The organism is Acinetobacter calcoaceticus DSM 30006 = CIP 81.8 (assembly GCF_000368965.1).
In the GTDB taxonomy this organism is placed as follows: Bacteria; Pseudomonadota; Gammaproteobacteria; order Pseudomonadales; family Moraxellaceae; genus Acinetobacter; species Acinetobacter calcoaceticus.
Genome location: NZ_KB849778.1, coordinates 115344 through 173014, shown reverse-complemented (window position 1 = coordinate 173014; position 57671 = coordinate 115344). Strand labels below are relative to the sequence as shown.

56 protein-coding genes and 1 pseudogene (2 of these 57 cut by a window edge) are annotated in these 57671 nt (G+C 38.5%); 36 read left to right on the top strand and 21 right to left on the bottom strand.

What is annotated here, in order from left to right; translation table 11 throughout:
- The 13 genes from pilQ to F936_RS00830 all read left to right on the top strand — a co-directional run.
- Positions 1–1798: the 3' portion of a type IV pilus secretin PilQ gene (gene pilQ, locus F936_RS00890; protein WP_005044037.1), read on the top strand. The gene continues 356 nt to the left of window position 1, outside the view; the window shows 1798 of its 2154 coding nt (coding positions 357–2154); its start codon lies off the left edge, out of view; its stop codon occupies positions 1796–1798.
- An 11-nt stretch (positions 1799–1809) separates the two neighbouring features.
- Positions 1810–2379, top strand: a complete 570-nt coding sequence (aroK, locus tag F936_RS00885; RefSeq protein ID WP_003653807.1) for a shikimate kinase AroK — start codon at positions 1810–1812, stop codon at positions 2377–2379.
- 28 nt (positions 2380–2407) lie between these two features.
- Positions 2408–3490 (top strand): 3-dehydroquinate synthase, encoded by a 1083-nt coding sequence (gene aroB / locus F936_RS00880; RefSeq protein WP_005044033.1) that lies wholly within the window; start codon positions 2408–2410, stop codon positions 3488–3490.
- 16 nt (positions 3491–3506) lie between these two features.
- The gene (locus F936_RS00875; protein WP_005044032.1) at positions 3507–4388 is read left to right on the top strand and encodes a hypothetical protein; all 882 of its coding nucleotides are present in this window, start codon (positions 3507–3509) and stop codon (positions 4386–4388) included.
- Between the two features lie 461 nt (positions 4389–4849).
- Positions 4850–9325 carry a glutamate synthase large subunit gene (gltB, locus tag F936_RS00870; protein WP_171066144.1) on the top strand — a complete coding sequence of 1492 codons (4476 nt, stop codon included), beginning with the start codon at positions 4850–4852 and terminating at the stop codon, positions 9323–9325.
- Positions 9326–9394: 69 nt separating this feature from the next.
- The gene (locus tag F936_RS00865; RefSeq protein WP_005044027.1) at positions 9395–10816 is read left to right on the top strand and encodes a glutamate synthase subunit beta; all 1422 of its coding nucleotides are present in this window, start codon (positions 9395–9397) and stop codon (positions 10814–10816) included.
- Positions 10817–10988: 172 nt separating this feature from the next.
- Complete coding sequence (locus F936_RS00860; protein ID WP_005044026.1) at positions 10989–11876, top strand: metal-dependent hydrolase; 888 nt, start codon at positions 10989–10991, stop codon at positions 11874–11876.
- 128 nt (positions 11877–12004) lie between these two features.
- A complete protein-coding gene (locus F936_RS00855) occupies positions 12005–12595 on the top strand; it encodes a LemA family protein (RefSeq protein WP_005044023.1) in 591 nt (196 codons plus the stop codon).
- Positions 12596–12619: 24 nt separating this feature from the next.
- Positions 12620–13699 (top strand): TPM domain-containing protein, encoded by a 1080-nt coding sequence (locus F936_RS00850; RefSeq protein ID WP_005044020.1) that lies wholly within the window; start codon positions 12620–12622, stop codon positions 13697–13699.
- Positions 13693–14253, top strand: coding sequence for a TPM domain-containing protein (locus F936_RS00845; RefSeq protein WP_005044019.1), 561 nt, complete (start codon positions 13693–13695; stop codon positions 14251–14253). The genes F936_RS00850 and F936_RS00845 overlap by 7 nt, the downstream gene beginning before the upstream one ends.
- A gap of 342 nt (positions 14254–14595) precedes the next feature.
- Complete coding sequence (locus F936_RS00840) at positions 14596–15024, top strand: pilin (protein WP_005044016.1); 429 nt, start codon at positions 14596–14598, stop codon at positions 15022–15024.
- Between the two features lie 56 nt (positions 15025–15080).
- Positions 15081–16391 (top strand): O-antigen ligase family protein, encoded by a 1311-nt coding sequence (locus tag F936_RS00835; RefSeq protein WP_005044014.1) that lies wholly within the window; start codon positions 15081–15083, stop codon positions 16389–16391.
- A 105-nt stretch (positions 16392–16496) separates the two neighbouring features.
- On the top strand, positions 16497–18125 hold the full coding sequence (locus F936_RS00830) for a PglL family O-oligosaccharyltransferase (protein WP_005044011.1): 1629 nt from the start codon (positions 16497–16499) through the stop codon (positions 18123–18125).
- A gap of 43 nt (positions 18126–18168) precedes the next feature.
- Here F936_RS00830 and bfr read toward each other — a convergent pair whose 3' ends face one another.
- From bfr to gmk, 6 genes are all read right to left on the bottom strand, one after another.
- Positions 18169–18633: a heteropolymeric bacterioferritin subunit Bfr gene (bfr, locus tag F936_RS00825; protein WP_003653790.1), complete on the bottom strand. Its 465-nt coding sequence runs from the start codon at positions 18631–18633 to the stop codon at positions 18169–18171.
- A 245-nt stretch (positions 18634–18878) separates the two neighbouring features.
- On the bottom strand, positions 18879–19073 hold the full coding sequence (locus F936_RS00820) for a bacterioferritin-associated ferredoxin (protein WP_004639703.1): 195 nt from the start codon (positions 19071–19073) through the stop codon (positions 18879–18881).
- A gap of 219 nt (positions 19074–19292) precedes the next feature.
- On the bottom strand, positions 19293–19676 hold the full coding sequence (locus F936_RS00815) for a RidA family protein (RefSeq protein ID WP_002116996.1): 384 nt from the start codon (positions 19674–19676) through the stop codon (positions 19293–19295).
- A 143-nt stretch (positions 19677–19819) separates the two neighbouring features.
- The gene (locus F936_RS00810; protein WP_005044009.1) at positions 19820–21925 is read right to left on the bottom strand and encodes a RelA/SpoT family protein; all 2106 of its coding nucleotides are present in this window, start codon (positions 21923–21925) and stop codon (positions 19820–19822) included.
- A 208-nt stretch (positions 21926–22133) separates the two neighbouring features.
- A complete protein-coding gene (gene rpoZ / locus F936_RS00805) occupies positions 22134–22412 on the bottom strand; it encodes a DNA-directed RNA polymerase subunit omega (RefSeq protein ID WP_002116990.1) in 279 nt (92 codons plus the stop codon).
- 72 nt (positions 22413–22484) lie between these two features.
- Positions 22485–23114: a guanylate kinase gene (gene gmk / locus F936_RS00800; protein WP_005044005.1), complete on the bottom strand. Its 630-nt coding sequence runs from the start codon at positions 23112–23114 to the stop codon at positions 22485–22487.
- Between the two features lie 122 nt (positions 23115–23236).
- On the opposite strand from gmk, the gene ispH reads away from it, so the two are divergent.
- A complete protein-coding gene (gene ispH, locus F936_RS00795) occupies positions 23237–24187 on the top strand; it encodes a 4-hydroxy-3-methylbut-2-enyl diphosphate reductase (protein ID WP_003653781.1) in 951 nt (316 codons plus the stop codon).
- Positions 24188–24199: 12 nt separating this feature from the next.
- Here the strand turns inward: ispH and F936_RS18535 are convergent.
- Positions 24200–24452: pseudogene (locus F936_RS18535) on the bottom strand (hypothetical protein); the annotation flags it as partial.
- On the opposite strand from F936_RS18535, the gene F936_RS00790 reads away from it, so the two are divergent.
- The 11 genes from F936_RS00790 (at position 24358) to rplS (ending at position 33961) form a co-directional block, all read left to right on the top strand.
- Entirely contained in the window at positions 24358–24798 is a 441-nt protein-coding gene (locus tag F936_RS00790; RefSeq protein WP_005044004.1) for a pilus assembly FimT family protein, read from the top strand. The pseudogene F936_RS18535 and the gene F936_RS00790 sit on opposite strands and share 95 nt — an antisense overlap.
- 15 nt (positions 24799–24813) lie before the next feature.
- On the top strand, positions 24814–25305 hold the full coding sequence (gene pilV, locus F936_RS00785) for a type IV pilus modification protein PilV (protein ID WP_004639691.1): 492 nt from the start codon (positions 24814–24816) through the stop codon (positions 25303–25305).
- Positions 25298–26215 (top strand): PilW family protein, encoded by a 918-nt coding sequence (locus tag F936_RS00780; protein ID WP_005044003.1) that lies wholly within the window; start codon positions 25298–25300, stop codon positions 26213–26215. The genes pilV and F936_RS00780 overlap by 8 nt, the downstream gene beginning before the upstream one ends.
- The gene (locus tag F936_RS00775) at positions 26212–26901 is read left to right on the top strand and encodes a pilus assembly PilX family protein (protein WP_005044002.1); all 690 of its coding nucleotides are present in this window, start codon (positions 26212–26214) and stop codon (positions 26899–26901) included. The genes F936_RS00780 and F936_RS00775 overlap by 4 nt, the downstream gene beginning before the upstream one ends.
- Positions 26902–26926: 25 nt before the next feature.
- Positions 26927–30613, top strand: a complete 3687-nt coding sequence (locus tag F936_RS00770; RefSeq protein ID WP_017390108.1) for a PilC/PilY family type IV pilus protein — start codon at positions 26927–26929, stop codon at positions 30611–30613.
- An 8-nt stretch (positions 30614–30621) separates the two neighbouring features.
- Positions 30622–31185: a type IV pilin protein gene (locus F936_RS00765; protein WP_005044000.1), complete on the top strand. Its 564-nt coding sequence runs from the start codon at positions 30622–30624 to the stop codon at positions 31183–31185.
- On the top strand, positions 31185–31607 hold the full coding sequence (locus F936_RS00760) for a type IV pilin protein (RefSeq protein WP_005043999.1): 423 nt from the start codon (positions 31185–31187) through the stop codon (positions 31605–31607). Before F936_RS00765 ends, F936_RS00760 begins: the two co-directional genes overlap by 1 nt.
- A gap of 146 nt (positions 31608–31753) precedes the next feature.
- A complete protein-coding gene (gene rpsP / locus F936_RS00755) occupies positions 31754–32005 on the top strand; it encodes a 30S ribosomal protein S16 (RefSeq protein WP_000260334.1) in 252 nt (83 codons plus the stop codon).
- A gap of 21 nt (positions 32006–32026) precedes the next feature.
- Positions 32027–32575, top strand: a complete 549-nt coding sequence (gene rimM, locus F936_RS00750; protein WP_005043998.1) for a ribosome maturation factor RimM — start codon at positions 32027–32029, stop codon at positions 32573–32575.
- A 42-nt stretch (positions 32576–32617) separates the two neighbouring features.
- Positions 32618–33373, top strand: coding sequence for a tRNA (guanosine(37)-N1)-methyltransferase TrmD (trmD, locus tag F936_RS00745; RefSeq protein WP_005043997.1), 756 nt, complete (start codon positions 32618–32620; stop codon positions 33371–33373).
- A gap of 219 nt (positions 33374–33592) precedes the next feature.
- Positions 33593–33961 carry a 50S ribosomal protein L19 gene (gene rplS / locus F936_RS00740; protein WP_003653770.1) on the top strand — a complete coding sequence of 123 codons (369 nt, stop codon included), beginning with the start codon at positions 33593–33595 and terminating at the stop codon, positions 33959–33961.
- A 52-nt stretch (positions 33962–34013) separates the two neighbouring features.
- On the opposite strand, the gene F936_RS00735 is transcribed toward rplS, so the two are convergent.
- On the bottom strand, positions 34014–34955 hold the full coding sequence (locus F936_RS00735) for a lipase family alpha/beta hydrolase (protein WP_080595467.1): 942 nt from the start codon (positions 34953–34955) through the stop codon (positions 34014–34016).
- A gap of 115 nt (positions 34956–35070) precedes the next feature.
- A complete protein-coding gene (locus F936_RS00730; protein WP_005043995.1) occupies positions 35071–36102 on the bottom strand; it encodes a lipase secretion chaperone in 1032 nt (343 codons plus the stop codon).
- A 153-nt stretch (positions 36103–36255) separates the two neighbouring features.
- Between F936_RS00730 and truB the strand changes: the two genes are divergently transcribed.
- From truB to F936_RS00715, 3 genes are all read left to right on the top strand, one after another.
- Positions 36256–37161 (top strand): tRNA pseudouridine(55) synthase TruB, encoded by a 906-nt coding sequence (truB, locus tag F936_RS00725; RefSeq protein ID WP_004639671.1) that lies wholly within the window; start codon positions 36256–36258, stop codon positions 37159–37161.
- A gap of 19 nt (positions 37162–37180) precedes the next feature.
- Complete coding sequence (locus F936_RS00720; protein WP_004639670.1) at positions 37181–37957, top strand: sulfite exporter TauE/SafE family protein; 777 nt, start codon at positions 37181–37183, stop codon at positions 37955–37957.
- A 213-nt stretch (positions 37958–38170) separates the two neighbouring features.
- Positions 38171–38614: a hemerythrin domain-containing protein gene (locus tag F936_RS00715; protein ID WP_003653765.1), complete on the top strand. Its 444-nt coding sequence runs from the start codon at positions 38171–38173 to the stop codon at positions 38612–38614.
- A gap of 7 nt (positions 38615–38621) precedes the next feature.
- Here F936_RS00715 and F936_RS00710 read toward each other — a convergent pair whose 3' ends face one another.
- From F936_RS00710 to serA, 3 genes are all read right to left on the bottom strand, one after another.
- On the bottom strand, positions 38622–39485 hold the full coding sequence (locus tag F936_RS00710) for an EamA family transporter (protein WP_004639668.1): 864 nt from the start codon (positions 39483–39485) through the stop codon (positions 38622–38624).
- A 92-nt stretch (positions 39486–39577) separates the two neighbouring features.
- Positions 39578–40462, bottom strand: a complete 885-nt coding sequence (locus F936_RS00705) for an EamA family transporter (protein WP_004639666.1) — start codon at positions 40460–40462, stop codon at positions 39578–39580.
- Positions 40463–40560: 98 nt separating this feature from the next.
- Positions 40561–41793, bottom strand: a complete 1233-nt coding sequence (serA, locus tag F936_RS00700; RefSeq protein WP_003653762.1) for a phosphoglycerate dehydrogenase — start codon at positions 41791–41793, stop codon at positions 40561–40563.
- Positions 41794–42161: 368 nt separating this feature from the next.
- Between serA and F936_RS00695 the strand changes: the two genes are divergently transcribed.
- Both F936_RS00695 and F936_RS00690 read left to right on the top strand, forming a co-directional pair.
- Positions 42162–43571, top strand: a complete 1410-nt coding sequence (locus F936_RS00695) for an FAD-binding oxidoreductase (protein ID WP_005043994.1) — start codon at positions 42162–42164, stop codon at positions 43569–43571.
- Between the two features lie 95 nt (positions 43572–43666).
- On the top strand, positions 43667–44035 hold the full coding sequence (locus tag F936_RS00690; protein ID WP_004639658.1) for a hypothetical protein: 369 nt from the start codon (positions 43667–43669) through the stop codon (positions 44033–44035).
- A 44-nt stretch (positions 44036–44079) separates the two neighbouring features.
- Here the strand turns inward: F936_RS00690 and F936_RS00685 are convergent, their stop codons facing one another.
- Together F936_RS00685 and F936_RS00680 are read right to left on the bottom strand one after the other, a co-directional pair.
- Positions 44080–44394 (bottom strand): putative quinol monooxygenase, encoded by a 315-nt coding sequence (locus F936_RS00685; protein WP_005043993.1) that lies wholly within the window; start codon positions 44392–44394, stop codon positions 44080–44082.
- A 13-nt stretch (positions 44395–44407) separates the two neighbouring features.
- Entirely contained in the window at positions 44408–44995 is a 588-nt protein-coding gene (locus F936_RS00680; protein ID WP_005043992.1) for an NAD(P)H-dependent oxidoreductase, read from the bottom strand.
- Between the two features lie 241 nt (positions 44996–45236).
- Here F936_RS00680 and F936_RS00675 point away from each other — a divergent pair, with 241 nt between their 5' ends.
- Positions 45237–45602, top strand: a complete 366-nt coding sequence (locus tag F936_RS00675; protein WP_005043991.1) for a hypothetical protein — start codon at positions 45237–45239, stop codon at positions 45600–45602.
- A 364-nt stretch (positions 45603–45966) separates the two neighbouring features.
- Entirely contained in the window at positions 45967–47196 is a 1230-nt protein-coding gene (gene craA / locus F936_RS00670) for a chloramphenicol efflux MFS transporter CraA (protein WP_005043990.1), read from the top strand.
- A 39-nt stretch (positions 47197–47235) separates the two neighbouring features.
- On the opposite strand, the gene F936_RS00665 is transcribed toward craA, so the two are convergent.
- The 5 genes from F936_RS00665 to F936_RS00645 form a co-directional block, all read right to left on the bottom strand.
- Entirely contained in the window at positions 47236–47772 is a 537-nt protein-coding gene (locus F936_RS00665) for a hypothetical protein (protein ID WP_005043988.1), read from the bottom strand.
- Positions 47773–47797: 25 nt separating this feature from the next.
- Positions 47798–49948: a YccS family putative transporter gene (gene yccS / locus F936_RS00660; RefSeq protein WP_005043986.1), complete on the bottom strand. Its 2151-nt coding sequence runs from the start codon at positions 49946–49948 to the stop codon at positions 47798–47800.
- A gap of 203 nt (positions 49949–50151) precedes the next feature.
- Positions 50152–50727, bottom strand: coding sequence for a superoxide dismutase family protein (gene sodC / locus F936_RS00655; RefSeq protein ID WP_005043983.1), 576 nt, complete (start codon positions 50725–50727; stop codon positions 50152–50154).
- Positions 50728–50850: 123 nt separating this feature from the next.
- On the bottom strand, positions 50851–51969 hold the full coding sequence (locus tag F936_RS00650; protein WP_005043981.1) for an AI-2E family transporter: 1119 nt from the start codon (positions 51967–51969) through the stop codon (positions 50851–50853).
- 123 nt (positions 51970–52092) lie between these two features.
- Positions 52093–52737, bottom strand: coding sequence for a ParA family protein (locus F936_RS00645; RefSeq protein WP_016801804.1), 645 nt, complete (start codon positions 52735–52737; stop codon positions 52093–52095).
- A 158-nt stretch (positions 52738–52895) separates the two neighbouring features.
- On the opposite strand from F936_RS00645, the gene F936_RS00640 reads away from it, so the two are divergent.
- Together F936_RS00640 and F936_RS00635 are read left to right on the top strand one after the other, a co-directional pair.
- Positions 52896–53363, top strand: a complete 468-nt coding sequence (locus F936_RS00640; RefSeq protein ID WP_003653742.1) for a Holliday junction resolvase-like protein — start codon at positions 52896–52898, stop codon at positions 53361–53363.
- A gap of 138 nt (positions 53364–53501) precedes the next feature.
- Positions 53502–54065, top strand: coding sequence for a hypothetical protein (locus tag F936_RS00635; protein ID WP_005043978.1), 564 nt, complete (start codon positions 53502–53504; stop codon positions 54063–54065).
- A gap of 50 nt (positions 54066–54115) precedes the next feature.
- Here the strand turns inward: F936_RS00635 and F936_RS00630 are convergent, their stop codons facing one another.
- Both F936_RS00630 and F936_RS00625 read right to left on the bottom strand, forming a co-directional pair.
- Positions 54116–54649, bottom strand: a complete 534-nt coding sequence (locus F936_RS00630; protein WP_026055568.1) for a hypothetical protein — start codon at positions 54647–54649, stop codon at positions 54116–54118.
- Positions 54650–54675: 26 nt separating this feature from the next.
- Positions 54676–55464, bottom strand: a complete 789-nt coding sequence (locus F936_RS00625; protein WP_005043973.1) for a class I SAM-dependent methyltransferase — start codon at positions 55462–55464, stop codon at positions 54676–54678.
- 127 nt (positions 55465–55591) lie between these two features.
- Here F936_RS00625 and F936_RS00620 point away from each other — a divergent pair, with 127 nt between their 5' ends.
- Together F936_RS00620 and F936_RS00615 are read left to right on the top strand one after the other, a co-directional pair.
- Positions 55592–56869: a hypothetical protein gene (locus tag F936_RS00620; RefSeq protein ID WP_005043971.1), complete on the top strand. Its 1278-nt coding sequence runs from the start codon at positions 55592–55594 to the stop codon at positions 56867–56869.
- Positions 56870–57282: 413 nt separating this feature from the next.
- On the top strand, positions 57283–57671 hold the 5' end (the start) of the coding sequence (locus F936_RS00615; RefSeq protein ID WP_005043970.1) for an amino acid permease. It continues 1045 nt past the right edge of the window; 389 of the gene's 1434 nt are visible here — the first part of the coding sequence; it begins with the start codon at positions 57283–57285; its stop codon lies beyond the right edge, outside the window.

Genomic DNA, 57671 nt, shown 5'->3' with positions numbered 1-57671 from the left:
TTTTATTTTAAAGATTAATTCAGCTCAAGCAGCTATTAAACCTTTATCAACAAATACGATTCAACCCCAAGGTGTTTCAAATATAGGCTTTCAGCGTGGTGGTCAAGGTGAAGGGCTAATTGTTATTGATTTATTGGGAAGTAATACTCCTGTTGATGTTCAACAACAAGGCAGCAAAGTCGTAGTGAGGACATTGGGCTCTAAAATTCCCACTCATTTAGCTAAACGTTTAAATGTGAACGATTTTGCGACTCCTGTTTCTACCATCGAATCTTATAATGATAAAGGCAATGGTGTTATTACGATTCAATCTACTGGTAGCTATGAATATATGGCTTATCAGGCGGAAAATAAACTCACCATTAGCTTAAAGCGTCCTCAAGACAAAAACGTAACTTCTTTATATAAGACGCCTAATTACTCTGGTAATAAGCTTTCTCTTGATTTCCAAGATATTGAAGTTCGTAGGGTTCTACAGTTACTTGCCGATTTTACTGGCATTAATATGGTTGCGGCTGACAGTGTACAAGGCAATATTACTTTGCGTTTGAAAGATGTACCGTGGGATCAAGCACTTGATATTATTTTAAAGACCAAAAATCTTGATAAACGCAGAAATGGTAATGTCATTTGGATTGCGCCTGTTGCAGAGTTGATTAAGGCTGAAGAAGAAGAAGCAAAAGCTGTGGCACAGAGTGTCAAACTGGCTCCACTGCAAACTGAGTATATTCAACTTAAATATGCGCGAGCTCAAGATATTATGAGCTTAGTAACAAAAGGTTCAAACAATAATAATGGTATGCAAAGCACTTCTGGTGATGGAACTTCAACCTCAACCAATTTAAATACGGGTGTTGATAGTTTAGGCAATAACGTAGGGAGTTTGTTGAGTCCACGTGGAACAATTACTCAAGATGATCGAACCAATACCTTAATTATTAATGATACAGCACAGTCGATTGATCAAATTCGTAAAATGATTGATTTGTTGGATGTGCAAGTCAAACAGGTCATGGTTGAGGCGCGGATTGTAAGAGCATCTACTTCATTCACCAAAGAACTTGGCGTTAAGTGGGGAATATTATCGCAAGGGGTGAATAGTAATAATAGTTTGTTGGTGGGTGGTAGTGATACGACGCTTTGGAATTTAAGAGAACCAGATGATGAAGGTAAATACACGATTGAACGGCCAGATAATTTAAACGTTGATTTGGGGGTGACATCAACTGGAGCCAGTAGTATAGCTTTTAGCTTAATCAGTATGTCTGATTTTATGTTGGATTTGGAGTTGTCAGCATTGCAGGCAGATGGTTATGGTGAAGTGATTTCAACACCAAAAGTCATGACTGCGGATAAACAACGAGCTAGGGTGGCAACAGGCCAGCAAGTTCCATATCAAACCACAACTAATTCTGCTGCTGGTTCAACTGCCACAACTTCTTTTAAAGATGCATTGTTAAGTTTGGATGTTACGCCAAGTATTACACCTGACGGTAAAATTCAAATGAAATTGGATATTTCAAAAGATTCGGTTGCCGATAGTGCTCCTAATGGCGAGTTAATTTTGAATAAAAATCAGATTAACACCAATGTATTGGTGAATAATGGGGAAACCGTTATTTTGGGCGGGGTATTTGAACAGGCAACTTCTAACTCACAAACCAAAGTTCCTTTCTTGGGAGACCTCCCTGTAGTTGGCCGTTTATTTAGAAAAGATGTGAAATCTGATGATAAACAAGAGTTACTGATTTTCGTTACGCCACGAATTGTTAATGACACTTTGGTGAGAAATCATTAATATATTTTTCAATGAAAGCAATTGAAATAGGTGGCGCCTTGCCAAGCAAAGCGTTTGAAACCCTGCCAAATATTTATTTGGTAGGGCCCATGGGGGCAGGAAAAACAACCGTTGGACGTCATTTAGCCGAACTATTGGGGCGTGAATTTTTAGATAGTGATCATGAAATTGAGCGCAAAACGGGTGCTACTATTCCTTGGATTTTCGAAAAAGAAGGGGAAATTGGATTTCGTACTCGTGAAACTATTGTTTTGAATGAGTTGACTTCCCGTAATGCCTTGGTATTAGCAACTGGGGGCGGTGCTATCACTCAAGCTCCAAACCGTGAGTTTTTAAAGCAGCGCGGTATTGTTGTTTACCTCTACACTCCTGTGGAACTTCAATTACAACGAACGTATCGCGATAAAAACAGACCTCTATTACAAGTTGAAAACCCTGAACAAAAATTGCGTGATTTGTTAAAAACACGTGATCCTTTATATCGTGAAGTTGCTCATTATACGATTGAAACCAATCAGGGCGCTGCTCGTGATCTTGCTCAAAAGATTTTGCAACTTATTTTGTCTAACACGCTAATATAGCCAAACTTACTCGTGGTTTTATAAATTCATGCAAACTTTACATGTTGAATTAGGCGAACGCCGTTACCCTATTTTTATTGGCAGTCAACTTGATCCTAAACAGTTGCTTGAGCCCTATATTCATGGTCAACAGGTCATGATCGTGAGTAACGAAACGGTCGCTCCTTTATATTTATCTCATTATCAAGAAGCGTTAAAAAGTTTGGGTAAAACTATAGCTACTTGTATTTTGCCTGATGGTGAAAAATATAAAGACATTCAACATTTAAATTTAATTTTTGATGCATTACTTGAAGCTGGTTTTAACCGAGACTGTACGGTTTTAGCTTTAGGCGGTGGTGTTATTGGTGATATGGCTGGCTTTGCCTCAGCATGTTTCCAGCGTGGTGTATATTTTGTTCAGGTTCCGACAACACTTCTTTCACAGGTAGATTCAAGTGTAGGTGGTAAAACTGGAATTAACCATCCACTGGGTAAGAATATGCTTGGCGCATTTCAGCAGCCTCAAGTTGTTTTAGCTGATATGGCCCAACTCGATACATTGCCTGACCGAGAGTTGTCTGCTGGATTATCAGAAGTCATTAAGTACGCCTTGCTAGGTGATGCTGATTTTTTAGTTTGGCTAGAGCAGAATATGGATGGATTAGTTGGTCGAGATGCTAATCTTTTAGCAGAAGCAGTCTATCGTTCATGTGCTCATAAAGCCCGTATTGTTGCAAATGATGAAAAAGAGCAAGGCGAGCGTGCTTTACTCAACCTAGGTCATACGTTTGGTCATGCTATAGAATCGTACCTTGGTTATGGTACTTGGTTGCATGGCGAAGCAGTAGCTATCGGCATGGTCATGGCAGCTGATTTATCACAGCGTTTAGGCTGGATTTCAAGCGATGATGTAGAGCGTACAAAAAAAATTATTCAACGCGCCAATTTGCCGATATCATGTCCAAAAATTCCATTGGATGAATTCCTTGGATATATGGCACATGATAAAAAAGTCCTCAATGGTCAATTACGTTTAGTGTTGTTAAAGCAACTTGGACAAGCGGTAATTACTAAAGACTTTGATGTTGAACTCATGAAACAAGCTATTTTGGCAAATCAACACGGATAATAAATTAAGGTAACACATGACTGTATCACGTACACTTTGGCAGAATGTTCAACAATATATCTGGTTGGTGGGTGGTATCGTCTGCTTGTTTCTGGCTTTTATTTTCTGGGTAATGACTGATAGTAAGAAGCTTGTCGAAGTTGAAAAAGCAGCCGATTCAGACACACCAGTGCAAATTCAGCCAGAAAAAGTAGCAACAACGGCTAACTTAGGTGCTTTAGCTGATGAAGTTAGACCTCTGGATTTAACGACTCGGACGGTTGTATCTGGTCAACATGAGGCAGAGTTCCGCGGTACAAAATTTATTAGCGAAAACAAGAAACAGTGGACGCTTGAGCTGTTCCGTGCATCTGACGAAGATATTATTAAAAACTTTTTAAAGAATCGTTCAGACCGAAATAAATTTATCTACTTCCGATTAAGTGGCGATAAGCAATCTGAACAATATGTTTTGACATATGGTGTATTTAAACGTTCTGAAGATGCAATTCAGCAGTTAACACAACTGAATCTTGATTTACCTGAATCGATTAAGCCGCAACCTCAACAATTTTCGACTTATGTGCCACTCGTCAATGACTTGGGTGCGGATGAAATGAAAGGTGGGGTTAGCCAAACTTATGAAGTGCGTTTACGTCCAGCTGCATTGCCAAAAATTGATGAGTCTTTACTCATGGGCACAGGTGTAAATGGGGCTGTCAGTACGCAACCTAAAGTGGCTGCTCCAGCAACGAACTCTACAACTCGGACAACTATTATTCGTCGAGATGCAGAGGGAAATGTTGTAGATGTACACCAGTCTAATTCTGCTGTTGATACTGCTAAAAAGGCTCAACAAAATCGTGCAACTGAAGCTCCTCCAAAAAATGCAACAAATGAGGGCATAAGAGGGAACTAACGGTAAGAATAATTTGCACAAATATAGTGCAATAATAAGAAATACATATACTCTTTGACCAAGTGTGGTGCATATTTGGTCATTTATTAAAATGATAGCCTGAATAAAACTGATCTATTTTTAATAAATATAAACACTTAAGTTGTAAAGTTCATATTGGCATAGTTTTTGCTTTATTCTTGTGCTTATTAATGTACTGCTAACTATTTTGGCGCTCTAAAGAGTGAAGTCTATGCAGAGTCGTGGGGTCGAACTGCTTTAAAAGAGTGCGAAATAAGTCAAAACATTTTTCTAGCAAAAACCAGTGTACGCGTTTATGGAACAGCGTATATTGGCTTATCAGCCCAAAATTTTTTTTTGCGAAACATTGAGCTAACTATCGTCCGTAGGCAATATCGCAGAAATAAGTTGTTTGTTTGACGCTCGAAAGAGCCTTATTGAAAGAAGGGTACGCTATGCACATGCCATCGCCTAATACTGTAGCTCCCGCTCAAGGTTTATATCAGCCTGATGAGTTTAAGGATAACTGTGGTTTTGGACTGATTGCCCATATGAAGGGTGAATCAAGTCATCATCTTGTAGAAACCGCGATTCACAGTTTAAGTTGCATGACGCACCGTGGTGGTATTGCCGCAGATGGCAAGACGGGAGATGGGTGCGGCTTATTATTGGCGATGCCAAAGCAATTTTTTCGTGATGAAGCAAAAAAACTGAGTGATATTACACTGAGCGAAGTTTTTGCTGTGGGTACGGTATTTCTAAATATTGATCCGGCATTAGCGCAACATTCTAAAAATATTTTAAATAAAGAAATTGAAGCAGAAGGCTTACGCGTACTGGCTTGGCGCGTTGTGCCTACAAATAACGATGCACTAGGTGAAATTGCACTTCAATCTTTACCTGCTTTTGAACAGGTCATTGTGAACTGTCCAATGGGTGTAACCGAAGTTGAGTTCAACCGTAAGCTATTTTTGGCGCGTCGCCGTGCGGAACAACAATTACAAAAAGATCCGTTATTCTATGTGACTACGCTTTGTTCGACAGTGATCACTTATAAAGGCTTGATGATGCCTGCTGCGATTGCTGAGTTCTATACGGACTTGGCAGACGAACGTTTAAAATCACACATCGTCGTGTTCCATCAACGTTTCTCGACCAACACTTTACCACGTTGGCCGTTGGCTCAGCCTTTCCGTTATCTTGCTCATAATGGTGAAATTAACACCATTACAGCAAACCGTAACTGGTCATTAGCACGTACTCCTAAATTTGAAAATCCATTGTTGCCGGGCTTAACTGAACTTAACCCGATGGTGAACCGTACTGGTTCAGACTCATCAAGCTTAGATAATATGCTTGAGATCTTGGTCGGCGGCGGTATGGATTTATTCCGTGCGTTACGTATGCTCGTACCACCAGCTTGGCAAAACGTAGAGACTTTAGATGCGGACTTACGTGCATTCTATGAGTTCAACTCTAAGCACATGGAAGCTTGGGATGGTCCTGCGGGCTTGGTAATTCAAGATGGTCGTCATGCAATCTGTATGCTTGACCGTAATGGTTTACGTCCTGCACGTTGGGTAATTACTAAAAATGATTACATTACCTTAGCATCAGAAATTGGTGTTTGGGGCTATGAACCTGAAGACGTGGTTTCTAAAGGTCGTGTTGGACCAGGCCAAATTTTGGTAGTTGATACCTTAACGGGCAAAGTACTTGATACAAAAGATGTAAATACACATCTTAAAAATATGCGTCCGTACCGTGAATGGTTGCGTGATCATGCAATTCGCTTAAAGGCTAATCCTGAACTTGAAGAACAATTAGTTGATCAAGGTTTAACTGGCGATGCTTTAAAAGCAGCTCAAAAAATGTTTATGGTGACATTTGAAGAGCGTGACCAGTTATTGCGTCCAATTGCTGAAAGTGGTCAGGAAGCTGTAGGTTCTATGGGTGATGATACGCCAATGGCTGTATTGTCTCGTCAAGTACGTCATGTGACTGATTATTTCCGTCAACAATTTGCACAGGTGACTAACCCTCCAATTGATCCGCTACGTGAATCGATTGTAATGTCGCTCGAAACCTGTTTAGGTCGTGAGCAGAATGTATTTGAGCAAGGTCCAGAGCACGCAGATCGAATCATTATTTCGAGCCCTGTTCTATCTAACTCAAAAATACAGCAAATCCGTAGTATTGATCGTGCAGGCTATGAGTCTGTTGACATCAATTTGAACTATGCTGAAGAAGAAGGTTTGCAAGCGGCGATTACACGTATTTGTGAAGAAGCAGCACAAGCCGTTCGTGATGGTAAAACTTTAATTGTTTTAACTGATAAAAATATTCGCCAAGGTTTCTTGCCTGCAAATGCAGCACTTGCAACAGGTGCGGTACACCATTACCTCATTAAAACTGGTTTACGTACTGATGCTAACATCATGGTTGAAACTGGTTTTGCACGTGATCCGCACCAATTTGCGGTATTACTTGGTTTCGGTGCAACCGCAGTTTACCCATACCTAGCATATGACGTGATCAATGATTTGATTGCTAAAGGTGAGCTTTTAGGTGATCCAATCCATGCGCAAGCGAACTTCCGTAAAGGGATTGAGAAAGGCCTATTAAAAGTTCTTTCAAAAATGGGTATCTCTACGGTTGCTTCGTATCGTGGCGGTCAGCTTTTTGAAGCAGTTGGTTTGTCATCTGAAGTGGTAGATCAGTGTTTCTTAGGTGTTCCAAGTCGTATTCAGGGCGCAACATTTGCTGACCTTGAAAAAGACCAGAAAAAATTAGCTGCTACAGCTTGGTCAAATCGTAAACCGATTGATCAGGGTGGTTTGCTTAAATTCGTATTTGATAAAGAGTACCATGCGTTCAACCCAGACGTGATTAACTCATTACATACGGCTGTTCGCTCTGGTAAGTATGAAGACTTTAAAGTATATGCTGAGTTGGTTAACAACCGTCCGGTTGCAACCATTCGTGACTTATTCAAGTTAAAAACAACGAATTCGATTCCAGTTGACCAAGTAGAGTCAGTTGCAGATATCTTGCCTCGTTTTGACTCGGCAGGTATGTCTTTAGGTGCTCTTTCTCCAGAAGCACATGAAGCAATTGCAATTGCGATGAATACGATTGGTGGTCGTTCAAACTCTGGTGAGGGTGGTGAAGATCCTGTTCGCTACGGCACAATTCGTAACTCGAAAATCAAACAGATCGCATCTGGTCGTTTTGGTGTAACACCTGCTTACTTAACTTCTGCTGAAGTATTGCAAATTAAAGTTGCTCAAGGTGCAAAACCAGGTGAAGGCGGTCAGTTACCGGGCGGTAAAGTAAATGGCTTAATTGCACGTTTACGTTACTCTGTACCAGGTGTAACGCTGATTTCACCTCCACCACATCACGATATTTACTCAATTGAAGATTTGTCTCAGTTAATTTTTGACTTGAAACAAGTTAACCCGAAAGCAATGGTGTCAGTAAAGCTGGTATCTGAGCCGGGTGTGGGTACAATTGCCGCAGGTGTTGCTAAGGCATATGCAGACTTCATTACCATTTCTGGTTATGACGGTGGTACAGCAGCATCTCCACTTTCATCAATTCACCATGCGGGTTCTCCATGGGAATTAGGTCTCAGCGAGGCGCATCAAGCACTTCGCGTGAATGACTTACGTGGCAAAGTACGCGTACAAACTGATGGTGGTTTAAAAACTGGTCTTGATGTGATCAAGGCAGCAATTTTAGGCGCTGAGAGCTTTGGTTTCGGCTCAACACCAATGATTGCTTTAGGTTGTAAATATCTACGTATTTGTCACTTGAACAACTGTGCAACCGGTGTTGCAACTCAACAAGACCACTTACGTCAAGAGCACTATATTGGCGAGCCAGAAATGCTGATCAACTTCTTCCACTTTATTGCTGAAGAAACGCGTGAATGGTTGGCAGCTTTAGGTGTTTCTTCATTGAAAGACTTAATTGGTCGTGTTGATTTACTTGAAGTATTACCGGGTGAAACTGAAAAACATGCTCATCTTGATTTAAGTGCATTGTTAACTTCTCATCCATCTGCTGACGGTAAAGCACAGTACTGTGAAGTACAAGGTAATGCACCATTTGATAAAGGTGTATTGGCTGAGAAAATGGTTGAAGAAATGCTTCCTGCAATTGAATCAAGTGCAGGCGGTCAGTTCAACTTCAAAGTTGTGAACTGTGACCGTTCGATCGGTGCTCGTGTGTCAGGTGAAATTGCTCGTCGCTACGGCAACTTAGGCATGGAAGTGCATCCTGTAGTCATGAACTTAACTGGTACTGCTGGTCAGTCGCTTGGTGTATGGAACGCTGGTGGTTTACACATCCGTCTTGAAGGTGATGCAAACGACTATGTGGGTAAAGGTATGGCAGGCGGTCGTATCTCAATCTTCCCACCACAAGGTTCGCCTTTCCAAACACAGAACACAGCAATTATTGGTAATACCTGTTTGTATGGTGCAACTGGTGGTAAGCTTTTTGCAGCGGGTACAGCGGGTGAGCGTTTTGCAGTTCGTAACTCTGGTGCATTTGCTGTAATTGAAGGTGCTGGTGATCACTGCTGTGAATATATGACAGGTGGTGTTGTGACTGTACTTGGTAAAGTAGGCCATAACTTTGGTGCAGGCATGACTGGTGGTTTTGCTTATGTACTTGACCTTGATAATGACTTTGTAGATTACTACAACCACGAATTGATTGATTTAAATCGTATTTCAACAGAATCTATGGAAGATCATAAAGAGTTCTTGTTGCGTATTATCGATGAGCATATCAAAGAAACAGGTAGTGCTTGGGCTTATAAAATCCGCAATGAGTTCGATTTCTACAGCCGTAAATTCTGGCTTGTGAAACCAAAGGCTGCTAATTTGCAAACGCTTTTGAAAACAACACAAGCTGATCCACAATAATTCCACGACTGCAACGACATAGGCAGGTGCGGGCAACAGTGAAATCCGCGCCTACCCACGGAGAGAGACATGGCAGAACGCCTAAATAATGACTTTCAATTTCTGGATGTAGCACGCCAAGATCCAGAGAAAAAAGATATTACTGTCCGCAAAGCAGAATTTGTGGAAATTTATAAACCTTTTACATCGGAAACTGTCGCTAATCAGACTCACCGTTGTTTAGGTTGTGGTAACCCATATTGCGAATGGAAATGTCCTGTACATAACTACATTCCAAACTGGTTAAAATTAATCGCTGAAGGCCAAATTTTCCAAGCTGCTGAGCTTTGCCATCAAACGAACACATTACCTGAGGTATGTGGTCGCGTATGTCCACAAGACCGTTTATGTGAAGGTGCTTGTACCTTAAATGATGGTTTTGGTGCAGTGACTATTGGTAATGCTGAAAAATATATTAACGACACAGCCTTCGCTTTAGGCTGGCGTCCAGATATGTCAGGCGTGAAATGGACTGACAAAAAAGTTGCAATCATTGGTGCCGGTCCGGCAGGCCTAGGTTGCGCAGATATTTTAGCTCGTGGTGGTGTTAAGCCAGTTGTATTCGATAAGCGTCCTGAAATTGGTGGCTTACTTACATTCGGTATTCCAGAATTTAAAATGGAAAAAGATGTAATGAAACGCCGTCGTGAAATTTTCACGGGTATGGGCATCGAATTCCGTTTAAATACTGAAATTGGTACAGATGTCACCATTGATGAATTACTTACAGAATATGATGCTGTATTCATGGGTATGGGAACTTATACCTACATGAAGGGTGGCTTCCCAGGTGAAGATCTTGCAGGTGTTTATGATGCACTTGATTTCTTGATCTCTAACGTAAATCGTTGCCAAGGTTGGGAAAAAGACCCAAGCGAGTACATTAGCTTAGATGGTAAAAAAGTGATTGTACTTGGCGGTGGCGACACTGCGATGGACTGTAACCGTACTTCATTACGTCAAGGCGCTCATGATGTAACGTGTGCATACCGTCGTGATGAAAGCAACATGCCAGGATCTGCACGTGAAGTAAAAAATGCCTATGAAGAAGGTGTGAAATTCTTATTCAATCGTCAACCGATCGAAATCGTAGGCGAAAGTGGCAAAGTGACAGGCGTTAAAGTCGTAACGACTCAAATGGGTGCACCAGATAGTCGTGGCCGTCGTAGCCCTGAACCAGTTCCAGGTTCTGAAGAAATTTTACCGGCTGATGCTGTTTTACTTGCATTTGGTTTCCGCCCAAGCCCATCTGACTGGTTTGGTAACGTGAATATTAATCTTGATGGTTCGGGCCGTGTTGTCGCAGCTGAAAAGCAAGAATTCAAATTCCAGACATCAAACCCGAAAATCTTTGCTGGTGGTGATATGGTGCGTGGTTCAGACCTTGTCGTGACTGCAATCTGGGAAGGCCGCCAAGCTGCTGAAGGCATTCTAGACTACCTCGGTGTTTAATCTAAAAAATTATTTTTAAAGTTTTTAATAAAGCCTGCTTGATGCAGGCTTTATTTTTACCGCTAGTCACTTTGACATTTTTGGCAAATATAATAAGCTTTTTTGCCCTTTTTAGCCTTCCAAGCTCGCGACATACTCAAAGCTTCCTTCTTCAATACAATAGGTGTTGAATATGAACATCGCAGGTATGACGGCAGAAAAATCATATTTAAATCGTCGAAAAGCGTTGGGTATTACTGTGCGTCGCCTTGAATTTAATCCTAAGGCGATCAAGCGGCACTATTTTGCGAATTCTCCTCTTATGTCTCACTTTTTAACTGCACTTTCCTCAACTTTTCCTGTAGGAGAGCAATTTTTTGTAAATAGCGTGCGCAATGTACGTGATAAGGTTTCCGATCCACAATTACAGGCTCAAATTGCCGCTTTTATTGGACAAGAGGCAATGCATTCTAAAGCGCATGGTGAGTTTAATGAAGCTTGGCGGCGTGATGATTATAATCTGGACAGCTTTCAAAACTGGCTAAATCAGCGTGATAAATATTTAAGAACGATTCCTCCTAAACTGCAATTGGCCCTTACCTGTGCTTTTGAACATTTTACTGCTCTACTTGGGGGATATGTTTTACAGCACCCAGAGTTATTAAAAACGTTAGATCAAGATGCACTAAAACTTTGGGTATGGCATGCGATTGAAGAAATTGAGCACCGTTCAGTGGCGTTCGATGTCTATCAGCATGTGTATGGGGATGATCGTATTCGTCGCTTACTCATGCGTAGTGTCACAACAGGATTTGCCAGTATTGCTTTTTATGGAACAACCCGCTTATTTTGGCAAGATAAATGGAATAGCTTACCTAAAATTGGAGGTAATTTATTTGGTTTATATTTGCTGGTTAAAATGCTTGTTCAGCTCATGCCCGAATATTTCGCATATTACAAAAAAGATTTTCATCCAAGTCAAAAGGATTATGGCCGTATGGTCGATTACTGGAAAAGTTCTTTAGCAGATGAATATCGAATGGCAAGTTTTCAACAAGAAAAAGACCAACTATTAAGTTAATAAATAACCGGATTGAAAAATCCGGTTTTTAAATCAATAAAATAAAAGCAACACAATAATGCCAAAATCATCATACAATCTAGGAAAGAGGTTAAAAATATAAAGAAAAACTTGAGGATAATGTGACGATGAAAACATTTAAACAACTCGCGATCGCGACGACACTTGCCAGTACCTTATTGTTTTCAGGGTGTGGCTATAACACTTTACAAGTAAAAGATGAAGCCGTAACGGCAGCTTGGTCTGAAGTTCAAAACCAGTACCAACGTCGATCAGATTTAGTACCAAACCTTGTAAATGTTGTAAAAGGTTATGCTAAACATGAAGAACAAGTATTAACCGAGGTTACACAGGCACGTTCGAATGTTGCTGGTTTGAAGGTTGATAAAGAAGTTCTAGAAGATCCGGCTTTACTTGAAAAATACCAACAGGCTCAAAGTCAATTAACAGGGGCTTTATCTCGTCTGATTGCTGTTTCTGAAAATTATCCAGATTTAAAAGCCAATACCCAATTCCAAGAACTGCAAGTTCAACTTGAAGGAACAGAAAACCGTATTGCTGTAGCTCGTAATCGTTATATTACAACAGTGCAAGACTACAACGGATATGTACGCCAGTTCCCGCAAGCAGTGACTGCAAAAGTAATTGGTATGCATCCAAAAGCCAATTTCTCTGCAGAAGCATCTGCACAGCAGGCACCAAAAGTTTCTTTTGATTAATTTTAAGAATCAAAGGAGTGCTGCATGAGAAATAATATATTGCTTCAGCTTAAGCAAATTAAGGTATTTGTTATTACCTTAATTTTGCTCTGTTGCGGTGTTCTTTTTCAGAATGCAGCATGGAGTGAAACTAATATTGCAACTGCTACTGATGAAACTGACACCATTGTAGCGGGCAAAATTATTCAGAAGCAGCAGGCTCAAGCTTCCGCTTCTCAAAGTGAGCAGTCTGCTTCTGGCGTAGCTCCCCAAGCGCAAGTCACCAACGACATGGCAGATGGTGAATCGATTCGTGGTTTGCCAACCTTAAATCAGCCTGTTATTGATCAAGCAAATATATTAAGCGAGGCAGAGAAGCAGCAGCTCGACCAAAAAATTCTAAGTTTATATCAACAAGGCAAAGCACAAATCGGTATTGTTATTGTTCCTACAACAGGACAAGAAGATATCTTTGATTATGCATTGCGTGTAGGTGAAAAATGGCAACTTGGTTCAGCGAAGCGCGATAATGGATTGCTCATTGCGGTTGCGGTAAATGACCGCCGTATACAAATTTTAACCGGATATGGCTTAGAGGGCGTATTACCAGATATTGTCTCGAGTCGAATTATTCGAAACCAAATCACACCCTATTTTAAACAAGCCCAATATGCGCAAGGTTTAAATGCAGGTCTTGATGAAATTGGAAGAATTCTTAATCTTGATCCCGAAGTCGCTCAGCAAGCTGCTCAAGATTTAAAGGAACGGCAACACCAAGCCGCAGAAGAGCAACAAGCCAAACAAACAACCCTCACAATGGCTCTATTTATTCTTGTTGCCGGAATTGTAGGGTCATTTATTGTAGGGCGACCTCTTAGTGCATCTACTGCGGGTGTTGCTGCGGCAGTGGCAGGCTTTGTAAATGGGGCCGGACTAGTAACTAGCTTACTACTTGGTTTTGGAATCTTCTTTTTACTCATTACCTCAATTGCCCAGCTTATTTTACAGGTTATTCTGAGTGGTGCAGGCGGAGGAGGGCGTGGTGGTGGCTTCGGCGGTGGAGGCGGAGGCTATGGCGGCGGTGGAGGTCGTTTTGGCGGTGGAGGTGCTTCAGGCTCATGGTAACAACATCAGAAACAACACAAATTATTACTCAACCTAAAATTGAGGAATCTGTAGAGCCAAGCTTAAAACGTTGGTTTAAACATTTTTGTTACTTGCCAGCCAGCAGTCGATATTTTTCAAAACAAGATAAACAAACAATTGCTGATGCTGTACAGCAGGCAGAACATGGACATGTGGGCGAAATACAAGTAGTAATTGAAGGCCACATTCCATGTTCACAGGCCTATCGGCAAAATACCAGATTGAGAGCGCAACAGTTGTTTGCAGAGCTCGGGGTCTGGGACACCGCGTTAAATAGTGGAGTACTACTTTATTTGAACCTATGTGAACGTACAGTAGAAATTATATTTGACCGCGGTATTAGAAATGCCACTAATGATCAGGTCTGGCAACAGATTTGTGATTCTATCGTGCAACAACTTAAACAAAAACAATATCAGCAAGCTGTAGTGATTGGTGTTCATCAAATTGGAGAGGTGATGTCACATTTTTATGATGAAAACATGCCAGATCAATCCAATGAATTGGGAAATGCCCCTATTATCATTAATTAAATTATTTTCTAAAATTCTTATATCTCATAGTTTTTATTTTTAAAAGGTGACTGACAAAAAATGTCACCTATTTGGTTATTTTTAAAGAGAATTTGTTCACAAAAACAAATATAAACTTTGATAAGTTTGGTTTATTTTTTTTGATGTGTGATATGTTGTAGTGAAAAAATATATGACAATTTTTGTCAGTTATTTACAGTGATTTTATATTTAGTAAATTGAAAAATTAGTATAAGTTTTTGTTTTATAAATAAAATAAAAGTTGGCATGGTTGCTGCAATATAGTTGATAGCTGAAAAAGCTTATATAAAAACATACATACAATCTTTGGGGAAAAAGGCTATGAATGCACAAAAAGGTTTTACATTAATTGAACTCATGATCGTGGTTGCGATTATTGGTATTTTGGCGGCAATTGCGATTCCGCAATATCAAAACTATATCGCTCGTTCACAAGCATCTGAAGCATTTACATTAGCGGATGGATTGAAAACAACGATTAATACTAATTTACAAGCTGGGACATGTTTTGCAGGCGGGGCTACGGCAGTAACAGCGGCTGATAAAGTAGGTGGAAAATACGGTGATGCTGAGATTGGTGGAACAGCCCCATCTTGTACCATTACCTACACATTCAAATCATCAGGTGTTTCAAATAAACTTACATCTAAAAAGATTGCAATGAATGTAAGTGAAACAGGTATCTTAACAAAGAATAGTTCTACTGATGCACCAGCTGAATTACTTCCACAATCTTTTACAGCTTCATAAGTTAAAAAATAAAAAAGAGAGGTCTAGACCTCTCTTTTTTATTGAAGAAAATAAATATGTTAAAAAAAACTATTCTATTTATGCTAATAGTAATTTATCTGGTCGCAGCTTTATTGGGTTATCAAATTGGCTGTTCAGTTTTCCAATATGATGAACTTCGTTTATTACAATTTCCATTAGCATTATGTGCTTTATTGGTCTTAATATTTACAAAAAAAATAGAATATTCAATCGTTACTCAATTTACTTTTTTTCTAATTAGCCTATTAATAACTATACAGATAACAACTTATAGCATTTTTCAGTTTCAAGAACTTTGGTCTGCGATAGCATTACTATTTATATTTTTTGCTTTAACATATGAGTTAAAGAATATCAAAAATATAGAACATGGCTTAGCATTTATTGTCGTTTCAGCATTTATTCCGTGTTTATTTATTCTTATTTCTATCATTAATTTTATTTTGTATAAACAATGGTTTGACTGGCAATTTAACTCTGGCACGATCCGAATTTATGACAGTGTTATCGTGCCTATATTCTTTTTTCTCATTTTTTTAAGAAATAAAAACTACCCTTATTTTCATTACTTTTATCCAATTGCTATTTTCTTTTTCGCTCTAGCGTGGTTCTTCGATGGTGCCAGATCGGCCTTACTTGCAGTAATGACAGGCTTACTAGTTTTCTTTATCTCCACTCGAAAAAGTCGAAACTTAGTACTACAAACTTGTGGTTATATATTTTTAGCATTTTTGGTTTATAAAAGTACTATTCATTTCGCTGATAAAAATACAATGACCGTAATGAGAATAGGGACATCCATGCGTGCAGAAATGTGGAAGTTTGTTTTTGAGCAATGGAAAGAAAAACCATGGACCGGAGTAGGGGGAGGATATCTTTCAGAAATCCAATATAAATATGGACATCACATACATAACTTATATTTAAGATTAATTTTTGAATGGGGAATAGTTGGATGTATTTTTTTAGTTTGGATGATATATCAAGTTGTTAGGTTGTTTATAGATAAGAATGCTTTACCTATTGCAAAAGCTGGTTTAGCTGCAATTTTAGTTGATGCGATGTTCTCAGGAAGTATGGTTTATCCCGCTTCACAAATTGCTTGTGTATTATTTATAGCTTTTACTTTTTCCCAAAGAAAATTATCTTTTAGTTCCAAATTTTCTTTTCTGTTGACAAAAATACTGATCGGTTTATGGGGAGCTATCTTTTTTTACATTACGATCATGTATTTAGGACAAGATTTAATGTGCTGGGGTTGTGGTAGCTATGCTGAAAGAATGGCACCAAATTTCTGGTTTTATGGTGCTGCTGAGCACTTGGTGCCAGCTTCAAAAATTCCTTAATTTTTTGAAGTAAACTCTATCAAGATCTTTTCATAGAGACTTCATACATTTTCTTTTAGGCTTCCATGTATAATTCTCTCCAGTTTTGGTCTCTAACCTCTCACTATGCAAGTATTCTTCCTATTCCTCGCTGCAATCCTGTTGGGTTTTGCATGGTTGTCTCCATTTCACTATAGCCCTTGGGTCATGTTCTCAAGTGAAGTGAGTACTTTTGGGGCTGGATTATGCGTATTAGCCGCTCTAATTCAGCAAAATATTAAAATTCCTAGAGCACAACTATTGTTGCTGCCATTTATTTTTATACCAATAGTACAGTGGGGTTTTGGTTTAGTTTTTGATTTGAGCACAGCTTTATTGAGTTCATTTTACTTGCTAGGTTTTTGGTTTATGGTCTTAGCTGGTTATAACCTGTCTTTAGATCAACAAAAGCGAGATCAAATCTTTTCGGGTTTTAGCTTACTCGTAATTATTGTATCCCTTGCCACTAGCTTTATTGCAATTTGCCAATGGTTGAATATCGAGTCTCATATTCCGTATGTGCTTAAGTTGCTGGGTAATCGTCCTTACGGTAATTTTGGTCAACCCAATAATATGGCGACCTTTTTAATTATTGGATTATTAGGGTGTTTATATTTATATGAAAAGAACAAAGTAACTATCTCGTTGTTATTGCCTTCAGCGCTCATTATTTTATTTACGGTTGCATTGAGTCAGTCACGAACTTCATGGATAGTTTTTCCATTTTTACTCATCTATTGGATGATTAAGCAGTTTAAAAAGCAAAAAAGATTTGGAATTGCTCAAGGCTTTTTGTGGTGCTTAACATTTTTTTTAATTGCTGGCTTAATCTTACCTTATATCACTCAATTCATCGAATTCTCTACAAATACAGAGATTACTGAAACGAGTACGTTTGTTGCTCGGGCAGGTTCGGGGCATGAGCGTGTAGGTATGTGGATACAGATATTACATGCTATAGCTCAGCAACCATGGGCAGGGTATGGGTGGAGCCAAACTAGTGTTGCTGTAGTCGATAGTATTCAATATGGAACTGTACATGTATGGTTTAATAGCGCCCATAATGTACTGCTTGATTTAATTATCTGGAATGGTATTCCATTAGCGACTGTAATCATTGCTTACTTTGCATGTTGGTTCCTTTGGTTAAATCAACAGGCTAAAGAAACCATCTCAATTATAGCGATTATGATGCTGTGTGCGGTGTTTATTCATGCCATGTTCGAGTTCCCACAGCGCTATGCTTATTTCTTGCTTACCTGTGGTTTTTTACTTGGTATTGTTCAGGCGCAGACTCCAGTACTCAAAGGAATTGTACTTAATAAGCAACTTTTTCGCTTAATATGGATAGTTAGTTTACTGCTTATTATTGCGATTTTACGTGATTACAATGTCTATGTTCTGAATAGTAATTTACTTTATAAGAATAAAAAGCCAAATGCAGAGTTCATGGGAAGCAGTAAAATTTTTGTTTTAACGCAGTTTGAAGAGCGTTTAAAATGGATTGAACTTAATCCAGAAACTAAATTACCTGAAGCTGATTTAGTTGAGTGGGGAAATTCAGTAAAGAATAAAGCGACTCCCTATAATTTACGTAAATATGCAAAATTGCTGGCTTATAATGGAAAAATAGAGCAGGCGCAGCAGCAAATATTAATTTTACAGCACCTGTATAAGCAAAAAATAACGCTACCAGATTTATTAAAAGAAAAGTAATAAAAAAATCCCCTTGTACTCAAGGGGATTTTTTTATGAGAAATTACATCTGACTCTGGATGTAATTTTCAATGCCAACGTTGCCGATAAGGTCAATCTGAGTATCTAACCAGTCCCAATATTCTTCTTCTTTTTCTAAAATTTCTTGAACGAGATCACGAGTTACATAGTCTTGTTCTGTTTCAGCGAGTGCAACTGTTTTTTGAATTGCCTCTATATTTTCTTTCACTTTACGAATGTCACAGTGCAGGACTTCTTCTGTGTGTTGGCCGATATAAAGTTTGCCTAAATGTTGAAGATTAGGCAGGCCTTCTAAAAACAAAATACGTTCAATAATTTTGTCTGCATGCTTCATTTGACGAATTGATTCTTTATATTCGGCAGAACCTAGCTGTTCAATTCCCCAATCATTAAACATGCGTGAATGTAAAAAGTATTGATTAATTGCAGTTAAATGATGATACAGCACTTGGTTAAGCTGATTAATGACATCACGATTGCCTTTCATTGTAGCTACTCCAAAACAATTTCTGCCTTAATCCAATTAAGGCAATCTATAAAACCATTTTAGTGAACAATCATGGATATGGCGAGTAGTTTATGGAACAGCAAATGAAAATCGCAATCAAAAACAACACAATATTAGTAAAGGAAAGTTTCCTGCCAAAAAAAACCGCTTGAATGAGGAACTATTAACGTTCCGCAAAAAGCGGTGGAGGAGCTAATAAATACGGTTAAATGTTTATAATTCTTTTACGCAGCTACGGAAATACGAGCAGCGATTTCTGATAATTCTTCACTAATAATAGCACGTGCTTCTGGTGCACAGCGTCCACAGCAAGTACCGAGATCAAGCAAGTCGCGAATTTCGCGATAGCTTTCAGCGCCATTTTCAACAGCGTCTTTAATATCTTGATCGGTAATGCCACGACACAAGCAAACGTACATGGGAGTGATCCCCAAATATAAATGCGATAATTGATATTATTGATAATTATTATCGTTTGTCAATGAAATTCATTTAAAATCTCATTTATTATTATTGGGATTTTGGATAAAAAAATACCACCTGAGCGGAAATCTGAGTGGTGTTCAAATTTTACGCAAGGGTGGTACCTAATTTAGAGCTAAATATTTTTTAATTTCGAGTGTTTAATATTTTGTATCTTATTGATTGATAATAACAATACCATCCATCTCTACTAATGCACCTTTAGGTAGACTAGCTACACCTAATGCTGCACGTGCAGGGTAGGGTTGAGCAAAATATTCACCCATAATTTGGTTTACAAGTTGGAAATTTGATAAATCGGTTAGGAAAATATTAAGTTTGGCAATGTCTGCAAGTGAACCACCAGCAGCTTCACAAACCGCTTTTAAATTATCAAATACACGGCGAATTTGAGCTTCGATACCTTCTACAAGTTCCATACTGTATGGGTCTAAACCAATCTGCCCTGAGAGATATAGCGTATTGTCTACTAAAATAGCTTGAGAGTATGTGCCGATAGCAGCAGGGGCATTTTCAGTATGAATCACTTGGCGGGACATTTGGTTCTCCTTGATTAAATCTCTTTCCATCATAATCGATGATAGGTTTGGACAAAAGTATCATCGATTTAATTGATTAAGTGGATTTGGAAAGTTTGATTTTGTTAAAGAAACATAAACCTGACCAATAGCTCTTGTAAAGACTAGCTTACTTTTGAAACTTCCATTTGGGGATTAGGAGCATCCAAACGTTCAATACGCGGGAAACCATAATGCATACGTAAGTCACGGATGACTTTTGCAATATGTTTACGGTTGTTAACTACAATATTAACAAAAGTTCTTTGCTCATTTGAATGAACCATCTCTACCCCAGCATTATTTTTACGACATTGATAGATCAGGTCTGATACCTGTTCATCATTCATTGTCATATCTATAGCGAGGTAGGCGGTAAAACGTACATCATCTACATCATCTGCTTTCCATTGAAGCGGCATAATATTTTCAGGATGTAGATGTTGTTCATGTAGCAAGTTATGGCAGCGGATGCGATGCACAATTAACCCACGACGTGTTAAGTGCCCCTGAATTGGGTCACCTAAAACTGGATTGCAGCAATGCGCATATTTAACGTCGATACCTTCAGTACTCTGAATAAGTCGATCTGAGTTTTCTACTTGAGGGTGTTTGTCATGAGCAAATAGGTGATTAGCCACAAGTTGAGGAAGTAAGTCACCAACCGCAATTTGTTCAAACAATGTATTCTTGTTATCGATATGACGCCATTGCAGTAAATCTAACCAGTCAGCATCAGAGAGATCACTGATCGAACGATTGAAGAGTTTTAATGCGCGGGAAAGTGCTTGCTCACCGACAAGACGCTGTTCTTCTATTTCTTGATCTTTAAGAACATGTTGTAAAGCACGGCGGGCTTTTTGCGTATTAATAAAGCTTAACCAGTCTGGATTTGGTGTTGCTAAAACATCCGTAATAACTTCGATAACCTGACCGCTAATTAATGGTGTAGATAATGGTTTAATCTCACCATCCACTTTTGCACCAACTGCATGGTTACCTAAAAATAAACTTGCTGAATAAGCAAAATCAACTACGGTAGCACCTTGTGGTAATTCATGGAGTTGACCATGTGGTGTGTAAACCCAAATTTTTTCTTGATGTAAGTAATCTAATAAATCATTGAAGGTTGTTTTTGCACATTCTCCATCGATAAGCGTATTCAAGTTCTGCATAGAGGCTTGAATGGCTGAGCGACAAGTTTGTGGTGCATTTTCACCTAATACTACACCAAAACGGGCAGCTTTACGCATAAGCTCGGTTTGAATGGTAAGAGATAATGTGGTTTTTTCACCTTTAAGTTTAATCAATAAAGATTGGTTGCCACCAGGAAGCGGACGACGGATATGGTCTTGGTATTGGATGACTTGAAAATTTTCTCTTAAAGCATCAACTAAGCGGTCACAGTCGGCAATTGTTTGTAAAACAATTTCAAAAGCATGGCTATGGGTAAGCTCTTGTAGATCCATCTCATTTTTAACGAAATGGCGTAATAATTCGATATTGTTATTTTTCTTTTTAATGCGGCCTTGAATATGATAGTTGTGGAGAAGTTCTGCGAGATTTTGTTCCCAGATACTTTGATATTTACATCGCTCTGGTTTGGTTTGACGTAGCGCATTTTGCACGTTATCAAACATATCAAGATCAAGATTTTGATAACAAAGATTTTCTAGATTATCGCCCATTTCATTCATGCCGACTAATCTCGCCATTGGCACAAAGATATCAAGAGTTTCTTGAGCAATACGGGCGCGTTTATCTGGACGTAAAGCACCTAGAGTTGTCATATTATGATAGCGATCGGCTAATTTAATAATAATGACACGTGGGTCCTGTAGCGTCGCTTGCAAGATTTTTCGGAATGAGGCGGCCTTGTTATATTCTTTATCACTTGACTGGCTAAGTTTGGTTACACCGTCAACTAGCTCGGCAACTGTCAGACCAAACTTTTCAGTAATATCTTCTTTTGTATATTGAGTGTCTTCAATAACATCATGTAAAAGTGCTGCCATTAAAGTTTCAGCATCTAAACGCATGTTCGCAAGAATGCAGCTGACAGCAATTGGATGCAGAATGTAGGGTTCACCACTTTTACGTGTAATGCCAGTATGCGCTAGATCGGCAAAATCACAGGCAGCAAGCACTTTCTCGACCTCACTTACCGATAAGTAAGGGTCGATAATCAATTTAAGCTGTTGCTTGGCTTGGCTGACCTCTTCGCCTGGCATAAATCACCCTTTTTCCTAATGCTGAGAAACTAAATCTATCTACTTCTTAATGAAAAGCATATTGCGGAACTTGTCAATTTTTTCATTTGAAAAAGTGTATTTTTTTTCAATGAAAATAATTGATTTTTTCAATATCTTTAAATTCAAGACAAAGCCAAATAAAAAACCACCGTAGAAAAACGATGGTTTTTTTATGAAACAGAATTAATTAGAAAGAAAAACCTTCTAAATTCAAGCTGTTTGTAGAAAGAGCAAGATCAAGACTAGAAGTTTGATAATCTTGTTCACGTTGTTTAAGAATTTCTTTCGTAACGTGTCCTGCCGCGATTTCGCGCAAAGAAACTACAGTCGGTTTGTCGTTATCCCATTCTACAGTTGGCTCCATGCCTTGACGTGCCAATTGACGAGCACGTTTACTTGCAACGAGCACAAGCTCAAAACGGTTGTCTACATGATCTAAACAATCTTCAACGGTGACGCGTGCCATAAAAGTTCTCGTTTTGGAATGGTGAATTTGAACAGACTAAACAGTATAAAAGGCTTTCGATCCAGACTCAAGTTATTCCTGTTTTGGTTGAGGAGTAATCAAGTCTTGAATTAATGTTTGATAACGTTTTGCTTGCTGGGATAACACTAAACGGTTTGCTGTAATCACAGCTTCAAGCTCATGTAAGGCTTTATTAAAATCATCATTAATAATGATGTAATCAAAGTTCGTGTAATGCTGCATATCTTCAACTGCACAGCTTAAACGATGTTCAATGACGTCAACTGAGTCAGTGCCGCGATTAGATAAACGCTGACGTAGGTCAAACTGTGTTGGCGGTAAAATAAATATTTGCTTGGATTCAGGAAAAAGTTTGCGTACTTGCTCTGCACCTTGCCAATCAATTTCAAGTAGAACATCGTGTCCTTGAGCTAACTGTTGTTTTACAGTTGCTTGAGAAGTGCCATAGTAATTACCAAATACTTCAGCGTATTCGATAAAGCCTTCATGGTTTACTTGGTCTAGAAAGTCATCTTTTGTAGTGAAGTGATAGTGAACACCATCTAACTCACCAGGACGTTGACCTCGGGTAGTATGCGAGACTGAAACATGTAAATTGCTTACACGATCAAGCAGGGCTTTCACCAAAGATGTTTTGCCTGTTCCTGATGCAGCAGAAACGACAAACAATAGACCCGACATGATATTTTTCCTGATATGATAAAATATCTTCGCTATTGTAGTGTACCGTGCGTTTAAACTGAATAGTTTTAATTGCAAATATTCAAGAGAAATTCCCCTGTTTTATTAATTTTGAGGCTGTTATGGAAATTGTGTTAGCTAATCCGCGTGGTTTTTGTGCCGGTGTTGATCGAGCCATAGCAATCGTCAATCGGGCTTTAGAATGTTTTAATCCTCCTATTTATGTACGTCATGAAGTTGTACACAATAAATTTGTGGTAGATGACTTACGTCAAAGAGGGGCAGTTTTTGTTGATGAACTAGATCAGGTTCCGGATGACTCAATTGTAATTTTTAGTGCGCACGGTGTTTCAAAAGCTGTTCAGCAAGAAGCGGAGCGCCGAGGCTTAAAAGTATTTGATGCGACTTGCCCTTTGGTTACCAAAGTTCATATTGAAGTGACTAAATATGCGCGTGAAGGTACTGAAGCAATTTTAATTGGTCATGAAGGGCACCCAGAAGTTGAAGGAACAATGGGTCAATATGACAAATTAAAAGGTGGTGACATTTATCTGGTTGAAGATGAAGCGGATGTTGCAGCACTTGCAGTAAGACACCCTGAAAAACTTGCATTTGTAACTCAAACAACTTTATCAATTGATGATACGGCTAAAGTTATTGATGCTTTACGTGCAAAATTTCCTCATATTCAAGGGCCACGTAAAGACGATATTTGCTACGCAACTCAAAACAGACAGGATGCTGTACGTGACTTGGCCGAACAGTGTGATGTTGTATTGGTCGTAGGTTCACCTAACTCATCAAATTCAAATCGTTTACGCGAGCTTGCAGAGCGTATGGGCAAAGCAGCTTACCTTGTAGATAATGCTGATCAGTTAGAACAGTCATGGTTCAATGATACTTGCAAAATTGGTGTGACAGCGGGTGCGTCAGCGCCGGAAATTCTAATTAAGCAAGTGATTCAACGTTTACAAGACTGGGGCGCCCAAGCACCTAAAGAATTAGATGGGCGTGAAGAAAATATAACCTTTAGTCTTCCTAAAGAATTACGTATTCATGTGACACAAGCATAAAATGTGACTTATTTAACATACTGATTTTAAAAAGTTAAACAGATAATTGTTGATATGACAGTTATCTGTTTTTTTATACCCTTTATCTGCTTTGTATTTGTTTTGTAAATCTAAACCGTAAAATTTAAATAATAAATAAAAATTTTTAAGTTTATTTGGGGTATCTGGGGATGAGGGGAATTATTCCGCAAGAAGGGTTCACCTTGGTTGAGCTCATGGTGACGATTGCGGTAATGGCTATTATCGCAATGATGGCTGCGCCGTCTTTTACTCAAACGATTCGTAGAAATGAATTGAGTGTTGATACTGGCAATTTTGTTAACTTACTGGCTGAAACTCGTTCAGAAGCTGTATTTAAACAAACTAATCGAGTGTTGGCTTTAGATAGTAGCGTGACAACCTTTTATAAAAAATGGATACCTTCTAACCACGTTGAGAAATACACTGGTGCTGCAAGTATTACGTATAACCGTCAGGGACAATCTACAGCAACTACAAACTTATGTTTTGTATTTCAACATACTTCAGATAACACTTTAAAATCCTATATTTATGTGCAAAAAGATGGCATCGTTTTTTACGATAAATCGGCAACCAGTTGTCCAGGTTAATTGGAGAAAATAACAATGATAACGACTCAAAAAGGTGCTGGTTTGATGGAGGTGCTTGTTGCACTACTTTTATTAAGTATTGCTGTACTTGGTTTTGTTGCTTTACAAGTGCGAGCAGTTGCTGCGAGTACTGAAGCAGGTCAGAACATTCAAGCAACTAATATTGCCCGAGACTTGGCAGAGCGCATGCGTGTGAACCGTACTGGTTTAAATAGTTATGTAGATCTTGGCGAAGGCGAAACATTAACGAATTGTTCTGCTGGTTTTTGTAGTGCTGCTAATATGGCGAAGTATGATTATGCTCAGGTCAAACAACGTGCTACAGACTTAGGTATGAGTCTTGCAGTGTTGAATTGTAAAGGCTCTACGTTAACTCGCCAATGTATATATATAGCATGGAGCGGTACAACAGCTACAGATGGGAGTAGTGGTTCAAATTGTACCAATGGCACAGCCTATGTACCTGATGCCAAATGTATCATTATGGAGGTTTATAACCATGATTAAACCTCAACAAGCTTTTACTCTGATTGAACTCATGGTTGCTTTAGCACTTGGTTTACTTATTGTTGCTGCAGGGCTTGCTGTTTTTTTAAGTAGCCAGCGATCAATGGGACTACAAAGTAGTTTAGGGGGCTTGCAGCAAAATGCCAATTTTGGACTCTCATCCTTAACATATGATTTACGCCATACCAATTTGAATACTGTATCCAGTCAATATGTAAATAATAAAGTGATCGGTTCAGGTATTATTTTCGCTAAAGAAAACCTTCCTATAGCTTTGCAGAATATTACTGATTTAGAAACTAAATTTGTATCTTTACAGAATAAAGATACTGACAACACTTCAGGGAAAAGTGACCAATTAACTATTCAATATGTGCCTGCTGCAAATGAAATTATAGATTGTGAAGGGAATTCGATTACCAGTGCACAGTCTAAAACTATTGTGCAACGCTATTTCTTAAAAGAGATTAACAAGCCTACAGGTGAGCCAGTTTCTTATTCATTGGCTTGTGATGCTGGATGGTATGCAACTGGTGATACGGCCATTACTGGGTTAGATAATAATGCTCAGCAAATTATGCAATATATTGATGTTTTCAAAGTGCGATTAGGAATTAAAAATTTAGTAAATAATAACTTACGTTATATGACTTTAGATGAATATAAAGCAGCTATGGGCAGTAGTGTTACTGAACCAAAAGAATATTTACAAGTAGTTTCAGTTGAAATAGGGGTTTTAGCACGTTCAACTGGAAAAATCGGTTCTGATTCAAATGTAAACACCCAAAAGATATTTAAATTGGCAGGGCAGACTGTGACACTAAGTGGAACAGATGCAGTCAATCAAAAATATTTACGACAGGCTGTAAGTCAGGTGGTGGCATTAAGAAACACATTGGGGGCATCATGAGAACAAAGCAGCGCGGTGCAACACTCATTGTTGTTCTGATTATTTTAATTATGGTCACTTTGTTGGGAACACTTGCCATTAAATCGGGGATATTAGGCTTAAAAATTGCGACAAATAGTCAAGTAAATGCCTTATTGCTCGAAAACTCTGATGCAGCATTATTTAATATTGAGAACCCAGCAAAGATTGACCAGCAACTGGCTTTAAATGGCATGTTTGCCTATTTTAACTCGGTAGATAATGCACAAGATGAATTGGTGTTTTGTTATAAGGCATCGGGAAGTACATTCTTTAGTTTACAAAATGCAAGTGCGATTACTTCCGATGGTAGCACAACGAAAATTGGGGTAACTGGTTTTTGTAAATCAAACTGGTTTGCAACAGGGCGTTCAGCTGTTTTATCTCAGGTGTATTTAACTCGTGCTGCAACCACCGCCAGCCCTTTTGGCAATGTGCCTCTAGGTACGAGCCAAGGGCAAAGTAGTATCCCAAGTATTTCGAATAATATTGGAGCAACCGTTATTTCTGTGTTGCCAAGTTTTGCTGGGGCGAGTAGCTCACAAATAGAAAATTGTTTTAAACAACGTGCTTCTTTGGTGGGAGCTTGTTTTGATGGATTAAACATACCTTATAACATGCAACATGCAGATTATACCGTTGGTGGTTCGCCTAAGTTGGCATCGTGATACAGAAAGATTGGGGATTGAAAAAATGATGAATTTGAATCAGAAAAAAATACTTTCTATAACGTTGTCAGCATTAATGACATTTACTACTTGTTATAGTGTTTCGGGCTATGCAAGTGATATTGATATTTACAGTGTCGGGACGGGTGGTGGTAAAACCCGAATTATGTTTTTACTAGATACATCAATAAGTATGAAAGCATCAAATAATTTTAAAGATGCTTGTGATGCTTCAGTATCGGAAAGTTCGTTAACAGTCCCTACAACAACTGATACATCTAGTAATACTTTTAATGGACAAACTATTCCTACTTATGCAAGATCTTATTGCCAAACGGGTGGTACAAATCAGCGTGTTTATTACTATAAGAGAACAAAAAGTGGTAGTACAACGAGCTGGGCTGCTTGTGGACCTTCATCGACAAATTCTGCTGATTGTACAGTTACTATTTTAGCCCCTACTTCTACTTCACTTACAGCTTATACAGCAGTTACGACTGCAACAGGAAGTAATAGCTGTTCGAGTAGTTCTTCGACTTGTTTTTATTATAAATCTGAACTTGTTGGAGCTACAAAATATTATGATCGTATTACTAAACTGAAAGACGGATTATTTGATGTATTGTTAGGGCGTAATGGTAGTGCAAAGTTGGGCGATAACATTATTGCTGGTTTAACCGATTTTTCAGGCACCAATGGCGGTACTGTTTTATTACCTGTCCGTCGTTTAGATGCGGTGGCAACAGAATGTGGGGGGAGTTTTACACAACGGCAATGTATGCTCTCTAAAATTGCAGGAATAAATGCAAATAATTATACCCCAACAGGTAATGCTTATGCGGTTGCAGCACAATCTTTACTAACGACTATTGGCTCAGATACTTCAAGTTGTAATGGTAACGGTATTTATGCATTGACTGATGGTGGTCCAACTCAAGGATCTAGTTATAATCCCCAGTCTAAAATGCAAAGTAGTGTTGGTAATATCTTTAGCTGTAAACGAACAGATTTCTATCAAGCTACAACTAGTTCCAGTGGAACGACATTGGTGAGTCCCGAAAGTGATGCACCTTGGCAATGTATTGAAGAGTTTGCTCGAACTTTAGCAACAGGCACGACTACACGTCCAGTGATAAAAACTGCTGCTGTTGGTTTTGGTAAGTTTTATCAACAGCTTTTAGATAATGGTTATGCTTACGATCGCAACTTAGATAATGCTGCAAATAAAAAAGAAATTGTTGATGCTTATAATGCTAATGTAATTACAAATGATTATGCAGGTGGTGGTGGGGCAACCAAAGCTGATATTACCAATACTGCACTTTGGGGGATATATGGTAAAGGGGGGTGGTATTCAGCATCTAATCCAGCGCAGATTGCACAAAGTATTGTTAATTTTGTGGATGAAGTAAAACCAACTTTTGATTCTGTCACCACAGGTTCTCCAACATTACCGCAAGATGTATTAAATCCATTACGTATCCAGCCTTATGCTTACTATGCCTCTTTTATTCCAAAACCACAGGATAATACTCAAATGTGGGCAGGAAATATGAATAAGTATCATGTAGTTAGTGGTGAGATTCGTGGTGCAGATAAAACAGCTAAATTATTTGATACGAATGGGGCACTTAATAAAAATACTACAGGGATTTGGAATGATAGTGATGGGGATGGAGTTACTGGTCGATTACCGCTAGGTATTGTAGATAATAATGTGAAGCGGACAATTTATACCAATCGAGAAATTACAGGGAGTGAGACACCTTATACTGCAAATGAAATTAACACATTGAAGAAAATAGATTTACAAAATTTATTTGCAGTGGACCCCAATGTTTCGGCTCTTTTTAGAAATGATCCACAAAAAAATTATTGGTTGAATTTGTTGGGTTACAACGTCCCAATAGCTGGAGATGCTCAATTAGCAGATTTTATTGGTAAAACAGTTGATTTGCGTCAAATCGGTGCAGTTATGCATTCCACGCCAATTCTGTTGACTCAAGAGGGTAAAATTACGGTTACAAATGGGCAATTGGATACTACAAGCCGGCAAGATTATTTATTATTTGGCACAACACAGGGTATTTTGCATGTCGTAAAGGTAAAAAATGGTAATACTGATCGTAAGGAGGGTGAAGAGGTTTTTGCTTTTGTGCCAAATGAAATGATGCAAAGTGAAAAACAAAGAACTGCTTTTTTACAAGAAAAAACCAGTAGCCCTGAATTACTCTATGGCATAGATGGTCCTTGGACTGCACACACGCAATATGTTGCAAAAGCAGATGGAACACTGACGGTAAATAATTCTGGACGTACTATAACTGATAGCACCAGTGGCGATGAAATTGCCTTAAAAGGTTTGCAATGGGTGTATGGTGGTTTACGTATGGGGGGACGCAGCTACTATGCATTGGACTTGTCTGATTTAACCAATCCTAAACTCAAATTTCATATTAACCCAGATGGTGCAATCAATGCCGATCAAACACCAAATACTGATAATGCACTCAGTTATATGGGACAAAGTTGGTCAAAACCGACCATTGCTTATGTTAATTTTGGCGGTAAGAAAAAACTAGTGATGTTTGTTGGCGGTGGTTATGACGCGGGTTATGAAAATCCAGCTTATGATCAGACCAATAATAAAGGTGCAGGCGTCTATATGTTTGATGCCAACAATGGTGATTTACTTTGGTGGTCAAGTGCTAATGCATCTGCAGATAAAGGTGCTCAAGCACATACTGAAAATAGTGATTTAAAATACAGTGTAGTTAGTCAAATTAATGCTGTAGATCGTGACAGTGACGGTTTAGTTGATCATTTGTATTTTGGGGACTTGGGTGGGCAGGCTTTTCGCATTGACTTAAATAACAATGCAACTGGTGATAATGCCGCAGCCAAAAAAGGAAATTTTGTAACCCATGTAGTACGTTTGCTTAATCAGCATGTTGATAATGATGGTACGAGCCCACGTTTTTATGAAATACCAAGTTTCTCTGTCTCTAAGGATGACAATGGTTCACTTGTTGGGGGTGTTGCGCTCAGTTCGGGTAACCGTAGTTCTCCCTTATCAGGCGTTGTTGGTACAAATAATGCGACTGCTTCAACAAGTGCAAATGATGGTGTATTTGTTGTTTTTGATAAAGATGTAGTCAAAACTAATTTGTATAGCTTAGTAGATACTGATTTAACGACCAAAAATATTGCTACTCTTAGGAATTTAAATACATATTTTACAGCTAGTTTTGCTGGTGATATTTATCAAAATGGGGTGAGCGTAGTTGCGAATGATGGTTGGAAATATACATATTCTAATAGTGCTGGTGTATATAAAGGCATGAATGGGCTCTATGCATTAGATGGCATGCTTTATGTCAATGTATTTTACCGTGATGGTAATGGTATTGGTGGTTCTTGTGGTGCTGGGGTAAAGGGTGATTCTAAGCTTTATCAATTCTGTTTGCCGACAGGAAAATGTAATTTTTATAGTGCCACCACAACGCAACCAAATAGTACAAATCTGGGTGCGGGTATTTTGGGTACAGGTATTGGTGATTATACTGATGGTAATAGTACTAGTAGTGTACTGATGAAAAATGTGACTTCGGGTAGTGATTGTTCAAATACTGCTAATAAAAACTTACCACAATGTCAGTTATTTAGTACCACTGCGAAGTTACAACATTTACGCTGGTATGAAACTCGCTAGGGGAAGTCATGTTGAAACAACGAGCTTTTACCTTAATTGAGTTAATGGTCGCTGTGGTGATTATTGCGATTTTGGCTGCTATCGCGTATCCAAGTTATACGCGATACTTTGAAAAAAAAGACCTGGCAGTAGCAAAACAAGAGGCTCAGCGTATTGCTACGGAGTTAGAGCGCTTTAAAGCTAAAAACTTTAGCTATAAAGGTTTTGATGCGACTTATCTTTATAATGCTGGAACGGTTACTCCCTATGATAAAACAACTGGTAGTTTGTTGTTACCGCTGGATGCGACGTCAACAACTGCAAAGTACACACTGACGTTATTAGACAGTACTCAACATTTACCTTTATCTATTTTAAAGGACTCTGATGATAAAGAGACGGCAGATTCAGCGAAAGTCCAAGGCCTAAACTGGGTTATTACTGTGGAAAGGGCTAAGGATAGTAGTGGTGAACCTAAGCAAGCTAATAACTATGATTTACTTATAAACAGCGACGGTTTTCGTTGTATGACAAAAGTTAAAAATGTAGTCAGTGGATATACAAACTGTGGCAGTAGTAGTGAGACATGGTAATGAAAAAGTATGAAGGTTTTACCCTCATAGAATTAATGATTGTTGTTGCCATTATTGCAATTTTGGCAGCACTTGCCTATCCCTCATATACTCAGTATAAAATTCGTGGAAATCGCGCAGATGTGCAAAGTGAAATGATGCAAACTGCACAGCGTCTCCAAAGTTATTATGCTATTAATCATCACTATACAAATGCAACGCTAGATAACGGGTTGACAAGTAAAGACTATCCCACCTCAAATGCAGTTTATAGAATTGCTTTAAATGTTAATGATCAAACATGGACGCTTACTGCAACTCCTAAAACAACTACGATTCAAGCTGGAAATGGAACTGTACTTTTGAACAGTGAAGGGCAAAAATGTTGGACTAAAGGCCAGTCTTGTACAACCTCTACTACTTCGAATTGGGATAGACGTTAATTTAAATTCAAAACTGCGGATAACTCAAAAAATAATCTTTCTTTCAGGGCGAAAATCACGTAGAATGTCGCCCTCTATGAAAGGGGTTTGAAGTGTTGCCGATGGTCGGCGCAGGGATAATCCGTAAGAATTATAAGGCTTTTATCATGGTTGTTATTCGTTTAGCACGTGGCGGCGCAAAAAAACGTCCATTCTATCAAATCGTTGTGACTGATAGCCGCAATGCACGTGATGGTCGTTTCATCGAGCGTATCGGTTTCTTTAACCCAACTGCACAAGGTCAAGCAGAAAAACTTCGTTTAGATGCAGACCGTTTTGCTCACTGGGTTTCTCAAGGTGCTCAACCTTCTGAACGTGTTGCTTCTTTAGCTGCTCAAGCTAAAAAAGCTACTGCATAATTTTTTTGTAGTAGGTAACCCATGACATCAACACAGAATGTTCCCGAAGATCGTATTCAGATTGGACAGTTACGTTCAGCTTATGGATTGAATGGGTGGCTCTGGGTGTATTCAAATACAGAACCCATGAGCAATATGTTTGACTACCTGCCTTGGTACATTGAGACCAAGGCCGGTTGGCAAACAATAGATGTAAAACGTTGGAAACCACATGGCAAAGGTCTAGTTGTTGCTTTGAAAGGTGTGAGTGATCGCACTGGAGCAGAAAACTTGGTTGGCGCTAATATCTGGGTTGCTAAGTCTCAACTGCCAAAAGCAGATGTAGATGAGTACTACTGGTCAGATTTAAAAGGCTTAATAGTGTTAGGTCTGGATGATGAAGAACAGGAAGTAAACTTAGGTAAAATTCATGAGTTGTTTGAAACTGGAGCCAATGATGTGATGGTGGTGCATGCTACCCCAGACAGCATTGATTCAGAAGAACGCATGATTCCTTGGCATAAAGATGTAGTACAACGTGTTGATCTTGAAGCTGGTCGTATTTACGTCAATTGGGGCGTAGATTATTAATCCTTTTAGGATTAATACAGCAGGAAAATAGAGGAGTCTGTGATGTTTTTTGCAGTCATTACGCTTTTTCCTGAAATGTTTGAAGCGATTACAGCCTACGGCATCAGCGGACGTGCGGCAAAACGGGATATTGTACAAGTTACTTGTATTAATCCACGTGATTTTGCTGAGGGAAACTACAGAAGAGTGGATGAACGTCCATTTGGTGGTGGCCCTGGAATGGTGATGATGGCTGAGCCTTTGGCGAAAGCAATTAACCATGCTAAACAGCTTGCCTCACAAGCAGGATATGTTCATGTTCCTGTAGTGTATATGTCTCCACAAGGCAAAACCTTAGATGAACAGGCAGTACAGCAGTTTGTTGATTACGACGGCTTAATTGTACTGTGTGGACGTTATGAAGGAGTGGATGAACGTTTGATCCAGCAATATGTTGATCAGGAATGGTCAATTGGTGATTATGTTTTATCTGGTGGTGAACTGCCCGCTATGGTGTTACTTGACAGTATTATTCGCCGTTTGCCGAATGTAATGTCAGATGAACAGTCAGCAGTACAAGATTCTTTTGTTGATGGTCTTTTAGATTGTCCACAATATACAAAGCCAGACCATTTTGAGGGGCTGGATGTACCAGAAGTGTTAAAATCTGGACATCATGGCAATATCGAAAAATGGCGCTTTTTGCAGCGGTATCAACGAACTTTAGAACGTCGACCAGAGTTGGCTGAAAAAGTAGAGTTGAATAAGCAGCAGAAAAAATGGCTAAAAGATGCGCAAGGGAGTGGTGGTAATTCTTAACCGCTATTCTCAGGAACGAAAGTTCTGCAAAAATACGAGAAGCAATGCTTCGAGTTAAAGCATGATTCTATTTAATGAATAGTTTTATGTATATTCTAAGGCTCTTTATAGACATATTGTCATAAAGGGAAAGATAAACGGGTTGATATGCGTTTTAGCCTCTATCCCCAGCGGAACCTCAGACCTCTTCTGACTCCGCACATATTGGAGATTCCCACAATGAGTGGTAAACATCCTTTAGTTCAAATTATTGAAAATGCACAGTTAAAAACTGATATTCCTGCTTTTGCTCCTGGTGACACTGTTATTGTCCAAGTTAAAGTAAAAGAAGGTGAGCGTGAGCGTCTTCAGGCATTTGAAGGTGTTGTAATCGCGAAGAAAAACCGTGGTTTAAACTCTGCATTTACAGTTCGTAAAATTTCTAGCGGTGTTGGCGTTGAGCGTGTATTCCAAACTCACTCTCCAATCGTTGCTAAAATCGAAGTGAAACGTCGTGGTGACGTTCGTCGTGCTAAACTTTACTACCTCCGTGACTTGTCTGGTAAAGCTGCACGTATTCGTGAAAAATTACCAGCTCGTAAAGCGTAAGCTTATACCGAGTAAAAAAATGCGCCTTTTGGCGCATTTTTTTGTTTAAAAATTATAGTCCTTGAAGTTTTAAACGATTTGCATGTTGACGGTAAACCGAGACAGGATCTGAAGCAAAAATAGAGCGTATCCCAAGCACTTGATTCACCTCATCTAAATGATTCCAGTTGTAATCATCACGAATGGTTTTACCAAATTTGGCGCTGCATCGTGAAACAAGCCCATCATTATCACCAAACGGATCGACTACTAGACTACTGCCTGTAAGGGCAATATCAAATGGATCTAATGGATTTGTTAAAGCTTTATTTCCTGAGAAAGAATACATATAAATACCTTTCTCTTGATATGCCCCCTCACCACAAGAAGTAGTTGGCATACCCATAGGAAATTGAGCATTAAACTGAGCTGAACCTTTAGTTGATAAGCTATGAGCACCTGCTAAAGAGTCGTGCGGATAACTTGTCGGATCTAGACCTCCTGCCCAAGTAATTGCTGCTGAAAACCAGTTTACTAAAGTTGCCACGCCTGCAAGAGGAGTACCCTCAACATTCAGGATGACATCTGCCATTGGTGATCCCTTATGAGGTGCGCCAATCGTTGTGAGTGATGCCACTTTTTCTGGCATGATACCAGCCACATAGCGAATTGTTGGCCCCCCGTGGCTATGACCGATTAAATTGACTTTGGGCTTACCGGTAATGGCAATAATTTCTTCTACTTGCTGTGCAAGTTGTTCTCCACGCACTTCTGTTGAGTTAAATGGTGAGACTCTTGTTGCCCAGACATTTCCTCCATTACGAGCAAGATCAGGAAGAATTTGGTACCAATAATCAAGACCAAGCGTATCTGTTCCAACTCGGCTAAAGCCTGCCATACCGTGATTAAAAACCAGTGGGTATTTTGTTTGTGCGTAAGATGAATATACGAACGAGCTTTTAACTTGTTCAGCATTTGTTGCATGGGCCGCTGAAATACTCAGTCCTGAGAGCATTGCAGCGCAGAAAAACATTAACTTCCTTTTCATTTTTTACTCACTATTTTTATTTTGTATGAAAAGCAGCTTCTTACTGCTAGTGAATGTTAGCCAGTTCCCAAAAAGGAAAGGCTTAGTAATTAAATGGCAGTTCACCTCCCTGATCATGGACCGTTTCAAAAGTTCGAAGTCTTAGTTGTTCTTGTGATGAATTGAATTGTTGTTGACGTAACTGCTGAATCGCTTGGTTTTTGGCGCTATCACTCATGTTACTTTTAATAATTTCATCTCGACCATCGAGGTAACTGGTGACCCTTTGTTGCCAAGCATTCCGTTGTGTATCTAAAGTTTCTAATCTTTGAGTTGCCTCGGCTCCAACAAGTGCTGTACGCATCTGCCGAAGTTCTTCTGCTGAACCCTTACGAGCTTTAATTTGTTTGGTCAGCGTATGTAAATCATCAAGTTTGGAGAGTTCTTGTAGGTTGTGTTGCCAGTCTTCTGGAAGTTCTTCGAAACGCTCTTTAAGCTTTCGTGCTTTTTCAATTTCGCTTAAAGAAGAGTCCTCAAGTATCTGCATTCGATCTAGTGTGTAGTTCTGATAGATATCTTCGCTCGAGAAAAGCCCTTCAATTTCAGAGGCCGAAAAAAAGCGTTTTCTTATATCTTGGATCGAGTTAAAAATCTTTTGAAAATAATTTTTATCTTGTTGTTTTGCTGAAGGTGCTTGCATTTGAGCAAGCTGTTCACGATATTTTAAATAACGGGTCCATAAGTCCATAATCTGTGAGCGAGCTGGCTCTAGATATTGTCCTTGAATAAATTTCCCAAAGTGAATTTTGATTTGTTCTAAATCATTTTCCCCATATTGGGTAATAAAATATTCAAAGCAGTCACGGGTTTGACTATTTACGACCAAATGTTGAGAACTATCAATTTTTAACTGGCAGTTAACTTCGGTGTCTTGCTGACTTTTACTATGGTACGCGTCTTCTTTTAGCGATGAATGATCTGTATGAGGCGCTGATACTAAGTTTTGAGCTTTATTTTCACTCATCTGAGCTGGTGTGTTTTTTGAGTCAGGGCTTAACCAATATACACATGTAATGAGGCCCAAAATACAAAATCCGAGCACACACCACAATACCTTCTTCTGCATCCCTTGCATAAAGATATCTTCCTTAAGTTTTAATTTGTTGTTTTTTTACTCGATTATTAATGTGCCATAAAATAAGTGAAAAGGCACCTAAATATTGTGAAAATATCTTGCCGAATTTGCTAACATGTCGGCACTTTTTTCTAGCTTTGTGTTCCAGTAAAAATGACGACAAAAAATCAAAAAATTTCTCGTCGCCATATCAGTGGTGTATTTCTATTAAATAAACCATTAGGGCTCAGTTCAAATGCGGCTTTGCAAAAAGTGCGTTGGTTATATCGCGCCCAAAAAGCAGGTCATACTGGAGCTTTAGATCCTTTGGCGACAGGGTTGCTTCCTATTTGTTTAGGAGAGGCCACCAAGTTCTCACATTATTTGCTGGACTCAACAAAGCGCTACCAAACCACTGTTCGGTTGGGGCAAACCACAACGACAGGTGATGTGGAAGGGGAGATTTTACAAGAACGCCCTGTTCCTGTTCTGAACCGAGAGCTTATTGAACAAACCCTAGAAAAATTTAGAGGTGATATTCAACAAGTTCCGCCAATGTACTCTGCTTTGAAAAAAGAAGGTAGGCCGTTATATGAGCTTGCCCGAAAAGGTATTGAGATTGAGCGTGAAGCACGTCCAATCACGATTTATGCTTTAGAACTCATTGAATTTACCGAAAATAGTATCACTTTGGATGTAACTTGTTCTAAAGGAACATACATTCGTGTATTAGGTGAAGACATTGGCGAAGCACTTGGCTGTGGTGGGCATTTAACGATGCTAAACCGGACTCAAACCGGACATTTTGAGCTTATTCCGAGTTATACCATTGAATATCTGGAAAGTCTGACAGAAGAGCAAAGAGAAGCTTTGTTACTTCCAGTTTATGCTCCAGTTGACCATTTCTTAAAAATTCAGGTTCCAGAAGGGCGTGAAAAATATTTTTGCAACGGTTTAGAAAGCAATATTGAGCATTCTGCAGAAGCAGAAGTTTTAGTTTTTTCGGAAGAGCGCTGTCTAGGTTTAGCCGAGATTACCGATAAAAAACGGTTGGTACCTAAACGTATCTTAAATTTGTAGTAGATGTAGAGTATAGAGCATGGGTATGGAATGGGATGTTATCCTGAGTTTGATCTTTTTTGCGTTTACTGCGGGAGCGATTGATGCTGCTGTTGGGGGCGGCGGACTTATTCAGATTCCAGGTCTTATGAGCACTTTCCCGACCATGCAGACTGCAACGGTGATTGGTACTAATAAGCTTTCTTCAATTTTTGGTACAGCATCGGCTGCTTATACTTTTGCGAAAAGAGTGAAATTGCAATGGAAACTTTTAGCAGTTATTGCCATTTGTGCTTTGATTAGCTCTTTTGCTGGTGCTGCCTGTTTATCCTTAATTCCTCAATCTGTATTGCGTCCTTTCATATTTGTGATGTTGATTGTGATAGCAGTTTATACGCTAGTTAAAAAGAACTTTGGGCAGGTTCATACTGAACAAAAAATTACTAACAAAATGCTAATTTTGGCAGGGATTGGTAGTTTGGCGATTGGTTTTTACGACGGTATTTTTGGCCCAGGAACGGGAAGTTTCTTTATCTTCTTCTTTATCCGCTTTTTACAAGTAGACTTCTTGCATGCTTCTGCCTTATCCAAAATTGGTAATTTCATGACCAATTTGGCTGCATTGAGTTTCTTCATTCCGACAGGTCACGCTATTTTGCACATTGGCTTAATGATGGCAGTCGCGAATGTATTGGGTTCTATTGTTGGGGTGCGTACCGCACTTAAATACGGTAGTGGTTTTGTCCGTATTATCTTTTTAATTTTAGTCAGTATCCTGATTTGCCGTTTGGGCTATCAAATGTTTGTAACAGGCTAAATATTTCGAAAAGTATGAACTGATCAGGAGGCGAAGTTCATACTTTTTACGATGCCATTCAAAATCATAAATATAAAAATAATTACAGAAGTTTACTAGAAAGAAAACTGTGTAAAAAATAGTCTCATTCTAAGCTACTTAAACATTATAAATTTCAACGTATGATAAACCTTGAAATAAAAAAGATTTTTTAGCTAAAAAATGAGGAAGAGAATGAATATTTTCGAAGCATTAAGAGAAAGCCATGAAAATCAACGAAACCTTTCTGAACAATTAGTTCAGACACATGGTTTAACCGAAGAAAGAAAAGAATTATTTGATGCATTAAAAAACGAACTTTATGCTCATTCTGTTGCCGAAGACCGTTATTTATATATCCCTTTAATGTTTGATGATGTTGGTTTGGATATTACGAGACATGCTTTATCTGAGCACCATGAAATGGATGAGTTGGTCGAACAGCTCGAAAAAACGGATATGAGTAGCCCAAGCTGGTTAGCAACCGCCAAACAGTTGAGTGAAAAAGTCCATCATCATTTAAAAGAAGAAGAGCATAAATTTTTCCAACAGGCGGGAAAAATTCTTAAAGACAGTGAAAAAGAAACGCTTGGTAATAAATATTTAAAGGAATATAAAAAGTATAAAAAGCAGCAATAGTATTTAACTATGCTACTTTTTTAGTACTTCTTAAAGTAACCCCAATCGACGCTAGCATTACACAAGCTAAAGCCACCCATTGCAGCATGCTGATTTCTTCGTGAAGTAATAAGAAACCCGTTAATGCTGCCAATGCGGGTGCTAAACTCGTGAGGGTACCGTAAGTTAATTTATTAAGTTGTTTGAGTGCCATCAAATCAAGAGCGTATGGAATAGCAGTCGCTAAAATAGCAATGAGTACTGCTTTACCCCAGTACTGCGTCTCAAGTAATGCGGGAGCATTATGCCAGATACCAATGGGTAGTAAGGTCAGTGCAGATAATCCAATTCCGATGGTTAAAGCATGCATACCTATATTCTGGGTCACAACTTTCTGACCAAAATAAATATAGAAGGCCCAACAAAATCCAGCACCTAGCGCACATGCAGCACCCACATAGGAAAAGTGGTGTTGCGTTGGGTCTTGCCAAGGTACCATCAGTGCAATACCTAACATCGCAAGTGCGACCCAAATGTAGTCACTCTTTTGTTTAATAGAAAGTAGAGCAAGACCTAATGGTCCAATAAATTCTAAACCAACTGCAATGCCTTGAGGTAATTTTCCAAGCGACGTATAAAATAAAATATTCATGAGACCTAAAGATGCGCAGTACATCAATAAATCATGCCATTTTAAATAGGGTAAGCGTGACCAGATTTTCCACGAACGGAACATGATAGCGACAATAACCGTTGCAAAGCTCAGCCTTAAAATTGTAACGGTCAGAGGGTCTAATATTGCAATGAGTTGCTTAGCAAATGAAGCACTGATTTGATATGAGACCATCGACAGAATCATATAGAGCACAGCAATAATGGGAAGATTCTGCATGGAAAATACCCGAGGGCCTCATCTAATATTATTTAAAATAAGAATGTTCAATTATAGCGAATACCATGTTCCAACTCGCAGGTTGAGTCGATTTAAATGACTGTTTTTCTACGTTCCTGACGTGCTTTTTGGGTGGTTATGGTACAACCGACGGAAGCTGCAATAATTGTTGCGAGTGCCAGCCATTGATTCCATAACAAATATTCACCTAAAAAGATAAAGCCAGAAAGTGCAGCAACTGCGGGTTCTAGGCTCATCAATGTTCCAAAACTTAACGGTGTTAAATTACGTAGTGCTAGCATTTCTAAAGAGAATGGTAACGCGCTGGCTAAAATTGCTAAGCCAATAAAATAAAAAAGATAGGGGAGCTCTATAACTTGGCCCATTGACCCTGAAAAAAAAGTAATTGGTAGCAATACACATGCGCCTACAGTCATTCCTAAACACACAGTGTGGTTACCTGAAATGCCAGAAGGCTTTTGACCAGCAATAATATAAAGCGCCCAGCATGCACCCGCACTAACCGCAAATAATACTCCGATCCAATCCAGACTATGAGCTTGATTGAAAGGGAAAAGTAAAATGAGGCCAATAATCGCGAAACTGACCCAGACAAAATCATATTTTTGGCGTGCGTGATATAAGGCTACACTTAAGGGACCAATAAATTCAAAAGCGACGGCAATACCAATTGGTAATCGCTCAATTGACAGATAAAAAAGTGCATTCATTCCAGCAAGAGCAAATCCATAAGCCAAGATCGCTTTCCAACGAACCTGACTAAAATTAATTCGCCAAATTTGGAAAATAAAGGCAAGAATCATTGCACCTAAACATAGGCGCATTGCGGAGACAGTGAGCACAGGAAAGTTCTGAAACAGAATTTTAGCTAAAGATGCACTGCTTTGTACGCTTAGCATAGCGAGAATGAGAAAGCCCAAAGCATGTAGCTGAGATTTCTGGTTCGAACTGGACATTTTATTATTTGATCGATTGGTATACTTTTCACATGATAATGTAAATGCCCATAAAAAAGCCACAGACAATGCTGTGGCTTTTAAATTTACAGTTCGTATTAGAACAATACGCGCACGCGAATTGTACCTTCAACTTCATGCAACATATCTAATGCTTCGTGAGAAGCAGAAGCGTCAACGTCCATTACGAGGTAACCAATGTCACCTTTAGTCATGAGTGATTGACCAGAAATGTTGATGCCTTGCTCAGCAAACAAGTTGTTGATTTTAGACAATACGCCCGGTACGTTTTTGTGGATGTGCAATAAACGGTGTTGGCCAGCAGTAAGTGGTAACGCGATTTCTGGGAAGTTCACCGCAGAAAGCGTCATACCCTTGTCAGAGTAAGCAACAAATTTCTCTGCAACTTCTAAACCGATGTTTGCTTGCGCTTCCATGGTTGAACCGCCAACGTGAGGAGTCAAAATCACATTGTCTAAGCCACGAAGTGGAGAAACAAACTCTTCACCATTTGCTTTTGGTTCTTTAGGGAATACGTCAACTGCTGCACCAGCAATATGACCAGATTTGATTGCATCTGCTAAATCTTCAATTACTACACATGTACCACGTGCAGCATTTAGGAAGATTGCGCCTTCTTTCATTTTTGCAAATTGTGCTTTAGTGAAGAAGTTACGTGTAGATGGAACATCGGGCACATGTAATGTAACTACATCAGCAGTCGCTAAGAGTTCGTCTAACGAACCAACTTGGCGAGCATTACCCATTGGTAATTTAGTCACTGCATCGTAATAAATCACATGCATACCTAAGCTTTCAGCAAGAACAGAAAGCTGAGAACCGATGGAACCGTAACCTACAATACCTAAAGTTTTGCCACGAGTTTCGAAAGAACCGACAGCAGACTTATCCCAACCACCACGATGACAAGCCGCCGATTTTTCAGGAACACGGCGAAGAAGAAGAATCGTTTGAGCAAGTACAAGTTCTGCAACCGAACGCGTATTTGAATACGGTGCGTTAAATACAGGAATACCACGTGCCATTGCTGCTTTAAGATCAACTTGGTTTGTTCCGATACAGAAACAGCCCACTGCGATCAATTTATTTGCAGCTTCGAAAACTTCTTCAGTCAATTGGGTACGCGAACGAATACCAATAAAGTGAGCATCTTTAACCGCTTCTTTTAGCGCTTCGCCTTCAAGAGCAGTTTTGCGATAGTCAATATTGGTGTAACCCGCAGCGTTTAAAGTATCGACTGCGTTTTGGTGAACGCCTTCTAACAAAAGGAAACGGATTTTATCTTTAGGTAGTGAAAGATGTTGGCTCATTACGGCTCCGCTACAAAGGCCAAATTTGGTGGCGGTATAATAACATAATGGGCGGTGCTATAGATATTTCGTTTGCGCCATCGTCTTATGGCAATTTTATCTATATCTAATCACTTCTATTTATGGCTTGTTGATAGTTTCAAAATGTGGTTGTCATTTTAACTTAAAAAATATTTATGCTTTGAAGGTTCATAAAAAGTCATTTATGAAGGTTAAACATGTTTTGTAGTGACAGTATCTCTATTCTGAACTTTATCGCTTGTGCGGTTACATGTAGAATATAGCTTATGGCTTTGCTCAGGTGAAAACTCTGAGAAATATTACGCCATAGTCCCACCATAGTTTACTTTTTGCTAGGTCTGCAAACGATGAATGCTCCAGTCGCTTTAACACCTGAGTTACTTACCCAATTAACGGCAATCGTCGGTGAAAACCGTATTAAAACTGATGCTGATAGTCTCGAAAACTGGGGTAAAGATCATACTAAGCATTTTAATCCGAACCCATCGGTCATCGTTTTTCCATCGACCACTGAGCAAGTTCAAGCTGTTGTGAAGCTTGCGAACCAGTTTAATATCGCAATTACCCCTTCAGGCGGCCGTACGGGTCTCTCTGCTGGTGCTGTTGCAACGAATGGTGAAATTGTCATTAGCATGGACAAGATGAACCAGATTCTTGAGTTCTTCCCAGCAGATCGCATGGTGCGAGTGCAAGCTGGTGTTGTGACTGAACAATTGCAGAATTATGCTGAAGAACAAGGTATGTATTATCCTGTTGACTTCGCGTCAGCGGGTTCTAGCCAGATTGGCGGTAATATCGGAACCAATGCCGGTGGTATCAAAGTCATTAAATATGGCATGACCCGTAACTGGGTACTTGGTTTAACCGTTGTCACTGGTAAAGGTGATATTTTACGTTTAAACAAAGGCATGGTTAAAAATGCAACTGGTTATGCATTACAGCATTTATTTATTGGTGGTGAAGGTACATTAGGTTTAGTAACTGAAGCGGAAATTAAACTTGAGCGTCAACCGCAAAACCTACAAGTTTTAGTTTTAGGTGTTCCTGATTTTGATGCAGTAATGCCTGTATTACATGCTTTCCAAAAAGATATCGACTTAACTGCATTTGAGTTCTTTGGTGAACTTGCAATGCAAAAAGTTTTAGATCATGGACATGTACAACGCCCATTTGAAACTCAATGTCCGTTCTATGTATTACTTGAGTTTGAAGCACCATATGAGCCGATTCTCGATAAAGCGATGGAAATTTTCGAGCATTGTATGGAGCAGGGTTGGGTACTTGATGGTGTAATGAGCCAGAGCCTAGACCAAGTAGAAAGCTTGTGGCGTTTACGCGAAGATATTTCTGAATCAATCGCGCCGTTCACTCCATATAAAAATGATATTTCAGTATTAATTACTCACGTACCTGCATTTATTCGTGAAATTGATGCAATTGTTCAAGAGAACTATCCTGATTTTGAAATTTGCTGGTTCGGTCATATTGGTGACGGTAACTTGCACTTAAATATTTTAAAACCTGAAAACTTAACCAAAGATGAGTTCTTTGCGAAATGTCAGGTTGTGAATAAATATGTATTTGATACTGTTAAAAAATACGATGGTTCAATCTCTGCCGAGCATGGCGTAGGTATGACGAAAAAACCGTATTTGGAATATTCACGTTCGCCTGAAGAAATTGAATATATGAAAGCGTTGAAGAAAGTATTTGACCCGAATGGTTTAATGAATCCGGGTAAATTATTTGATCTGTAAAAAAGTAGGCATCTTTAGAACTACATAGTTTCTACAGAGTAACCGACAAAGGCATAGCATCATAAAGCTATGCCTTTTGTTTTTTGGTGATAAAAATGCAACGTTTATTTTTAATTTCAGCTCTCTGTGCTGGACTTTTCACTGGGTGTGCGACAACCAGTAAATTCATACCTTTTGTAGGTTCAGAAACCCCAATGCAACAAGTACTTAAATCTCAACCTGAGATTGTAAAAGAGCACAACAATACCTCAGTTCAGCAAGTGTTTAACCGTGTGGAATCACCAACTGTTTCTCGTATTACTGTCATTCAAACAGGTTTAATGGACGACTCTGTTTCTGCAATTCGAACAGAGTATGCATTTAAATTGGTTGATGAAAAGTGGCAATTGCAAAATAAGCAAAAGAGCTATCAATGTGCGAGAGGTAAAGGCTCTAGAGGTTTCCAAACGCAACTTTGTTCTTAAGCAAAAAAAGACGATAAATATATCGTCTTTTTTTATGGGTTAAATTATACGCCACTTTCTAAAATTTTAATTTTCACATCAATTACATCATCTTTAACTGCTGCATGATGGGCTTGCATATGAGGTGTAGCCAGATGTGCTTCAAGATGGCTAACACTTTCCCATTTTTCTAACATCACAATCGTGTCAGGTTCTTTGGTTTGAAAACTGGCATTTGATATGTGATCAATCAAAGGCTCGTAGCCATGGCAACCATCTTCTGCTAAAACAGTTGGAATGATTTTTTGAAATGCATCCAATACATTTTGGCGATGTTGTCCACCCGATTTAGTATGAATTTCCGCAATAATAGTAAGCATGGATTTTTCCTTATTAGGCTGCTGCAAATACACTATTCAAGTGGGTTTTATATTCTTCAACATAACTATCAACGTCAGGCATTTTAATCACATCATTGACAATAAAAGTAGGAAGTGTGCTCATGCCTAAGAACTGATTCGCTTTATGAAAGGGTAAATAAACACCATCAACACCTACTCCATGGAAAAACTGATCTGCATCATCAAATGCTTCCATCGGGGCATTCCATGTTAATGACAACATATATTTTTTGTCATGAATTAAACCGCCTGAACCGTATTTTTTTGCGGCATCAGAGCGGCTACGGCCATCGTTTGCATAGAGTGAGCCGTGACCCACAGTAAATACGTCATCAATATATTTTTTTACAGTCCAAGGCGCACCCATCCACCAACCTGGCATTTGATAGATCACAACGTCAGCCCATAAGAATTTTTCAACTTCATTTTCTGCATCGTAGTTGCTATCGGCACGGGTCACTTGAACTTCATGTCCGAGTTCAGTGAGGTGTGAGCTTGCCAGTGTGGTTAATGTGTCATTTAATTCACCATTTGAATGTGCAAATTGTTTGGCGCCGTTAATGACTAAAATCTTACTCATGGGAGTTACTCTAATTAAATTCCTAAATTTGAAATCTACTCTACGGAATTTACTTTTATAGAAAAATGCATGAATTGGAAAAATATTCTTGATTAAAAATCAACAATTAAATAGGAATTCGAATTGTGAAATAAATTTAGATGAATAATATCAATAACTTTAATCTTATTTTACAAAGTGCTACGGAAAAACTTGTTGGTGAGCTTTAGCATTAAGTTTGAGTAGAGCTAAGAGATTACATATGAAAAAAATGAGTTTGCTGATTGTTTGTAGCTTAGCAGTGCTAACAGCTTGTGCTCCAGCTAAAAATTCTTCTGCTCAACTTGCTGATAGCCCGATTCAAGCAGTATTACTTGATCAACCAGATCTTCTAAATGATGCAAGTAATTTGGACATTTCACAGCAAATGAATGCTGCCGATGATCCCTCTAATGCTCAAGTCACTATTTTACAGACAGATCCTAGCGAAGATGCGATAACAAAAGTTCGTACAGAATATTTATTAAAGCGAGACGAGCAAGTCTGGAAAATTGTGAATAAAAAGCAAAGTTATCAATGTACGAAAGGGCAGGAAACCCCAGATTTCCAAGTTAATCCTTGTCCTTAATGATTAATTTTTATTATAGATGTGGATAACTTTAAGGTTATTCACAATAAAAAAAGTATGGCTGTGGGTAAAAAAAATAAGATTTAAACTTCTTATAATTGTCCGATTGCTGAGCAATTCAAAAAATGCTATTGTTGCGCTCGGTAATTATGCCAACTGGTAAAAATTATCAAATCTTACGCCATATAATTTTTCTATTCTTAGACACCCTGTGAATACGGTGTTTCACATTCTAAACATGCACTCTCACGGCATATAAAAACTTAATTAAAGATTGATTGACCATACTGTCATCATCATGACTACATCCTATTTTATATGTAGTTGTAGAGACATATGGCCGCTATTTTGAAGTGTACAACTCATGAAAAATATTCAAACGACAACGTTGAACCGTACAACGTTGATGTTTCCTTTGGCCTTAGTGCTATTTGAATTTGCGGTTTATATTGGTAATGACCTGATTCAGCCTGCAATGTTGGCAATCACTGAAGATTTTGGTGTAAGCGCAACTTGGGCACCGTCTTCAATGTCATTTTACCTATTAGGCGGCGCCTCGGTTGCATGGTTACTTGGGCCTTTGTCAGATCGTCTTGGGCGTAAAAAAGTACTTTTGGCTGGTGTCTTATTTTTCGCCTTATGTTGTTTTTTAATTTTATTAACCCGACAAATGGAACACTTTCTGACATTACGCTTTTTACAAGGTATTGGTTTAAGTGTAATTTCAGCAGTAGGCTATGCTGCTATTCAAGAGAGTTTTGCTGAACGTGATGCAATTAAAGTCATGGCACTCATGGCAAATATTTCATTGCTTGCACCTTTGTTGGGACCTGTACTCGGTGCTTTCTTAATTGATTATGTGTCTTGGCACTGGGGCTTTGTAGCCATCGCTGTATTGGCATTACTCAGTTGGGTGGGTTTAAAAAAACAAATGCCAAATCAGCAGGTCAGTGTTACCAAGCAACCTTTTAGCTATCTTTTCGATGATTTTAAAAAGGTATTTAGTAATCATCGCTTTTTAGGTTTAAGCCTTGCTTTGCCTTTGGTGGGTATGCCTTTAATGCTTTGGATTGCCTTATCTCCAATTATTTTGGTAGATGAGTTGAAGCTCACCAGTGTGCAATATGGTTTAGCTCAATTTCCGGTATTTCTAGGTCTAATTATCGGGAATATTGTTTTAATTAAAATTATTGATCGCCTGTCTTTAGGTAAAACGGTCATGATCGGTTTACCTATCATGCTGATTGGCACACTCATTTTAATATTAGGTGTAGTGTGGCAAACCTATTTAATTCCTTGTTTACTCACAGGCATGACATTAATTTGCTTTGGTGAAGGAATTAGTTTCTCAGTTTTGTACCGCTTTGCACTGATGTCATCTGAAGTATCAAAAGGAACTGTTGCGGCAGCAGTTTCGATGCTGCTTATGATGAGTTTCTTTGCCATGATCGAGCTGGTACGTTATCTCTATACTCAATTTCATTTGTGGGCCTTTGCATTATCTGCTTTTACATTTATTGCGCTCTGGTTTAGCCAACCACGAAATGCTTTAAAACAGGAAATGCAAGAAAGAAAGCTCCAAGGAAATGATTAAAAAAAATACCGGAATTTATATTCCGGTATTTTTTTTTAACTATTCTTTTAACATTTTTTCCATTTCTTCGCGGTCTGTTTCATAGGTACAACCTAGTAATGTCATCGGACTTTTTCCGGTCATTTCTGATAAGTTGAGATTATGATAAACAGTAAAAGAATCTGCTGTTGCTGGTTCTGTCTTGACGGTGCGAACACCTCTAAAAAAAGGTAACGTTTTAAAGTCAGGATGTTGAGGTATATCAAATTTTTTCGAAAGTTGATTAACATTTGCATTTCGGAAAACGGCTACTATGCCTTGACCCGCCAAAGCAATTTCATGAGTTTTAATACCAAATAATTGAATGGGCTGAGCTGCTTTATATAAATAGATGAACGGTTGCTCAGGATCATCAACTTTTTTAAAACCAAGTGCTGATAAATTTTCATCATATTCAGAAGCAAAATTGGTATAAGTTTCTTGATCTGATTGACATTCTATAATCTTTTTTAAATCATTTATTTCAAATGCATATGATGTGCTACTCAGCAATAAAAAAGTGGCACAAAGAAATTTATATATCTTTGGAAAGTACATTTTTATCCTCAATAAAGTGTTATAGCTATTTAATTTCTTGCTCTAAAAGTTTGTCTTTAAGCATCAGCAATTCTGGTAATGTTTCTAATAATAAACTGATTTGTTTCAAGACTAATGTATATTTCTCGGAAAGTTGTTCATGAGTGGTTAGGCCTCGAATTTCTTGCAATGTTTGCTCAATATATGTGTTGTCGGGTAGTGACTGCTCAAGTACGCTTTGACTAAGAATTTGCTGGCAACGCAGTAATAATTGTAAAACTTGTTCTTCATCAATTTTTTGTCGTTGACTGCCTAACGCTGCCACATAGCTGAGTTGACTGTGGCTATAAACCAAATAACGGAAAGCATAATGAATGAGTTCTGGATTAGGATTGGGCTCGGCACTTAAGCTTGAGATCATGTTTGATAGCTCAATTTGAGCATTATGGGCCGCACGACGAATTCGACGGTACTCTATGTCTTGATTTTTGCCATATTGGTATTGCTCCACAATCACATTGAAATAGTCGAGCGTCGCTTTGCTACTTTTCTTAATATTGTTAGGAATATTGCGAAAATTCCAATCAGGCCATATAAAACTTACAGCGAGCCATGCAATAAAACAGCCTAATAGCGTATCTATAAGGCGAGGTAAAATAATGCTGTAGCCTGCACCCTTTAAATTAAAAATTAATAGCACCATGAGGGTAGCCATAAGCGTAGCCAAAGCATATTTCTTTTGCCGTAAGTAAAAAAAGCATACTCCACAAATAATCGTAATGATGAGCTGGCCTTCAATACTAGGTACAAAATATAAGATTGGTATTCCTAATAAAACACCGATTAATGTCCCAATTGTTCGAAGCTTAAGGCGGCTTTTAGTCGCAAAATAGGTAATCTGACAAACAAATAAACTGGTCAGTAAAATCCAGTAGCCATGCTGAGCAAAGGGTAATAATGAAATGGCATAGCCCGCGGCGAAAACGACAGCAATTCGTACCGCATGTCTGAACAATGCAGATTGAGGGGTAAGCTGTTGCCGAAGTTTCAAGATCAGATCTGAAAACCCTTGAATATCATCATCAAGTAAATTTAAGTGCTCTTGCCTTGTCTGGGTATTATTTTCAGGGAAGGGCTGTGCATATTGCAGTTGTTCAAACTGTTCATGCATTCCTTTTAAATTATCAAAAATGAGTTTTAAATTTTTAACTTCAAAATTTTGTGGATGTTGTTGTATCCAGTCCTTTAAAGAACTCTCTAAGTGATTTAATCCTGTCTGGCTTTCTTGCGAAGGCTGAGATGGCCGATTATATAAAATACATTGGGCTAAGTCCTGACAAGCTTGTGCTTGTAGGCGCAGATTTTTTTGGAAACGGAAAATAAGATCACTACGGCTAAAGTTCTGTTGAATATGTTCGTAATGTAAATAATTAGAGGTTGCTTGCTCGTGAATGTCTCGCGCAAAAAAATACAGGTTTAGCCAATAGATACTTTTATTACTCACCCGTGAAGCCTTTAGCCGAGTGAGTAGGGAACTGCGTATTTGATTCAGGCTTTGAGCCACTTGCGTATTTTGTAAGGACAGTTCATATAAGAGTTGTTCTACATTCTCTTTATTGTCTGGATCAAATAAACGTGCTTTTGCCTGTAGTAGAACAGAAATTTCTTTAAAAATTTGTGAGAGTTTATCTTGTAAGGGAAGTGTAGGTTTAATAATAAAAAATAAAATAGAGGTGAAACCGTACCACAAAGCTCCATAAACAAAGTAGGTAGGCTGCTGATACCAATGAGCATATTCTCCTAACCCGAACATGCTATAAATGGAAAGCAAAATAGTGCCAAACGAAATCGTGGCATAACGTTGCCCTAAAGCCCCTAATAAAATGAAAAAAGCGCTAGAAATTGAGAGATAGAGAATAAAAAAGATTTTGTAGGGAGCGAGAAATCCAAGAATGCTACTGACTGTAAAAAATAGCAGGCAGACATAGACTAAGTTGCGTAATCGAATGCTTAAACGGTCATCAAAGTCGGTTAACGCTGCTGCAATTGCTCCTAAAGTCACAGGAACAATCAGCTCGTTATGGCCTAGTGAAAGCAAACCTAAAGTTGTGCCTGTGAGTACAATCAGAATTTGCAGACAATAAATTAAAATCGAGTTTGTCTTAAAACTATTAAATATCTGGGTCAAATAATTCACGGCTTTTGTTCTAAATTAGAGAATACGTGAGAAAGCAGTATGTAACTTTAAATTTTTATTACTTCAAAAATATTATTCTTTTTATCTACAAAAGTCAGTCATTTTTTAAGATTTTATTAGGCTGAAACCAAGTTATAGCGATCAATAAATTAACAAAATTGTGGATATCTTTTTAGATACCCACAATTTAATAAACATATAAATTATTTAATCACACCACATGCGATTCGTGCTCCGCCACCGCCGAGAGGCAAAGGTGAGTCTGAGTAATTGTCGCCACCCGCATGAATCATGATCGCTCGACCTTGAATGTCTGCAAATTTCAATCGAGGTGCGATCACAGCAGTTGTTGCAACACCAGTATTATCGACCACTAAAGCAGGTAGATCGCCTAAATGGCCAGTCGTTGGCGTACCATGATGAGGAGCTTGGTTTGGATTGTAGTGACTACCAGCAGCTAAAGCAGCACCAGGTTTTCCCTCTTTCTCAGCAGGGGCACAAGAGGCATTTTCGTGAATATGGAAACCACGAGTACCGCTAGGTAAGTCAGCTAAAGCAGGAGTAATAATTAAACCTTTGTCGCTATCTTGAAAGCTAATGGTACCTATTTTTTTACCAATACCATTTGCGGTAACTTCATTTACATCAACCACTTTCTTCGTATGCATTGTGGTTAATGCGTGAGCCGTGTCGGATACAGTTTTTGTGACTGAACTACAGCCGACTGTAAAAAAAGCTGTAAGCGCAAAGACTGCGCCAATTTTATTAAAAGTCTGCATGGTTGGATGCCCTTATAAATATATATGTCTGATTATTAGATTCAAACAAAGTAAGGCTTAGCCTACAAGTTAATTTAAATAGTCACTTTGTATCTTGAAACATTTTTAAATTAAATAAGTATGTCACTCTTTATGATTGGAGGATTCACTCTCAGAATCATAAATCATGGTCGTTTTGGGCATAGGTTCAGGTTCAATGGTTTCATGTAACCATTCACGCCAAATCGCCAGTAAAATAGCCAAAATTACAGGTCCAATAAATAATCCCACCAAACCGAAACTCGCAATACCACCTAACACACCAAACATAATTAATAGGAATGGAATTTTAGTGGCACCAGAAATAACAAGCGGGCGAATCACATTATCTGAGCTACTTACAATGAGTACACCCCATACAATTACACCAATTGCTTCCATAGTTTGTCCCTGAGAGAACAACCAAAGACCGACGCCTAGATAGGAAATTGGTGTACCAAATGGGATTAAAGCTAATATGAAAGTAGCAATAGTAAGTACCATTGGATTTGGTACACCTGCTACGAAATAACTTAATCCAGCTAAAAAAGCTTGAGCAATGGCAGTTAAACCGACACCATAGACTACGGCACGAGTCGTTTCAGAAATCGTATCAAGATAATGGTGAATGCGAGGGCCTATCACCATTTCTAAGGCTTTACTCACCTGAGTTAAGATGAGTTGACCATCACGGTAAAAGAAAAAGAGGCTAAATACTGCAAAGCCAAGTTTGACAATATTTTTACTAATTTCACCGAGCAGCACACGGCCATAACTTAAATGGCTTTGTACCCAAGCTGCAATGTTCTGAATGGTACTATTAGGATCGTTATTTAACTCATTGAGTGTGCGAGAAATCTCTTTTCCAACAAAAGGAAGATCGCGAATAAAATCAGGAACGCTTAAATGACCCGAAAAAACCTGACGTTGTAAATCAAAATATAAGTTGCGGCCTTCATGCTGCAAAATAAAAATAGCGCATGTAAAAGGTATGCCAACAACTAAAATGACCAGACTAATCATTAGTGTTGCATTTAAAGTATTACGGGTTTCTCCAAAAAAACGCTGAATTCTTAGATAAATAGGCCAAGTCATATAAGCAATGATGGCAGCCCAAAGTACAGGAACAATAAAGTATTTCAGGATATTAAATCCTAAAAAAATCAAAATAAAAAACAGCCCAAACAATAAAACGCGCTGTAAATTAGGAGCGTATGGATGCACGAACAATAATTCTCTAATTTTCTACGTAGAATAAAGTCATATTAACTGAAAAATAACCTGAGGCAAATTTTAAGGCCTGAATGTAAAAATACTCATAGCCAATTCTTAGAGATCAAAATTCACTTAAAACCACTCAGCTTTATCTTCAACTAACTTGTTTAGAACAGGTTGCCATTGATCTTGAATACTAATAAAGTTTTTTTGTGGTTTATCAAAAACACTTAAATCTTGCATAGCTAAGCTACCATAAGCACTGCGTTCAGAAATCCATGCAACAGGTTCCTGTTCAATTTTTTCAAAAAACTGTTGAATATCTTTTGAGCTTGCACTGTTCGGTTTTACCCGATTAGCAAGAAGTAAAATCTGTACTTTGCCTTTACGAATACGTTTAATATCTTGTAAATGCTTTAAAAAGCGGCGAGTACTGTCTATATCAAAAAATGAAGGCTGAAGTGGAGTAATAATGGCATGAGCTTCGCTGATGAGTTGTTCAGCATGTTCACCTGAAAGTGCACCAGGCGCATCAATAATTAAATAGTCCAGATTTTTGGGTGCATCACCAATTGATTTTTCATGACGCCAGTCGAGGCTCTGAATCGTTGCGACGCTATCGGGGCGTTGTTTTAACCACTGTAAGGCCGATTTTTGGTTATCGGAATCTGCTAATGCTACTTTATATCCTTTTTGTGCCAATGCTGTTGCCAACGTAATGGCCGTCATGGTTTTTCCGCATCCGCCCTTCTGATTTGCAATAAGTATCGTTTTCATAAATCCAATTATTTTCAGCAGCACATTTGTTTATGTTTTATACCTTAGCATCTTTTTATGAGAAGTAGATGACCGCATTTGACAAAAGTTTAAGCTGTTTCGTTATTTTAGATATGATTAGATCTGCAATGTTGATTTGTGCTTGTTAAGGAAAGTTTATGTCTGTATGGCTTGCCATGCTAATTGGAGCGGGTATTGGTATTATTATCACTACTATTATTTTATCAAATACTCGCAATGGCCGAATTAAGGCTGAATATGAGCAATATATTGCTGAACTTGAATTGGAACACCAACAAGCTCTGACTCAAGCACAAAAGCGAAGCGTGAATACAAGTCGTGCGGTGTTGAAAGGGAAAATGGCAGAACAATTCGCTCCCATTTTGCCAGAATTTCAGTATCTACCAAGCGATGCAAAATTCATGGGCGATCCGGTGGATTATATTATTTTTGATGGATACACTGATTTCCGAGATGGTGATGGAACGGCAGAAGACATTAATATTATTTTACTTGATGTAAAAAGCGGTGGGGCAAGGCTAACCAAAGGCCAACAGGCAATTGCACAAGCTGTGCAACAAGGAAAGGTTCGTTTTGAAACTTTAAGAGTGGATTTTGAAGATTAAATTTTTAATTTTGAGTGCACAAAAATAGACGAAATTAATCTGTATTGTTACTAAATTCCGATATTTTTTTCATGGCTTGCGACTACTATAAATTGAGATCTATTTAATTTGATCTAGCAATATTCGAGGTGTAACGCGATGAAAAAACAACGTTTGATGATGGGCTTACTGGCTGCTATTGGCATGAGTTCAGCATTTGCATCGACCTCAAGTGAATATAATATTGCCCAAGGTTTGAACCCTGTTGAAAAGGACCAGTCTATTTCAGTATTACAGCCTTTTCAGGGGAATTTCAGAATCTTGGGTTCAAAAGTTTATCAAAATGATGAACAAGCTAAGTTTTCACCTATTGACTATGCAGTAAGCTGGGGTTTGTTTGCTCAGCCTGAGATTGCACGTCATATTTCAGTAAAACAATATGACCGTTATCTAAACTGGAAAATTCCTAAATTACCTGTTCCAGCAGAGCAGGCGATGCAAATGGTGTCTAATATGCACATCATTCCTGCGAACCCGCAAATCGCCCAACAGATTAAACAGGTAAAACGTGGAGATCTGGTCTATCTCAAAGGTGACCTTGTCGAAATTAAAGATAAAGATCTAGTCTGGAAATCGTCGCTTACACCAACTGATACAGGTGATGGTGCTTGTGAACTATTTCGTGTGCAATCTATTCATTGGGTTGAAAAGCAAAATATATAATTTAAAAAGCCTTCATAAATATGAAGGCTTTTGATTAAGGAATGTAGTACTTATTTCTGTTGCGATGCTTTCCAATATTTTAATTGATTTTGTGCTTGTAAATAGTCGGCAAGATCATTGACCTGCTCATCTTTAGTCGCGTGTTTATCACTCAAGTGTTTTTCTTGGTTTTCCCAATATTGGTAGAGTAGGCCTTGTATATAACGGCCTTGTTCAGTTTTTAAATCCAAATCTTTTAGCATGGTAAGAGAAGAGCGCACATTATCAAGAGTACGTTGTTGCTCAAACTCTGTAGTGAGGGTTCCAGCTTCATGCATTTTTGCTAATTCGCTTTCCATCTCGTCACTCATTTCTGTAAAGCGGCGGTCATAATCCTCTAGTAGCGCAATATCGTGTGCATCATCAGCAGTCGCTGGAAAAGTCTTAACAGGTCTTTCATTCAGTTTTTCTAAAACCTGATCGGTAGATGAGGTGGCAGAAGGTTGCTCCGTCTTAGCAGGCTCATCCGCTTTTTTACAAGCAGTAAGAAATAGGCTAGAGCAAAGCAAAGACATTAATATGACCTGAGGTGTTTTCTTCTTCATAACTTTCAACCAAACCTATTCACTAATTATTTAACGGGTAACGTACTTTTCTGAAAGTGATATGCATACGTAACATATGGAAAATCAATCTGATCTTGAGGACCTAATCCCGTAAAATCATAAACAATTTTTTCAAACTGTGCTTTGAGTTGTAATTGATCTTTTTCAGTCATTGCAGCAATAAAACTTGTTGAGAGTAATCGTTTGCTCACCACTTGTTCGACACTACCTCGTTGTGACTGTGTAAACGTTTGTAGGCTATCAAACACAAATAAATCCTGCTGTTCAAATACGATTTTCCACTTTTCACTATGATAACGGGGTGTATCTCCTTCAAGTGGAAGTAGAAAATCAGCTAAAGCTTTGACCCAATCCGTACGCTCATCGCGTTGATTCCAAACCAGCCCTAAATGTCCTTGTGGTTTTAATATCCTATACATTTCTGTTAGGGTATCTATGTTGTCAAACCAATGAAAAGATTGCGCACAAATAATGGCATCAATTTTATGGTTCGCTACAGGAATAGAATGGCTAAAAGCCTGTAATGTTTTGATATCAGGATAAACGTGTTGAAGCTGCTGTAACATCTCGCCAATTGGCTCAACTGCAATAATATCTGCATGTGTTTGTTTTAAGTAGGGTAAGAATTTGCCAGTACCCGATCCAAGATCGATAACAGTAGAGTTTTCCTGTATTTGGAGGTAATTTTGCAGCCAACTCACTATTTCTGCGGGATAATTAGGCCTAACTTGCTGATACAGTTCAGCAGCTGAGCTGAAGCCTTTTTGAGCGGCAGGATGTAAGGATTGTGTCATATTTTGCGCTTTTTAATCTGACTGGCATCTATAAAATAAGATACTCCGCAATCATAAATTGGCAAAACACCTATTTTGTTTCATTTTTGACGTTGTATGTGGGAGCAAATTTTCTTTCGGTGTGAGCATGGATAAGCAAATTATTTTTGAAGACGAACACATTAGAGCCATTTTTTTATCAGGCGATTCTAATACATTGGTTCTCTCTTTTGGCGATTTGATTACCCGAGCGAGTGGCTTATCTATCAATGCTGAAAAGTCCCTAATTAAATACCAATACAATGTTATTGGGATAATGCCAAAACAAAAATCATGGTTTCCTCAAGCGAGCATGATTGAGCTGGCGAAAACAATTTCGCCTGTTCTTCAGGGTTTTAAAAATATTGTGGGTTATGGCGGTTCGATGGGCGGCTATGCAGCAATCAAATATTCTAATTTATTGAATATGAACCGTGTGATTGCATTTGTACCTCAATATTCAATTGATCCTGACTATGTTGAAGATCGACGCTATGCTGAGTTTTTTGATGCGGTAGCAAATAAAGACATGCAGATCCAGCTGCAAGATGTGGATGCAGCGCGTGAATACGTCATTGTTTATGACCCTTATTTCTCGATTGACCGCGAACATTACCTAAAAATAAAAGAGCTATTGCCAAACTTACATACGATTCATTTGCCATTTACTGGTCATGAAGCATTGTCAGTATTAGCAAGTTCAAGTTTATTGCATGATTTTATTGAGCATGAATTTGACGAAATTTATTTTTATCAACAGGTTCGTAAGGTCAAAAAGCAAAGTAAGTTTTATTTCCGTAATGTACTTGCACATGTTCTTTCGCATCATGACGACATGTTGTTAAAGATATTACGCCAAAATGATTTTCAGCTAGATGAACGTTATTTTGATAACCCACTTAAACAGGCTATTACTCGTAGCCTTATGAAAGCAAAGCAGGCAACTGAGCTAGACTTTCAAAAACTGGGTATTAAGGTGCAACAAACTCAGCAAGAAGTGACTTATAAAGAAGGGTTACAGAATAGCTTTAATTCAATTTTGGTATTCAACCTCATTAATTCAAAGTTTGAGAGTTATGCTTTAGATGTTCTATTGGCAAATAAGTCATATTTGATTCCCATTGTGGCTGAACATACTGGTGTAGTGCACATTGAATTAAATAATGAAATTTATTTGTTAGGGATGAATGATCGCAAAGTCATTAAATTGTTCAAGAGCAAAGAGCCTTTAACATCTGACATGAGTCCGTTTGTAATCAAAAAATATTCCGACTTTTTTGCAATTAGCTATAAACAATTAAATTTATCTTGTGATGAACATGGGATGTGTGAATTTATAGAAGGTTCAATCACGCCTACTGAACAACTAATCTCAATCGCCTATTAAACCTTTCTAGTGGTTAAATAAAGCTCAAGTCTAAAGATTTGGGCTTTATTTTTTGCTTAAAAAATATTTTTTCATTAATTTATTTGTATATTAAATTCAAAGTCATTATTTAAATAAATGATGTGTTTGTTTTGTGAATATCTGGCGTATTAAATACAAGCATTATAAATTAGGTGAAAAAATATCATGCTTTAAAGTAAATGGTCTTTGCACATATATAAAGTAAATAAATGATCCAAGGCTAATTAAAATACAACTATAACTTTAAATTTTAATAAGTATTTGTTTTTTATTTATATGTTATTTATGTGGTGAGGAGTTGTTTAAAATAAGTTCACTATTTAAAGATAATTGCATATTTATTTTTTTATCCTAAAATGATTTTTTACTAAATTGTCGTTACAGTTTTTTATATGCAATCATTAAATTATCGGAATAATGATGCATCGCAACATGGAAGTTCTGCACCTTTGAAACGAGCAATGAGTACTCGACATTTGGTGATGATCTCCCTTGGCGGTGCCATAGGTACAGGTCTTTTTTTAAGTTCTGGTGATGTAATTTCTCAAGCAGGCCCAATCGGGGCAATTATTTCTTATTTTTTGGGTGGTTTAATCGCCTACACCGTAATGCTATGTCTCGGTGAACTTGCAGTTCATGTACCTGAATCGGGTTCTTTTGGAGAATATGCCCGCCGTTATATCGGTCCAGGCACAGGATATATGATTACTTGGCTGTACTGGTTAACTTGGACTGCCACATTGGGGACTGAGTTTACCGCTGCCGCTTTACTGGTTCAGGA

Bases quoted from the DNA above. Each gene is read 5' to 3' on its own strand.
- rpsP (WP_000260334.1), top strand. From the start codon at position 31,754: ATGGTTGTTATTCGTTTAGCACGTGGCGGCGCAAAAAAACGTCCATTC.
- F936_RS00710 (WP_004639668.1), bottom strand. From the start codon at position 39,485: ATGCAGAATCTTCCCATTATTGCTGTGCTCTATATGATTCTGTCGATG.
- F936_RS00770 (WP_017390108.1), top strand. From the start codon at position 26,927: ATGATGAATTTGAATCAGAAAAAAATACTTTCTATAACGTTGTCAGCA.
- F936_RS00810 (WP_005044009.1), bottom strand. From the start codon at position 21,925: ATGCCAGGCGAAGAGGTCAGCCAAGCCAAGCAACAGCTTAAATTGATT.
- F936_RS00620 (WP_005043971.1), top strand. From the start codon at position 55,592: ATGGATAAGCAAATTATTTTTGAAGACGAACACATTAGAGCCATTTTT.
- rpoZ (WP_002116990.1), bottom strand. From the start codon at position 22,412: ATGGCACGCGTCACCGTTGAAGATTGTTTAGATCATGTAGACAACCGT.
- F936_RS00760 (WP_005043999.1), top strand. From the start codon at position 31,185: ATGAAAAAGTATGAAGGTTTTACCCTCATAGAATTAATGATTGTTGTT.
- rimM (WP_005043998.1), top strand. From the start codon at position 32,027: ATGACATCAACACAGAATGTTCCCGAAGATCGTATTCAGATTGGACAG.
- F936_RS00735 (WP_080595467.1), bottom strand. From the start codon at position 34,955: ATGCTCTCAGGACTGAGTATTTCAGCGGCCCATGCAACAAATGCTGAA.
- F936_RS00715 (WP_003653765.1), top strand. From the start codon at position 38,171: ATGAATATTTTCGAAGCATTAAGAGAAAGCCATGAAAATCAACGAAAC.
- rplS (WP_003653770.1), top strand. From the start codon at position 33,593: ATGAGTGGTAAACATCCTTTAGTTCAAATTATTGAAAATGCACAGTTA.
- sodC (WP_005043983.1), bottom strand. From the start codon at position 50,727: ATGCAGACTTTTAATAAAATTGGCGCAGTCTTTGCGCTTACAGCTTTT.
- F936_RS00845 (WP_005044019.1), top strand. From the start codon at position 13,693: ATGGTAACAACATCAGAAACAACACAAATTATTACTCAACCTAAAATT.
- F936_RS00820 (WP_004639703.1), bottom strand. From the start codon at position 19,073: ATGTACGTTTGCTTGTGTCGTGGCATTACCGATCAAGATATTAAAGAC.
- F936_RS00830 (WP_005044011.1), top strand. From the start codon at position 16,497: ATGCAAGTATTCTTCCTATTCCTCGCTGCAATCCTGTTGGGTTTTGCA.
- F936_RS00855 (WP_005044023.1), top strand. From the start codon at position 12,005: ATGAAAACATTTAAACAACTCGCGATCGCGACGACACTTGCCAGTACC.
- F936_RS00730 (WP_005043995.1), bottom strand. From the start codon at position 36,102: ATGCAAGGGATGCAGAAGAAGGTATTGTGGTGTGTGCTCGGATTTTGT.
- F936_RS00675 (WP_005043991.1), top strand. From the start codon at position 45,237: ATGAAAAAAATGAGTTTGCTGATTGTTTGTAGCTTAGCAGTGCTAACA.
- F936_RS00780 (WP_005044003.1), top strand. From the start codon at position 25,298: ATGATTAAACCTCAACAAGCTTTTACTCTGATTGAACTCATGGTTGCT.
- F936_RS00875 (WP_005044032.1), top strand. From the start codon at position 3,507: ATGACTGTATCACGTACACTTTGGCAGAATGTTCAACAATATATCTGG.
- trmD (WP_005043997.1), top strand. From the start codon at position 32,618: ATGTTTTTTGCAGTCATTACGCTTTTTCCTGAAATGTTTGAAGCGATT.
- ispH (WP_003653781.1), top strand. From the start codon at position 23,237: ATGGAAATTGTGTTAGCTAATCCGCGTGGTTTTTGTGCCGGTGTTGAT.
- F936_RS00640 (WP_003653742.1), top strand. From the start codon at position 52,896: ATGTCTGTATGGCTTGCCATGCTAATTGGAGCGGGTATTGGTATTATT.
- F936_RS00665 (WP_005043988.1), bottom strand. From the start codon at position 47,772: ATGTACTTTCCAAAGATATATAAATTTCTTTGTGCCACTTTTTTATTG.
- F936_RS00680 (WP_005043992.1), bottom strand. From the start codon at position 44,995: ATGAGTAAGATTTTAGTCATTAACGGCGCCAAACAATTTGCACATTCA.
- F936_RS00630 (WP_026055568.1), bottom strand. From the start codon at position 54,649: ATGAAGAAGAAAACACCTCAGGTCATATTAATGTCTTTGCTTTGCTCT.
- F936_RS00840 (WP_005044016.1), top strand. From the start codon at position 14,596: ATGAATGCACAAAAAGGTTTTACATTAATTGAACTCATGATCGTGGTT.
- aroK (WP_003653807.1), top strand. From the start codon at position 1,810: ATGAAAGCAATTGAAATAGGTGGCGCCTTGCCAAGCAAAGCGTTTGAA.
- pilV (WP_004639691.1), top strand. From the start codon at position 24,814: ATGATAACGACTCAAAAAGGTGCTGGTTTGATGGAGGTGCTTGTTGCA.
- F936_RS00690 (WP_004639658.1), top strand. From the start codon at position 43,667: ATGCAACGTTTATTTTTAATTTCAGCTCTCTGTGCTGGACTTTTCACT.
- F936_RS00790 (WP_005044004.1), top strand. From the start codon at position 24,358: ATGAGGGGAATTATTCCGCAAGAAGGGTTCACCTTGGTTGAGCTCATG.
- F936_RS00775 (WP_005044002.1), top strand. From the start codon at position 26,212: ATGAGAACAAAGCAGCGCGGTGCAACACTCATTGTTGTTCTGATTATT.
- truB (WP_004639671.1), top strand. From the start codon at position 36,256: ATGACGACAAAAAATCAAAAAATTTCTCGTCGCCATATCAGTGGTGTA.
- F936_RS00635 (WP_005043978.1), top strand. From the start codon at position 53,502: ATGAAAAAACAACGTTTGATGATGGGCTTACTGGCTGCTATTGGCATG.
- gltB (WP_171066144.1), top strand. From the start codon at position 4,850: ATGCCATCGCCTAATACTGTAGCTCCCGCTCAAGGTTTATATCAGCCT.
- F936_RS00835 (WP_005044014.1), top strand. From the start codon at position 15,081: ATGTTAAAAAAAACTATTCTATTTATGCTAATAGTAATTTATCTGGTC.
- F936_RS00865 (WP_005044027.1), top strand. From the start codon at position 9,395: ATGGCAGAACGCCTAAATAATGACTTTCAATTTCTGGATGTAGCACGC.
- gmk (WP_005044005.1), bottom strand. From the start codon at position 23,114: ATGTCGGGTCTATTGTTTGTCGTTTCTGCTGCATCAGGAACAGGCAAA.
- F936_RS00720 (WP_004639670.1), top strand. From the start codon at position 37,181: ATGGGTATGGAATGGGATGTTATCCTGAGTTTGATCTTTTTTGCGTTT.
- F936_RS00625 (WP_005043973.1), bottom strand. From the start codon at position 55,464: ATGACACAATCCTTACATCCTGCCGCTCAAAAAGGCTTCAGCTCAGCT.
- craA (WP_005043990.1), top strand. From the start codon at position 45,967: ATGAAAAATATTCAAACGACAACGTTGAACCGTACAACGTTGATGTTT.
- serA (WP_003653762.1), bottom strand. From the start codon at position 41,793: ATGAGCCAACATCTTTCACTACCTAAAGATAAAATCCGTTTCCTTTTG.
- F936_RS00765 (WP_005044000.1), top strand. From the start codon at position 30,622: ATGTTGAAACAACGAGCTTTTACCTTAATTGAGTTAATGGTCGCTGTG.
- bfr (WP_003653790.1), bottom strand. From the start codon at position 18,633: ATGAAAGGCAATCGTGATGTCATTAATCAGCTTAACCAAGTGCTGTAT.
- F936_RS00860 (WP_005044026.1), top strand. From the start codon at position 10,989: ATGAACATCGCAGGTATGACGGCAGAAAAATCATATTTAAATCGTCGA.
- F936_RS00685 (WP_005043993.1), bottom strand. From the start codon at position 44,394: ATGCTTACTATTATTGCGGAAATTCATACTAAATCGGGTGGACAACAT.
- F936_RS00695 (WP_005043994.1), top strand. From the start codon at position 42,162: ATGAATGCTCCAGTCGCTTTAACACCTGAGTTACTTACCCAATTAACG.
- F936_RS00705 (WP_004639666.1), bottom strand. From the start codon at position 40,462: ATGTCCAGTTCGAACCAGAAATCTCAGCTACATGCTTTGGGCTTTCTC.
- aroB (WP_005044033.1), top strand. From the start codon at position 2,408: ATGCAAACTTTACATGTTGAATTAGGCGAACGCCGTTACCCTATTTTT.
- F936_RS00645 (WP_016801804.1), bottom strand. From the start codon at position 52,737: ATGAAAACGATACTTATTGCAAATCAGAAGGGCGGATGCGGAAAAACC.
- F936_RS00850 (WP_005044020.1), top strand. From the start codon at position 12,620: ATGAGAAATAATATATTGCTTCAGCTTAAGCAAATTAAGGTATTTGTT.
- F936_RS00815 (WP_002116996.1), bottom strand. From the start codon at position 19,676: ATGTCCCGCCAAGTGATTCATACTGAAAATGCCCCTGCTGCTATCGGC.